Below are 57,671 nucleotides of genomic sequence, written 5' to 3' on the forward strand. Positions count from 1 at the left end.
AACCACAATTCGACCATCAATTCAGGACGATTTGAATCCGGGAAAAATTGCTGCTCAATAAATTTAAAGCCAAATACTCCAAGACCAAACACACCCAGGGTGATCGCTATCGTCAGCTTGCGCCACTCGACACACCAATTCACCAGCGCGCGGAAACGGTTATAAAACGGCGAATCAAACAGCTCATGATGGTGGTTATCATTGACGTTATGCGGCTTTACTTTTAACAGCAGATAACCAAGATAAGGCGTAAACAACACTGCGGCCAGCCACGAAATAATCAGTGCCAGCGCATTCACGGAAAACATCGAAAACGTATATTCGCCCGCTGCCGATTTAGCCAGGCCGATAGGCAAAAAGCCTGCGGCCGTAATCAAAGTTCCGGTCAACATCGGCATCGCCGTTGATGTATAGGCAAAGGTGGCGGCGTCAAAGCGAGAGAAGCCCTCCTCCATTTTACGCACCATCATTTCTACCGCAATAATCGCATCATCGACCAACAGACCGAGCGCAATAATCAAAGCGCCAAGTGAAATTTTATGCAAATCGATGTCAAAGATGCGCATGAATAAGAAGGTAATCGCCAACACCAGAGGAATCGTCAGACCAACAACAAGACCCGGCCAGATGTCGAGACGGAAAGGTTTGGTATGCAAGCCAAGCGACAGAAAACTGACTGCCAGCACAATGACGACCGCTTCGATCAGCGTGTGCAGAAATTCTCCGACCGATTCTTTCACTGCATCAGGCTGATTTGTCACCTGCTCCAGTTGTATGCCCATCGGAAGTTTTGCCTTGATCGTACGGACATCCGCTTGTAAATGCTTGCCCAGCTCAATGATATTGCCGCCTTTTTCCATAGAAATACCAAGGCCGATCACTTCCTTGCCGTTAAAGCGCATTTTGTCTTGCGGTGGATTTTTATACTCACGTTTTACTGTCGCAAAATCTCCAAGGCGGAAAGTGGTGCCGTTTGCCCGCAATTGCAGATTTTCCAGATCCTTCACCTTCATTAAGGCGCCGGAAACCCGGACTTGCAGGTTATCCGTAGATGTTGTCAGTACGCCGGTACTTTCAATCCCATTTTGCGAGCCAATCTGAGAAACAATCGCGTCGAAAGAAATACCCAGTTGGGAAAATTTCTTTTGAGAGAATTCGATATTCAGTTTTTCATCCTGCACGCCGAACAATTCCACCTTCGAAACCGAAGGGATGCGCAAGAACTGCTGACGAACGAAATCAGCATATTCCTTTACTTCTTCATAGGTGAAGCCATCACCCGACAACGCAAAGATAGAGCCGTAAGTATCACCAAATTCATCGTTAAAGAAAGGACCGAGCACACCCGGCGGCAAGGTGCCTTTGATATCACCTATCTTCTTACGCACCTGATACCAGGATTGCGCCGTTTCTTTCGGCGGCGTGGATTCACGCAACTGCAGAATAATCAGTGTTTCGCCTGGCTTGGAATAACTGCGGATGCGATCAATGTACGGCGTCTCTTGCAGCTTTTTTTCCAGTTTGTCGGTCACCTGGTCGGCCATTTGCAAAGCAGTCGCGCCCGGCCACATTGCGCGGACGACCATCGCGCGGAAAGTGAACGGCGGATCTTCATCCTGCCCCAGCTTCCCATAACTGAAAATACCGCCAAGCAGCAATACAACGATCAGGTAGCGGATAAGCGGGATATGCTCCAGCGCCCAACCTGACAAATTAAAACTTCTCGAAGAGTTACTCATTTAGAGGCTCCCACCGCAGAAGCTGACGCTTCCGTCACTGGCGGCTTTGTTGCTGGTGGCTTTATTGCCGGAGACTCAGCTCCCAGTATGCTGACTTTCTGCCCTTGTTTTAACAAATTAACACCAGCAGTCACGACCTGCTGGCCAGAAGAAATTCCACCCGCAATCAACACATCTTCGCCCGATGCGCCAGCCAGTTTCACCGGCACCAGCTTCACCGCACCGCCACTGACGATCCAGACCGCGGTCTGCCCTTTATCCTGAAATAATGCCGTGGTCGGCAGTTTAAATACTGGCGCCGGATTCGGTGCGACGAAGCTGACATTGGCCGTCATACCGAGACGCACATCTTTTGCATCCGCTGGCAAACTGACTTTAGCGAGATAAGTGCGCGTCACCGCATCCGCGACCGGTGATAATTCACGTAACTTACCCGGCAATACCAATGTCGGATCAGCCCATAAGCCGACCCTGATATCACTCATCTGCCGTATGGTATTGATTTTGTTTTCCGGAATACCTACAACTACATCCATCTCACCAGTTTGCGCAACGCGGACAACCGGCGTTCCGGCAGCAACAACCTGCCCGACTTCTGCGTCAATCCCGGTGACAACGCCATCAACGTCAGCAATCAGCGTCGCGTATCCGGCCTGATTGCTCTGATTTTTAAAGCCGGCAACTGCCTGCTCAAAACTGGCTTGCGCTGCTTTATAGGCGACCTCTTTGCTATCGAGGATTGCTGCTGCAACGAAATTCTTTGCGCGTAATTCCTGATAGCGTTTTAAATCGGCCTGAGCCAGATCGCGATTACTTTCTGCCGCTGTCAACGCCGCTTTCGCCTGCATTTGTGCCAGCAGTAAATCCTGAGGATCAAGCTGCATCAGCAATTGCCCACGCTTCACCACCGTTCCCAGCTCAACCTTACGTTGAACAATCTTGCCGCCGACACGAAAGCCCAGACGAGATTCTATTCGTGGGCGCACTTCGCCGGATAATTCAAATGCCACATCAGAAGTGGTATTGGTCGCGGTGACCACACGCACTGGCCGCACGTCCTCGGTTTTCTCAACCGGCTTGGAACAGGCCACCAACAAACTCAACAAGGAAAGCGCAGCAATCGCCCGCGACGAGGACAAACCTGAATGCCGCAGTTTGACGCGATTGACAACGGGGGACGCGTCAGCGAACACGGGAGTTTTTAGTGTTAACACAAAAGTTTTCCTTTACTATGCGGACCGAATGAGGCGGCTGGTAATGAGATGACATATTCATCATTACCGCAACTAATTGCAACTGATCGCACTGATTTTAAATAAATGACTGGCTGGTTATTTATTATAATTAAGGTCAACCTATTTGCCAATGACTTTTCGGTCATTAAGGATTTATACCCACTTATGTCTGTTGAACACTACGAAAATTTTCCTGTCGCATCGATCTTACTTCCGCCGCATTTACGACCGGCAGTCGAAGTCATTTATGCTTTTGCCCGCAGTGCGGACGATATTGCGGACGAGGGAGATGCCACGCCTGAACAGCGTCTGACAGCGCTCAGCGCCTATGAGCAGGAGCTCGACTTCATTGAGCAAAACAGCAACAGTACACAGCCCATGTTCATCGCTCTGGCTGATGTTATCCGACAACACCAACTGCCGCTGCAGGCGTTTCGGGATTTACTTTCGGCATTTAAACAGGACGTGGTCACCACCCGTTATGTTGATTTCGGACAGTTGCAAGATTATTGTCGTCGTTCGGCCAATCCGGTCGGTCGTATCATGCTGCATCTGTATCGCGCGGCGACGCCAGAAAACATCCGAGACTCGGATGCGATTTGCTCGGCACTACAGTTGATTAATTTCTGGCAGGATGTCGCGATTGATTGGAAAAAACAGCGCATTTATCTGCCGCAAAGTGACATGCAAACCTTCGGCGTCAGCGAGCAGGATATCGCAAATCAGAATTTGAACGCCGCCTGGCAAGCACTGATGCAATTCCAAATCGCGCGCGCGCGCCAGATGATGCTCGCAGGTAGCGGGTTGGCGACGCAACTTCCGGGCCGCATCGGCTGGGAGCTGCGCTTAGTTATTCAGGGCGGTCTGCGCATCATAGAGAAAATTGAAGCTGTGAATGGCGATGTGTTTCATCATCGGCCGACACTGAAGGCGCAGGATTGGCTACTGCTGGGCTGGCGCGCACTGCGAATGCCGTCCAGAGACTGATTCAGCATCAATAAATACTCCCCCCAGTATATAAAAGAGCCCAATGAATACGCAGAGGTTAGCGATGTTTTTTAAAAATAGTGGGGGAGTATATAAATTATTGCAAAACTAACATCAAGTTACAAAAAATTTCAACATCCATAAATAAGTGCGTAAAGCGCTGACGTATACTGAAACAAAGCCGCATAATGCGACTGGCAAGACGATCCCAGTCCCCACATCCAGCAACCTTAACAACGTCAGGCTTACTCATGCGAACTTGTATATCGCGAATGTTTTTCCTACTATGCGTTTTCCCACTGAGTGCGTGCACTGTCATTGCCATCGCCGACGTCGCTGTCTCCACGACAGTGAAAGTCGGGGGTGCCGTCGTTGGAACGGCGGTGGATGTGACCGCCGCAGGCGTTAAAGCAGTAACCAAGAGCAACCCTGAAAAATAAACCCAGATTCACTATCACGCCCAGTTGAAACGGAAAGATTATGCCAACCGCGTTCGAGATCGAACAGCACAGACAAGTACAAAGCGCCGCCAAAACTGTATTGCAGCAAATGGCTGGTCTGATTACTGCAGATGACACCGAAAAAAGTATCGCTGAAAAAGCGCACCGGCTACTGCAGGCGCAAGGCTATCCGGATACCTGGTATCACTCTTGTCCGGCACTGGTATTGCTCGGCTCACGCAGTTGCGTCTCCGTCTCCGGGCGCGATTATCAACCCAACGAAGAACGTGTCGGTAACGATAATCTGGTCACGATCGATCTGAGTCCGACGCGGGATCGCTTCTGGGGCGACTGCGCCCGTTCATTTCCGATAGAACACGGCAAAGTCACACCGACACCGCAATTAATCGAATTCAGAAATGGTCTGAATTTCCTGAAACAGATGCATCAGCAAATGCAGGCTCTGGTAAGACCTCAGACCACGTTTGGCCAGTTGTTTGAATGGGCCAATATGCGCATACGTCAGAACGGTTTCGTCAATCTCGATTATCGCAACAACGTCGGCCACAGCATCGCTAACGACAAAGATCAGCGCCAGTATATTGATTCCAGCAATGACATTCCATTGTCGGAAGTTGGTTTTTTCAGCTTTGAACCATTTATCAGGCTCAAGGGAGGAAAATGGGGTTTCAAGCGGGAAGGCATTTTTTATTTCAATGACGCAGGCATGCTGGAAGAACTGTAACCCTGCCATCGCTCGGTGCATCAAACAGTAAAAAAGCCCACCGATGATGGTGGGCTTTTTTATATGAAGCGAATACTGAATAAAAGTACGCTCAGGCGCAATTAACCACGATGTTACTTGCGGCGTCCGGCTTGGTAATATCTGCCACACCGCTTGCATTCTGCACAGTACAGGTCTGTCCGGTCGGTTGCGTTGCCACTGTCACCGCATATGTCATGCCATTGAGCAGACTCCAGCCAAAATTATAAATACCGATCGTGCTGATCGCTAAGGTATCGGTAGTGGATTTTGCTGTCGTCGCATTCGACAGCGTCAATGTATTACCAGCGGTCAGACCATTCACCGTAACCTTGACCGGTACCGCAGGAACGCAGGAAACCGCGACATTGTTGATCGCGTTCGGATATTTATTATCCGCTACGCCGGTACCATTGGCGACCGTACAATACTGTGCGGCTGGTGGCATCGCCACCGTCACATTGTAACGATACCCGCTGACCACATAATTAGTTAACTGGAATGCGCCATTGGCGGACAAGGACATCGTCTTGTCTGTGGCAACACTAGTGGCTGGATTCACCGTATTGTTGTTCAAGGTAATCGCGCCACTATCGGCCATGCCGGACAGGGTTCCGGAAACCGGCACATTCGGCACACAAGTCACCACGATGTTATTCAGTGCCCCCTCGCCCGTCATTTTTCCCGTGCCATTGGCGACTGTGCAATTCACCAGATTTGGCTGGCTAGAGACAATGATAGAGTAATTAGCATTGCTCGCCACATTGAATGAAAAAGGGCCATCTGCAGTCAGTGTCCGGATGAAGTTCTGCTCATTCATCAATTGCACTGAATTTGCCCCTGTTGTTCCCAGACCCGTGACGGTGCCGCCGACGGACGTGTAAACGAAGCCACCGCATCCAGCCAGGATAATTCCCAGGCCACCCAAAATTGCCACAAGTTTCGATTTATTCAAGATGTTTGTCCAAATTTAAAGTTTCGAGTCAAAAGCCAGGCTCTTTTGTGCAGAGCGATAATATAATGCGCCCACTATTATACGAGCTGTCGCGTTTTGAGTTAAGAATTCTACAATCTGATTACATTACGATACTTCCGTTCTACATGCAGCATCGCAATCTGAACAGGTTGAGGCATGTTGAAGTTTGTTAGCATAGCAACTCTTGTCAACTTTGATCAGCCCAGCGTCAACAACTTTTTTATATTCCAGCATGTCACCAGACGAATATTGCCAACAAAAAGCTGCAGAAAGCGGCTCCAGTTTTTACTACAGCTTCCTGTTCCTGCCAGCAGAAAGACGCCGCGCCATCACTGCGCTCTATGCTTTTTGCCGCGAAGTGGATGATGTCGTCGATGAAAGTACTGACGATATGGTTGCCCGCAGCAGACTGACTTGGTGGCGCAAAGAAATTCAGGCAATGCTGGCGAATACGCCGACACATCCTGTCACCAGAGCCTTGCTGCCACACCTGACGACTTACCAGCTTGAAGGTGCGCATCTGATGGCGGTCATCGATGGCATGGAAATGGACTTGAATCAGACCCGTTACCTGGACTTTCCTGCGCTGCAAAAATACTGCTGGCATGTCGCTGGTGTCGTCGGGATTTTATCGGCCAGCATCTTTGGCATTAGCAATCCGCAAACCAAAGTATTCGCCGAGAAACTCGGCCTTGCGTTTCAAATGACGAATATCATCCGAGATGTCGGTGAAGATGCGCGCAAGGGCAGAATTTATCTTCCAGTCAATGAACTGCAACAGTTTAAGGTGACGGCAGCCGACATACTGAATGCCAGACATAGCCCTGAATTTGAAGCGCTGATGCAGTTCCAGTACGAACGGGCTCAGAAACTCTATGATGAGGCACTGGCAATACTGCCACCAGAAGACCGCCGCGCGCAGCGTACCGGCTTGATTATGGCGGTCATCTACAGAACGCTGCTATCGGAAATTCAGCGCGATGGCTTTCATGTGCTGAGCCAGCGCATCTCGCTGACACCGATACGTAAACTCTGGCTCGCCTGGAAAACCTATATCCGTGGCTGAAATGGCGAAGGTCTCAAAAAAAATTGCTGTGATCGGTGGTGGCTGGGCGGGCTGTGCGGCAGCTGTCACATTGACGCAAAACGAACATCAGGTCAGCCTGTTTGAGTCGGCCAAAACACTCGGTGGCCGCGCGCGCGGCGTCGGGATTAATGGACTCACAGTTGATAATGGTCAGCATATTCTGCTGGGCGCATATCAGCAGAGTCTGAAATTAATGAAAACCGTCGGTGTTGACCTGAACGCTGCGTTTTTGCGGCTGCCGCTACAAATGATCTACCCAGAGCACGAAGATGGCATGCACTTCATTGCGCCACGACTGCCTGCGCCACTGCATATGCTCGTGGCTCTCTGGAGGGCGAAAGGTCTGCGCCGCGAAGACAAGCTGGCACTCGCCAGATTTTCCTCTGCAGCGCGCTGGATGGGCTGGACGCTCAATACCGATTGCACCGTCGCAGAATTGCTGCAACGCTTTGATCAGACAAGCAGACTGTGCCGCCTGATGTGGAATCCACTTTGCATCGCTGCATTAAACACACCTGCTGAACAGGCTTCGGCGCAGGTGTTTCTGAATGTTCTGCGGGACAGCCTTGGCGCCAGTCGTGCCGCATCCGACATGTTGCTGCCGAGACTGAATCTGTCTGCACTGTTCCCGCAAAAAGCGGCGGAATTCTTACAGCTTCACGGCGCTGATGTGGCATGTTCAAGCGCAATCAAAGCAATCAAAAAAGACGGCGCATCTCAATGGATCATACAGTCCGCGCAGCAAAATGAGCAGACATTTGACGGCATCGTTATTGCCACTGATGCCAGTAATGCGCAGCGACTGCTGAGTGATGCGGACACTGGCATTACATTGCCACCACTGACATACAAAGCCATCACGAGCTGCTATTTGCAGTATGCGCCAGGAACAAGCCTGCCGCGCCCCATGTATGCTTTATTGGACGATCCCTCGCAACAGCAATGGGGACAATATGTATTTGACCGCGGCCAGTTGCATGACGATCAGAGCGGCTTGTTGGCAGTGGTGATCAGCGCACCCGAAGAGCACCAGCAAGATCACCAGTCACTCGCAGGCGCGATTGCCCGGCAATTGACTGATAGCTTCCAGCGCCCCGAACTGGCAAGCCCGCTCTGGCACCAGATCATTACCGAAAAAAGAGCAACCTTCAGCTGCACTCCGGCGCTACAACGCCCGCCAAACAGCACAGGCATAGCCGGGCTGACATTGGCCGGAGACTATACGCAGGGCGATTATCCGGCGACACTCGAAGGCGCGGTCAGCAGCGGCATCCACGCAGCAACTGAGGTCATCAACAGCCTGCGCCAATAAACACAACTGCTGCGCGAGGCCAGATCTCAGTTAGCATCATCAATATCGCGGATACGGCTCATTGCCTCATCAATACGATCGACTGCAATGATGGTAAGCCCCTCGATTTTTTGCTTGGGCGCATTCGCTTTCGGGATCATGGCTATCGTAAAACCGAGCTTGGCTGCTTCTTTCAAGCGTTCTTGCCCTCGCGGCGCTGGCCGTATCTCGCCGGCCAGACCGACCTCGCCAAACACAACCAGGCTGCGCGGCAAGGGCTTATTTCGCATCGACGAATTAATCGCCAGCAAAACAGCAAGGTCGGCTGCAGGCTCTGCAATTTTGACGCCTCCTACCGCATTAATAAAAACATCCTGATCAAACGCAGCAACACCTGCATGCCGGTGCAACACCGCCAGCAGCATCGCCAGACGATTTTGCTCCAGACCGACAGATAAACGCTTCGCATTCGGTGCGAAGGAGCTGTCAACCAGCGCCTGTATCTCGACCAACAAGGGTCTGGTTCCCTCTTGCGTCACCATGACACAAGAGCCAGCGACCTGAGACTCATGCTGAGAAAGAAACAATGCCGACGGATTGGATACGCCTTTCAAGCCGCGCTCGGTCATGGCGAACACACCCAGTTCATTCACCGCGCCAAAGCGGTTTTTAATCGCCCTGACCAGACGAAAACTCGAATGTGTATCACCTTCAAAGTACAGCACAGTATCCACAATGTGTTCCAACACGCGGGGTCCCGCCAGGGCACCCTCTTTCGTCACATGACCGACCAGAATCATGGTGATATTCATGGTTTTTGCGACGCGTGTCAGCTGCGCAGCGCACTCACGCACCTGCGCTACCGAGCCCGGCGCCGAACTCAACGCATCTGAGTAGATCGTCTGAATCGAATCAATCACTACTACTTCCGGCTTATGATCCGCCAGCGTGTTCAGAATTTTTTCGAGCTGAATCTCCGCCTGCAAAGCCAGCCCATGCGTATCAAGCGCCAGCCGGTTCGCCCGCAAAGCTATCTGCGCGCCCGACTCCTCACCGCTGACATACAGCACTTTCTTTATCTTGGTCAAATTCGACAAGGCTTGCAGCAACAGTGTGGACTTTCCTATCCCAGGATCACCTCCGATCAGAACGACGCCACCCGGCACTAAGCCGCCACCCAGGACACGATCAAACTCCTCGATACCCGTACCAAAACGTGGCACATCTGACGCTTCGATATCTGACAGATTCAACACTGGTGCGGTTTGCGCGAGACTTTGGTGTTTCCCCGAAAAACGATTGCCGGCCGCCTCCATGATCGTTTCGACCAAGGTATTCCATTGTCCACACGAAGGGCACTGTCCGGCCCATTTATTGACGATGCCGCCGCACTCCGTGCAGGTGTAATTAGTTTTTGCCTTAGCCATAACTTTTCAAAGAAAACGTAATAAACACTGATATTTTACCCAGTAATTTCTGATATACATGCTCTAATTCAGCGATCAGGCGAGATTTTCATGGTATAAAGCTGACCGATAACACTTTGTAACAGGCAAACGACAAGCATGAGACGTGGTTTCTATACAATTATGGCGGCACAGTTTTTTTCTTCGCTGGCCGACAATGCGCTACTGATTGCCTCCATGGCGTTACTGGTATCAATGCAATCGCCAAGTTGGATGCCGCCTTTACTGAAATTTTTCTTCGCTGTCTCTTACGTGTTGCTGGCCGCCTTTGTCGGCGCCTTTGCTGATGCACTCCCCAAAGGCAAGGTCATGTTCATTACGAATATGATTAAAGTCCTTGGTTGCGCTTTAATGTTTTTTCATGTGCATCCCTTGATTGCCTATGCTCTCGTCGGATTTGGTGCTGCAGCGTATTCGCCGGCAAAATATGGCATTCTGACGGAATTGCTCCCCCCTGAAAAACTGGTCGCTGCAAATGGCTGGATCGAAGGCTTAACAGTGACCTCCATCATTCTCGGCACCGTACTTGGTGGTGCGCTGGTCACCCCTCATATCTCGGCGACCTTGCTGAATTTTGATTTCCCGGTCGTTGATTTTCCAATTAATACGCCGACCGAGGCAGCACTCTGCGTCATTACCTTCTTTTATGGGCTTGCCGCTCTATTTAATTTGCGCATCCCCGACACAGGTGCCCGTTACGCCCATCAAAAGCCTCATCCAGTGCAATTAGTGTGTGACTTTTCTCATTGCTTTGTCACACTATGGAAAGACAAATTGGGGCAGATTTCACTGGCTGTCACTACGCTGTTCTGGGGCGCCGGGGCAACACTGCAGTTTATCGTTTTAAAATGGGCAGAAGAATCTTTACAAATGCCGCTGAATAAAGCAGCGGTATTACAAGGTGTTGTCGCTATCGGCATTGCCATCGGAGCAGTTGCTGCCGCTAAATTTGTCCCACTCAAAAAATCACTGGCAGTCATGCCCATGGGCATCGCAATGGGACTAGTCGTCACCACCATGATCTTCGTACACAGCGTCTGGCTCGCCTATCCTTTACTTGTTCTGGTTGGTGCACTGGCAGGCTTCTTTGTCGTACCGATGAATGCACTCTTACAGCACCGCGGCCACGTGCTGATGAGTGCTGGACATTCAGTTGCGGTACAGAATTTCAATGAGAACTTATCAGTACTGATCATGTTGGGCTTGTATGCACTGATGATCTATTTAGACCTGAACATTCAGGCGGTGATTGTGATATTCGGCTTATTCGTGGCGAGTACAATGTTCATCGTGATGAGAAAGCACAGTGCAAACCAGCGCCAGTTTGATTCACTGGCACTGATAGGGGAGCATAAACACTAGGGATGCAATGTTGCCGCAGAAGCCCGATCCCACCAGTCTTCCGGGATCAGCATACCGCGGCAAACTTCCCGGGCAATACCGTTCTGGGTGACGGTGATCGCTAGCAACACTGGCGCAGTCGATATCGAAAAATGTGATTTGATCTGTGTCAGTAATTCTTGCTTTCCGAATACAGCGTCACTACCCAGTTGTACCGGTGCCAGCCAGGCAAGACGCTGCAAAATGACACCTTCGCACTCAGGCATTTCCTGCAAATCACGCAAAGTCCAGATGTAACCACGACAATGCTGCTCCGATACTCCATCAACCGCAGAGCCTGCTCGACCGATATCCATATCGCGATAAAACAACCAGCCTTTGACAAGTGCTTGAGAACGCAGCAAAGGAAAAGGCAACAATTTCTTTGCGGCCGGATGCAAACCCAGACGCAATTGCTGCTGCACTATTTTCTTCATCTTGGCACCCAGCGTATCCGCGAGATTCGGGCCGAGATAATTAAACAAATCAGGTGCTCCGCTTTGTTCAGATGCCGCGTCAGAAAAAAACAAATAAAACTTTGTCGCCAACTCCCAATGCACAAGCCCCGCGCCTTCTTTTACCAGAAAATCAAACTCGCCAATGGTACGTGCCTGCTCGTCATTCACTTGCAGACCATGCGCAAACAGCTCACCTGAATCAGCAAGATAAAAAGCAAGCAACACCTCCGCATACAAACCCAGTCGTTTTGTCGGCGCATCACGCAAGGCCTGATGCAAAGGCTCTGGAAATACATCAAGCTTGGTTAACCACCGTTCCAGCTGACTCTGAGACGGCAGCTCCGGTGCGACGATCGCACCTTGCCACACGGAGGACTGCTGATCGAGCAAATCGGGAGAACTTAACAACCATGCGAGTGAGCGGACATGCACATCGTTCAGATGTCCCCACTGCTGATGAAACTGTGCCTGATAGTCTGGATAGACTCGCATCAGGCATTTGTTGGTAAAGCGTTTTGAGCGAGACACAAATCGCGCCACGCCTTACTTTTTTCTACAGGTTTACGCAATAAATACGCAGGGTGGTAGGTCACAATCATAGGCACACCGTTGACATGATGTTCTTTTCCACGCAATTGCGAAACCGGCGTATCAGGATCGGCCCCCAATAAGGCAACTGCTGCCGTCTTACCCAGGGCAACAATCACTTTCGGCTGAATTAAGGCAATCTGGCGCTGCAAATACGGCAGACAAGCCTGTATTTCATCGGCCGTTGGCGGCCTGTCTTTACCGCTGCTATCCGTCGGTCGACATTTGACAACATTCGCAATATACGCACGTTCACCGCGCTGCACACCGAGTGCCCGCAGCATATTATCAAGCAACTGTCCGGCTGCGCCGACAAACGGCTCACCCTGTAAGTTTTCGTTATAGCCAGGCCCCTCACCGACAAACAACCATGTCGCTGCGGTATCTCCAGTGCCAAAAACTGTTTTTGTCCTACCTTTACACAAGCCACAAGCCACACAAGATGCGACTTCGGCTTGCAATGCATCCAAGGACATCACAGATACGCGATCCACGGGATCAGACGCCACTGGCGCTGAAGACGGGGGTAGGTCCGCCACGGTTACAACATCGGTGACGCCACCGTCAGGCAAAACAGCCGCAGGAGGAACATCCGCCAACGCCAACGTCGCAACTACTGGAGTTGCCTCCTCAGACGCATAGCGGGAGAGCCACAACGGGCCCAAACCCATTGCATTCAGAATTTTGATACGAGCCGTTTGTTCGGCAGCATTCATCAGCACATTCTCCGCATCACGATTGCATCTTCACGGGTATTTACATCGACGGGATAGTAGGCTTTTCTTCTGCCGATTTCCTCAAAGCCATCGGCAAGGTACACCTCAATTGCCCGATAATTACTACGCCGGACTTCCAACAAAACTGACGTCATGTCCTGTTCTTTTGCATAAAGATGCAGGTATCTCAACATGGCGCTCGCATATCCCTGTCCCTGATTTTCTTTACGGACGGCGAAATTCAGCAGATGCAATTCGTCAACAACAGGCATTACAAAAAAATAAGCGGCAATTTCTCCGGAATGATCGCGAATACCAAATGCCTGATAGCCACTTAAAAACGAATCGGTAAAATTTCCTCTGGACCAGGGATGAGAGTATACCGCCTCTTCAATCGTCAGTATCTGATCAATGTCCGCAAAACCCAATTTCACAAAGTTATGCATGTTTTCTTATACTCAGTACGAAAAGCCGCATATTACTTCTGCCCCTGTACCAAAGCTCGTTCGGCAGTAGTTAATGCAATCTTATTTCTCAGGTACAGCGGCTGCGCCAGCTCTGGTGAGACATCCTGACCGCTTGCCAGCCCAAGCTTCCCCAACTCCGCAACCTGTTTTGCATGCGGCATCATCGGAATCGATGGAAACTGACTATATTGAGAAGGCAAAACAACGCCATTCCCAAGGACAAAATACGGTGAATCAAGATCAGCACTCGGCGTAATATCTTCTATCTTCGCCAACACTGGAGCGCTAACTTCTACGCAGACTCCGCCTACAAAACGGTACTGAGCCCAGTACACCTCGTTCATACGCGCATCCAGAACGCAAATAAAATTATCTGCCTTTACCTCCGCGAATGCTGCCAACGCCATCGCTTGCAGACTAATCACTGGCACAACGTTTAATTCTGCGCCATAGGCAAGTCCCTGAACAATGCCGCAAGCTGTGCGTATTCCTGTAAATGCACCGGGGCCGCATCCGTAAGCCAAAACATCACAGTCAGACAGTGCGATGCTGGCCTCCGACAGCAATGACTGCAACGCAGGCAAAATTCCTTGTGAATGGGTCTGCACACCGGATAACTCGCGCACATAAATCTGATCATCGACAAGCAAAGCTGCTGATGCCAGTTCGGTCGATGTTTCTATTGCTAAAATCGTTGTCATAGACGTATTTTACCGTGTTCACTTCAGTGCAAGGCTGGATTTCTATTGAGATTGAATCGGTTAGAATTACAACATGAACGCACATATTCACACTAATGATCTGAAACAGTTGAAAAATCAACTGAACACCAAACACTGGCTGGTCGCCTGCCTTTGCGCTGCATGGTGCGACACCTGTAATATTTATCGCACAGCATTTGAAGAACTGGCTGTCCGCCATCCGGAAAAGTGCTTTGCCTGGGTCGACATAGAAGACCATGCCCATCTGGTCGAAGATATAGAAATTGAAAATTTCCCTACCATCCTGATTCAATATGACGATGACGTGGCATTTCTTGGAACTATGCTGCCTGACGCATCGCAACTCCACCGGCTCATTACGTCCATCGAAGAAAGCGTACGATCCAACCCGATCAAGCGCAGCTCCCTCAATCAGGAGGCACCGGAAAACTGGAGTCTGCGCCGGTTAATACTCGCGGACTAGTCAATCACTAAGCCAATTCGGTGTTCATGTCAGCGTGAGCACATTCTTCAACTTGAACATCTCAGAATAGAAAAAAGGGACTAGATTTGCATCTAGTCCCTTGAATCTGGTGCGGCTGGCAGGAATCGAACCCACGACCCCTTGGTTCGTAGCCAAGTACTCTATCCAGCTGAGCTACAGCCGCGAAGAAGAAAATTATAGCACAAGTAAACCCAACATTTAAAGCCCCTCTGCTCAACTTTTGTGACGCGAGATAAATAAGTATTAAGGCAAGCAAAAAAAATGCAGCGAACCGGGGAAGAAAATGAACAAGAAAAAAAGAAGCGCAGAATAGAAAAAAGGGACTAGATTTACATCTAGTCCCTTGAATCTGGTGCGGCTGGCAGGAATCGAACCCACGACCCCTTGGTTCGTAGCCAAGTACTCTATCCAGCTGAGCTACAGCCGCGAAAAACAAAATTATAGCATAGGACTTTTGATTTTATAAGCCCTCCCGCCATTATTTCAAATTTCAACCTGAGCGCCGACTTCAATCACACGATTGCTTGGGATGTGATAGTAGTCCGCTGCATCACGTGCATTGCGAGACATGGCAACAAAAATGCCCTCGCGCCATCTTGCCATACCACCGCCCGGCGTAGAGATAATCGTCTGCCTGGAAATAAAGTAAGAAGTTTCCATAGGCTCAAAAATCAGACCACTCGATGCACACAAAGCAAGCGCAGCTGGAATATCCGGCTCATTTTTAAATCCGTAAAACAGATCGATCTGATAACACGAATTACCAAGATCGGAAATCTTAATACGTTCAGAAAATGGTACCCATGGAATTTCCCTGTTATGCAGCGTCAGAAAAACCACCCGTTCATGCAATATTTTATTGTGCGATAAATTATGCAAGAGCGCGTGCGGTACACCGTCTGCCTCACCTCGCAAGAATACGGCGGTGCCGTAAACCCGGGTTGGGGCAGACACAAACAGGGACGCAAGGAAATCCTCCAGCGGAATTGCATGTTTTTTCAGATTTTCAAATACCAGCTCGCGTCCACGTTTCCACGTCAGCATCAAGGTGAAAATAATCAATCCCAGCACAATCGGGAAGTAACCGCCATGGAAGAATTTCAATGCATTAGCAGAAAACAGAGAAACGTCGATGGCTAAAAAGAAAAATGTCGCAGCGACACACAACAGAAGATTGTATTTCCAGCCAAACCGGATAACAAAAAACGTCAGCAATGACGTCACCAGCATCGTACCGGTATTTGCGATACCGTAAGCCGATGCAAGATTCGTCGATGAACCAAAGCCAATCACCGCGCCAACAACTACAAACAATTGCATCCAGTTCGCCACAGGAATATAAATCTGGCCAATTTCTTTAGCTGACGTATGCACAATCTTCATACGCGGCAAAAAACCGAGTGAAATAGCTTGTTTGGTCATCGAGAACGTCCCAGATATCGTCGACTGAGATGCAATCACCGCAGCAACCGTCGATAAGATAACCAGAGGATAAATACTCCACGCACCCAACTGATAATAAAAAGGATTAGTCACTGCTGCCGGATTAAACATCAGCAGCGCACCTTGCCCAAGGTAATTCAGTGCCAGCGCGGGAAACACAATAAAAAACCAGGCAGCACGAATCGGTTTAGCGCCAAAATGCCCCATATCCGCATACAAAGCTTCGGAACCGGTAAACGCCAGCACGACAGCACCGAGCGCAAAAAATGCCCCCCAGTGATGGTCGATCACAAAATTCACTGCGTATAAGGGATTGAAAGCGGCCAGGATTCCCGGGACACGGATGATGTTATACAGGCCCATCAAGGCCAGAACTGAAAACCACAACAACATCACCGGGCCGAACATCTTCCCGATGCCTGCAGTGCCTTTACGTTGAACCGCATACAAACAGATCAGAACAATCAGCGTAATAGGAACAACGACTGGTTTAAAACTGGGTGTGGCAACTTCAATACCTTCCATTGCAGACAACACCGACATCGCTGGTGTGATCACGCCGTCACCGTAAAACAGCGAAGCGCCAAACAAACCAAGCACAGTCAAGGGAAAGTAGAGTTTAGAATTTTTACTAACCGATTCGAGGGACAGCGCCGTCAGCGCCATAATTCCGCCCTCTCCGCGGTTATCCGCGCGCAGCACAAGCGTCACGTACTTGAGGGAAACAATGATAATCAATCCCCATAAAATCATAGAGACGATGCCAAAGATATTGGCCTGCGTGAGCTGCAACCCGTGAGCTGGCGCAAACACTTCCTTCATCGTATAGAGAGGACTGGTTCCGATATCGCCATAAACAATGCCGACTGCCGCTAACGTCAATCCTGCCAGACTGCTTTTCGTTTGATGATTATCCAATTGCGTACCTTGTAATTATTGGTGCGTTGCACAATAGGGCATTCCAGAGGCAAACTCAATAGTCCAAAACAAAAAAAGAACATATTAAGTTAATACGCAACAGTTAGCACATAAATAGTAACCTCACCGGGCAGGAACTGGTACGACATGTGTTGTCTCGCTCAGACGGAAAGAGAATAAATTTACCTTTTACCAAAAAACTCAATTGCAAATCAAACATCACACTAACTATGCCCATGAATATCACTGCAATCGATCGCGCAATATGATTTCAAGTACGTCCAAACATCAACGCTGATCAATATAAATAGAGAATTCGATGCGCTTCCCTGGATTTTTTCCGGGAAATAAAAAACCGCAAGAGTTAATCCAACGCAACCTGCTCGACCGCGTCGGTTTTTACCTCATTAAACCGTTCAAGAGCAGCAATCAGTTCATCGATCGCTTCACTTCCGAATGCCTGCTCAACATATTGATATTGCGTGTCAATCAGTGGGGCAATTTTCAGCATCAGCGCATCCCCCTGCTCTGACAACGCAATTAAGACACGACGCTGATCCCCCTTCACATCGCAACGACGTATCAGATCAAGCTCTTCCATGCGCTTGAGTACCCCTGCCATGCTAGGGCTGGATATCTGACATAAATCACACAATTCTCGTGGTTCGAGTTGGCCGTGTTCATCAAGCACACGAAAAATTCGCCACTGCTGATCCGTTAAGCCAAACCGACTCAATATCGGACGGAAGTGACTCATCAGATTCGCGCGAGCCTTCAAAAACAGTTGCGGCAGATTTCGGTAGGCAATCCTGTGATTCATATTGACTCCATTCAGATTAATTATTTTCAATAATTCAAAGCCATTGTACAGATTGACTTACTAATATATTAGTGTTTTAATTCACTAATATATTAGTATTCTGACGGGTTATCGGTGAAACATTTTAAAAATTGGGAAAAAGCATGATAGTCAGGGATCGCCCGTCTGGCTTTCGCTTGTTTCTCATGTTGCGTGGCTCTGTCTTGCCAAGAATATTGCCGGCCCTGACAATTAATATTCTGATTGCTACATTGGTCACCATTTCGCATGGTGATTTATTTGAACTCAAAATTACACTGACGACCATTCCGTTTACCCTGATCGGCTTGCCTATCTCCATTTTTCTCGGATTCCGGAATAACACTGCGTATGACCGCTTTTGGGAAGCGCGCAAACTCTGGGGCGAACTACTGATCAGGAGCCGCAACCTGTCACGCCAATGTCAAAGCCTGATTACCTACCCGATCACAGCAGTGGCATCCAATGGGCTGACAGATATCAGGGTACGCATGATTTACCGGGCAATCGCCTTTTCCTACGCACTTAAAAATCTGCTGCGCGATTTGCCGGGTGAGGATATGCCGCAATGGCTGACTCAGGAAGAGGTCACGCTGATTCAATCATCCAAAAACAAACCCGATTTTTTAATTAATCGTATGGCGCTGGATCTGCAGCAAAGTATGAATGAAAAGCGCATCAATCCCTGTCTCGCGGCCAATATTGACACAACCTTATCAGCCATCACAGCCGCCGCTGCCGCGTGCGAGCGTATAAAAAATACGCCCATTCCTTTTTCTTACACATTGCTGCTGCACCGGACTGCCTATATCTACTGTTTTCTGCTGCCTTTCGGACTGGTAGATTCCATCGGCTTTATGACGCCATTTGTGGTGGCAATTGTTGCCTATACCTTCTTCGGCTTGGATGCACTTGGCGATGAAATCGAAGAGCCCTTTGGTCTTGACGCGAATGATTTGCCATTAGATGCAATCTGTCGTGCCATCGAAATTGATTTACTCGAAGCAATACAACATGCCCCGCTCCCCGCCCCAATGCTACCGGTGGGTTACCGGCTGACTTAGGCCACAAAAGAAGTACGGATTTCAGAAACACCGGCAACAACAACCTGGTCGCAGAATCAGGAAATCAGAACATAAAGTAATTCTCCCATCTACTTTCAGAGACAAAGGAATATAAAAATGCACGAAGCTCAACAACAACGGATACGTCTTCCAGAATTAAGAAATCGCGTCACGACTGCCGAACAGGCAGCATCGTGGATAGAAGACGGAATGACGGTAGGCATGAGCGGTTTTACGCGAGCTGGTGACGCGAAAGTTGTTCCTCTCGCGATTGCGGAACGGGCAAAATCTGAACAACTGAAAATCACCCTGATGACTGGCGCATCACTGGGTAGCGATGTCGACAAAACACTGACCGAAGCCGGCGCTATGACACGCCGCATGCCATTTCAGGCAGACCCGACCTTGCGCGCGGCAATCAATCGCGGCGAGATCATGTATGTCGATCAGCACTTATCCGAAACAGTTGAGCAATTGCGCACGCGCCAGATCAATGCGATTGACGTTGCCATCATTGAAGCCATTGCGATCACAGAAACCGGCGCCATCATCCCGACCACCTCCGTCGGTAACAGCGCCAGCTTTGCTATACTGGCGGATCAGGTGATCGTCGAAATCAATCTGACACAGTCATTGGAACTGGAAGGTCTGCACGACATTTTCATTCCTAAGCACAGACCGCAACGGGAACCAATTCCTATCATGTCGGCAAGCGACCGCGTTGGAACAACGGCAATCATGATCCCGCCAGAAAAAATTGTTGCGATCGTCATTACCGAAAAAGCCGACAGCGCTTCGACCATTTTGCCACCAGATGAAGAAACAGCGCAGATCGCCGCCCACCTTGTTGAATTTTTCAAACAAGAAGTCAAAGATGGCCGACTGACTAATAGCCTGATGCCCATGCAGGCCGGCATAGGCACGATAGCGAATGCGGTGATGACGGGCTTCATTGACAGCCCTTTTGAACATTTGCAAATGTATTCAGAGGTCTTGCAAGATTCCACTTTCGATCTTTTTGATGCCGGAAAACTGGACTTTGCTTCCGGCTCATCGATCACACTGTCGGCGCAAAAAAGTCAGGAAGTATTTGCCAATATCGGCAAATACAAAGATCGCCTGGTGCTCCGTCCGCAAGAGGTCAGCAATCATCCCGAGGTCATTCGTCGTCTCGGCATCATCGCCATCAACACCGCGCTTGAAGCCGACATTTATGGCAATGTGAACTCCACACATGTACTCGGCACACACATGATGAACGGTATTGGCGGCTCGGGCGATTTTGCCCGTAACGCCTACCTGTCGGTATTTGCGACCAAGGCGATTGCCAAGAATGGAAAGATATCGAGTATCGTTCCTATGGTCACGCACGTTGACCACAATGAACATGACGTTGACATTATCGTGACCGATGTCGGCCTAGCAGATCTGCGCGGATTAGCGCCGCGTGAACGCGCACAGAAAATCATTCAGAACTGTGTGGCAGAGCCTTACAAACAAATGTTACTTGATTATCTGGCGGAGGCAGAATTACGTGGCGGACAGACTCCACACGTCTTGGAGAAGGCGTTTTCCTGGCATGTCCGTTATCGTGAGACTGGCACTATGCTGGAACAAGCTGTCGCATTGAAAGCTGTTGCCTGATCTGCTTCCAAGAGCAGATACAACAAAACGCCAACTGAATTTTTTCAGTTGGCGTTTTTTTCATCATATCTTGACGCAACAATGAGAATGCATAGGCTAGATAATAAGAAAACTCGCCAATATCCCCCTTGCGTTCGGACTAAAATCAGGAATTACTCACTGACCTCGACTAAACGTCCATTCAATGGCTGCACTGGGCGGGCATTCATTTTATAAAGCTTTTTAAACGCCGCAATCTGACTCGCAGACAACTCAACCGGCTGCTTCAGCACTTGCCAGCGCACCCCATCACTGCATGGAGGCGTTGTCAATGAACCGGTGAATTTGTAGTAAGTGCGCGTCGCTGGTAAAACACTGGCTGGATCGAAGTTAGTTAACGGAGTTGATTTCCCTTCGGCAGGCAAGGCTGAAAAGACCGGTGCCAATGCAGCATTTTCCTTCCCTTTTTTAAACAGGACAGCAACAACAGATAATTTACCGTCGTTCAATTTGTGCACAAAATGCGCAACCATAGGATAGCTGACTCCATTTATTTTTTCTTCACTAGGCGTATGAAAGTGGAATTGCAACAGGCTACCTTCATCGTCGCCAGTTTTCAGACTATTACCAGCAGGTACATTGACCTGCACCGTATGACCGTTATTGATCAGCTCAGCACTGTTGCTGACATACTTAAAATCCAACGGCAGCAAGGCGGCTTTTTTTGCATTGCGCTCAACGATGTTAATTGGTGACTGCTCTTTACTCATTTTACAAGCAGTATTGGCAGCATCCAGCTCAGACCAATGCGCGGGCGCAGTTTTTCCTTCATAGCCCCAGTGAGGAGCATGAGCCTTATCATCTGCCAGAGCCAGGCCAGATGATACAGATAACAAACCCAAGACAGCCATACAAACTGTTTTATTCATTTCATCATCTCCTTCAATTTTTAAAAAAAATCCTACCCGAGCAAAAGTCAAAAAATAACTTCAAGACTCAGACCACTTCAACAGTGCAAAACAGTAACAACGACAACAACAGCAATCCCAGAAGCGACACACAATATAATTAAATTAAAATTCATCCCACTCTTCGCCACCGGCTGCCTTGACTGATTTCCCGCCATCCGCAACCTTGACACTACCGGCAAGACGTTTTACCTGACCGCGTTGAGTCTGATTGCTTCGTACAGAAGCAGGCGCAACACGGCCATTGGTTTTCGGCGTGGGTGCAAATCCACCATGCGCCCCGGGAATTTTAAAGACACTCACAATTTGCTTCAGGACTTGTGCTTGCTCTTCCAGCGATGCGGCTGCAGCTGCGGCCTCTTCAACTAACGCCGCATTTTGCTGAGTGACTTCGTCCATTTGCGTCACCGCGTGATTAATTTGCTCGATACCGGAGGTCTGCTCCTGACTTGCCAGACTCATTTCCCCCATGATATCAGTAACATTTTTGATACTGGATACGACAGAATCCATGGTCGAGCCAGCCTGATCCACCAAGCGCGAACCAATTTCCACCTGCTCTACCGAGTCTCCTATCAGGGTTTTAATTTCTTTGGCAGCACCAGCCGATCTCTGCGCAAGATTGCGCACTTCACTGGCCACGACTGCGAAACCACGTCCCTGCTCGCCTGCACGCGCCGCTTCCACCGCCGCATTCAACGCGAGAATATTGGTTTGAAAAGCGATACCATCAATGACCCCGATAATATCCACGATTTTTTTCGATGATGCATTAATTGCCCCCATCGTATGAACCACTTCATTGACCACGGCACCGCCTTTGGCAGCGACTTCTGACGCAGAAATAGCCAATTGATTCGCTTGCCGCGCGTTATCCGTATTGTGCTTGACGGTCGATGTCAACTCTTCCATTGAAGAAGCGGTTTCTTCCAGTGCACCTGCTTGTTCTTCGGTGCGAGACGACAAATCCAGATTTCCTGAAGCGATTTCAGTGGCAGCAGTATGAATAGTTTCAGTGCCAACCCTCACCTTACTCACAATATCGATCAGATTCCCGTTCATGTCTTTCAGCGCCTGCATCAACTGCCCCGTTTCGTCAGTTGAATTTACCTGAATTTCTGAAGTTAAATCGCCTTGCGCCACCGTTTTTGCCAGATCAACAGCGACACTGATCGGAGCAACGATAGATCTTGAAGTAAACCAGGCAACCAGACCACCGCAGATAACAGCAAGTGCGGTAATGGAAATCATCAAAAATAATGCTGATTGATATGCGTGTGCGGCGGCCTCTTCATCACTCGCATTTTTTTCTTCCTGAAGATTTGTAAAATCCCGAATGGCATCCTGCCATTTTGCAGTAGCTGGATTGGTTTCCTTCAAAAGAAATTGCACAGCTTCTTCTTTATTCGTATGAACCATTTCCTCAAATTTGTTAACCAGTGCTCTCGCTGCAATCTGATCCTCTTTAATGCTGGCAACAAATTTCTTTCCATGGTCATCAAGGGGCATTTTTTCCAATCGGGAAAAAGCCTCATCGTAATGAGCCCGCGCTTCGTCAATTTTTTTATGTTCCAGCTTGGCCTGCGCTTCATCTGACAGCAAAGCGATTGAACGCACTACCCTCGAAACGACATGGATGGATCTGGACATATCTTCCAAGGCATCCATTTTTTTAATATTCACAGTCACCACATGATGCAAGGATTGGTTGGATTGCTGCATACCATGAATGCCAAGGTAAGCCACACCAATCAGCATCAGCAGCACAAGAGCAAAGCCTGCACCTAGTCTTGTACCAATTGGCAGATTCGACAATTTCATCAATGTCTCCGTTTACTTGTTGAAAATAAAATGACTTCTTACTGACAGATTTATCAGTAATTTTGAGTAGCAATGCTCTTAAAATTCTTTGTCAAAATTAATCAGGCTCAGGTATCCGGAAAAATGAAAAAAATACAAACAGACGCTGACAAGACAACTCAGGCGCAGGATAGCCCGCTTGAAATAAATTACTATTTCCAATTGTCAACTATGAGAAAAAACTCATAAAAATCAACAATCTTTATCACTTTTACGTATGAATTTACACTGAAAGCAAAGCAGATACGTAGTCCAGTGTCGTGATGAAACAACATCATTCCTATCAATGCGCTATCTCTCCCGCGAGCGTGATAAACGCTTTCAGGTAATCGATTTCTGTATCCGCTTCCCGCACGCCCAGAAAAATCTGTTTCGCGATTCCCTGCTTACCTAAACGGACTTGTGCGATCTGCATTTTGCTGGCGTACTCCGCCACCAGCCAGCCCGGTAATGCAGCCACACCCCGGCCACTGGCAACCATCTGCAACATGATGTCGGTTGTTTCTATGGTTTTATGTTTTTTTGGCGAGCAATTTGCCGGCAATAAAAACTCCTTGTAAATATCAAGGCGTTCAATTGCAACCGGATAGGTAATCAGCGTCTCTTCCAGTAACGCGTCGGGGGAAACATATTTTTTCCCTGCCAGTCTGTGCTCTGCCCCCACCACCAGCACTTGCTCATAATCAAAGACCGGGGTGAACAATAAGCCGGTTTTATACAAGGGATCAGGCGTCACTAGCAGATCGATTTCATCATTCAGCAAAGCGCCAATGCCGCCGAATTGAAATTTCTGTTTCACATCGACATCGACATCCTGCCAGCGACTCAGATACGGCGCCACCACCTTCAACAGCCATTGATAACAAGGGTGACATTCCATGCCAATCCGCAAGGTGCCACGACCACCTTCTGCATATTGCTGCATGACTTCTTCGGCATACTCAAACTGCGGCAACAAGCGGTTTGCCAGACCGAGTAAATACTGGCCTGCCTGCGTCAGGCGTAACTGCCGCCCCTCACGCGCCCAGACTGGCGTCCCCAAAAACATTTCCATTTTCTTGACTGTGTGGCTCAGCGCCGATTGCGTCAGACACAGTACATCCGCTGCTGCGGTCAATGAGCCCTGGCGATCAACCTCGCGTATCAGTGTCAGATGAAGACGTTCCAGCATATTTAATCCATGAATATTAATAATTAATTCATTAAATAATACCATTATTATTCATGAATTAACTTATCTATCATGCACTCCTACACATGAGGAGTTATATGGTTACGACACACAATCTCGGCTTTCCACGCATAGGCGCAAAACGTGAACTGAAGTTCGCTTTAGAAGACTATTGGAAAGGAAACTTATCTCAGAGCCAGCTCGAAGACACTGGCGCATTGTTACGACAACGCCATTGGCAACATCAGTCACAATTAGATTTTGTTCCGGTCGGCGACTTTTCGTTTTACGATCAGGTGCTCGATATGAGTTTCCTGCTGGGGAATATTCCAGCGCGCGTGCGGCAGCATGAAGGCAATACGCTGGACAACTATTTCCGTGTTGCCCGTGGACGCTCAGCGCAGGATACTGCGTGCCATTGCGTGCACGCAGGTGAAATGACGAAATGGTTTGATACCAATTATCACTACATCGTCCCGGAATTTGATGCGACCACAGCTTTTTCCCTCGATGTCTCGCGCCTGCTGAACCAGATCAGACAAGCGGCTACGCTTGGCGTGACAGCGAAACCCGTCATCATCGGGCCTGTCAGTTATCTGTGGCTGGGAAAAACAAAAGACGCATCAGATAAACTGGCCTTGCTGCCCAAGCTCTTGCCTGTCTATGCACAACTGCTGGATACGCTGGCAGCCGAAGGCGTGGAGTGGGTGCAGATCGATGAGCCAATTTTAGTAACAGAGCTTGATCCGGCATGGCAACAGGCATTCACCACAGCGTATCAGGCGCTGGCTCCGCGCAAACTGAAACTGTTACTGACGACTTACTTTGGCGATCTGCAAGAGAACCTCAGCCTCGCATGTGCATTACCTGTCGATGGCATTCATATTGACGCGATCAATGCGCGGCATGAGCTGGAACGGCTGCAAACCTTGTTACCGGATAGCATGGTGTTATCGCTGGGCGTCATCAATGGTCGCAACATCTGGAAAACCGATTTACATGCAACCCTGGAATGGCTGGAACCGATACACCGCGTATTGCAGTCACGCTTATGGATCGCGCCCTCGTGCTCGCTGCTTCATGTGCCGGTTGATTTGCGCAGTGAAAACAAACTGGCCAGTCATATTCAATACTGGCTGGCATTCGCCCAACAAAAACTCGATGAATTGCATATCCTCGCACAGGCACTGAACAAAGGCCGTGTGTCAGTACAAGATGCACTGGTCGCCAACAGCGCCGCCATCAACAGCCGTAAAACATCGCCCCTCGTGCACAACCCTGCCGTCAAAGCCGCCGTTGCCAACATCAACGCCAGCCTGGGGCAACGACTAAGCACTTACGAACAGCGGGCTAAAAAACAATCTGCCTGCTTACAACTACCCGCTTTTCCAACGACCACCATAGGCTCATTTCCGCAGACGCCAGAGATTCGTCAGGCACGCAGTCGTTACCGTCTGGGGCAACTCGATGAAACCAGCTACAAAACATTCATGCAAAACGAAATTGCCCGCTGCGTGCAAGAACAGGAAGCACTGGATCTGGATGTATTTGTGCATGGTGAAGCCGAACGTAACGACATGGTCGAATACTTTGGCGAGCAACTGGATGGCTATGCTTTCAGTGAATTCGGCTGGGTGCAATCGTATGGCTCGCGCTGCGTCAAACCACCGATTTTATTTGGCGACATCCAACGCCCGAAACCAATGACAGTGGACTGGATTAAGTTTGCACAGTCACTGACTGATAAACCGATGAAAGGAATGCTGACCGGCCCCGTCACTATCCTCAACTGGTCTTTCGTGCGCGATGATCAACCGCGCTCGGTATCCTGCTACCAGCTCGCACTGGCGATACGACAGGAAGTACTGGATCTGGAAAAAAGCGGCGTACGCATTATTCAGATTGACGAAGCGGCGCTGCGCGAAGGCTTGCCATTGCGACGCACTGAATGGGACAGCTATTTGCGCTGGGCAGTCGAATCGTTCCGCATCGCCGCCAATGGCGTCAGTGACGAAACACAGATCCACACGCACATGTGCTATTCCGAATTCAACGACATCATTGCCTCTATCGCAGCGATGGATGCCGATGTCATCACCATAGAAACATCGCGTTCGGATATGGAATTACTCGACGCATTTGACCACTTCAGTTACCCGAATGAAATCGGCCCCGGCGTCTATGACATTCACTCGCCAAATATTCCGGCGCAGGAACACATCGTCCAACTGATGCGCAAAGCGGCAGAACGCATTCCCACAGAACGCTTATGGGTGAACCCGGATTGCGGCTTAAAAACCCGTAGTTGGGAAGAAGTGATCCCCGCCCTCAGAAACATGGTGACAGCGGCAAAACAATTACGCCAGGCAGCGTAATTTTCACCATCGCCAGGCTCAACGAGCCTGGCGCATGACTGGTGTGTGACTGGAGCAGCAGAAGCTCACCCATCGTCATTTCTCCACAACGACAACCGTTGAACGACATCCCTTAATAAATACGTGCCTCACGGAACAAAAAGCCTCCACGAGGCTTATTTTTATTAGGGTATCCAATCTGGATTTTACTGGTCTGCAAAGTCACATCAGAAAGACGCAATCTGCTTGCACCCGCAATACATACGGCCTTGCGGCGCATGCGAATGACGCCGCAGGGCGAGTTATTCCCCTGCATACGGTCAATCATGGCAAAATCTGGCTATGAAGCAATCTTATTACCCTCCATGTTAAGCTCAAAAATACTACTGATAGACGATCACAGTTTGTTTCGCACCGGGCTGAGAGCCTTGATTTGCAACGGTTTACAAGACGTCAGTGTACTGGAAGCGGCATCGCTGGAAGAAACCATGCGGGTTGATCTGACAGATATTCACTTGATTTTGCTCGACATCAAATTACAAGGACTCAACGGACTCGAAGGCATTGCCTTACTGAAGAGAAAATGGCCGGAGACACCAGTGCTTGTTCTGTCTGCAGACGATGCGCCCGAAACCGCACAGCTGGCGCGTGAACGTGGCGCACGCAGTTTTATTTCGAAAGGCGACACTGCTGACAATATTCTCGCGGCGATCCTCAGCGTCCTGCGCGGTGAAGCAGACGATGCGGAAATGTCAGCGCAACAGATGCAGGAAAAAACCAGAGCAAACGCTGCAAAGCCTTTGCTGACCCCGCGTCAATACGAGGTTCTGGATCTGGTCTGTCAGGGTTTATCAAACAAGCTGATTGCGCGTCGTCTGGATCTGTCGGAAAACACAGTGCGCTGTCATGTGCAGGTGGTGCTGACGACATTGCAGGTATCGAATCGCTCTGAAGCTGCATTCGCCGCACGCCGCAAAGGTCTGGTGAACTAATTGGTCAAAATGATCAGCGTCGTCGAAAACAATATACAGCGAGAGCTGCAGCTGTTGCTGATGAAGAATCTCGGCAGCTCGACCTTGCCTGGCATACTGGTTGCGCTGATTCTGTATCTGACGTTAAAAAACCATACCAATGAGCTTGGTCTGGCGCTATGGCTGATCGCAGTCAGTGCGTCGAAACTGTTTGATGTGTATGACGCAAAGCGCATCATCCGCCGTGGAATTCACCTCGATCAGACGGCTGCACTGAAAATACGGCTGATGCTGCTGCACGCAATGGATGGCGCGATATGGGGTTCATTAGCCTGGCTGAGCCTGTCTACTTCCACCAATGCCGGAAGCGTGCTGATATTAGCGGTGCTGGCAGGCATTGCTGCCAATTCGATGTCGATCTTGTCACCGGTATTACCGGTGTTTGTTGTATTCGTTGTGTGTGAACTTGGCTCTATCGTTTATGCGGTCATCTCACTCAACGATCCTGCCTATTGGGCTATCGGCATTGCCGTCGCACTGTATGTCGTGACGCTGATGGGTCAGGCATATAATTCTTCGCGTACGGTGCGCAACTCCATACAATTGCGTTTCGACAATCTGGATCTGATTCAACAACTGAGTGCTGCATCAGAAAAAGCAGCGAAGGCGCTCGCCGCAGCTGAGCGGACGAATGCAGAAAAATCGCAGTTTCTGGCAGCAACGAGTCATGATCTGAGGCAGCCCATCCATGCGCAGGGTTTATTTCTGGAAGTATTGCAGACGACAAATTTATCGCAACATCAACGTGAGCTGGTCAACAGCATCAGCTCAGCAACCAACGCTACTACCGAGATGCTGCACACCTTGCTCGACTACTCACGCATTGAGGCTGGTGTGGTTGAGCCGCAAGCGCGAGCATTCCGTTTGCAAACATTGCTCAGCAAAATAGAGAATGAACTGGCTCCGCAGGCAAACACCAAAGGGCTGCTCTACCGCAGTCCGGAAACTCATGCTGTTGTTCATTCCGATCCTGCATTAATTGAGTTAATTCTCAGAAACCTTGTCTCAAATGCGATCCGTTACACACATCACGGCGGTGTGCTGATCCTGTGCAGAAAACATCAATCGCGCCTGAGTCTGGAAGTGTGGGACAGCGGCATCGGCATAGCCTCCTCGCAATTTGAGAATATTTTCAGTGAATTTCAGCAACTGGGAAATAGCGAACGCGACCGGCAGAAAGGCCTGGGGCTGGGACTCGCAATCGTCAGAAAAATGGTGGATTTGCTTGGACTTGAATTGCAACTGGCATCTCGCCCGGGACGCGGCAGCGTATTCAAATTAAGTCTGCCGCTGACACAGCTTGCCGTACTGGACGATGACATCAATCCGGCGCCGCTAAGGGCACCGCAATTGCACGCGCGGGTGTTAGTCGTCGATGATGATGCGATCGTGCGTCAGGCAATGGCACAGTTATTGGAAGAATGGGGATGTCACTGCGATCTCGCTGAATCACAAGAAGAGAGTCTCGTACTCGCCCGCCATCACCCGCCAGACCTGATTATCAGCGATTACCGCCTGCGCGATCACTGTAAAGGAACCGATGTAATTCAGGCGATACGCAGTGTTTGCAAAACAGAGATACCAGCGATTCTGGTGACCGGAGATACTGCGCCGATACGCTTACGCGAAGCTGCCGCGACCGGCCTGCCATTAATGCACAAGCCGGTATCGCCATTACTGCTGTATAAAGAACTGTCATTACTCCTGCCAACGAGTCAGGAGTAATAACTTTAATTCGCCTAGATATATCTTCAAAATGAGCTATCGGCACAGCCATGCTCAGGCGAACGGACCATCACGAGCGGGCGCAAGCCACAAAGAGGTGATTCGCTGCTGGCTGGTAGGCTGCCACTCCATAAGTAAACGCGACGACACCATAAGAGTTCGCGTAGCTGGGATCGATGTCTGACGTCCATATATTGCCCGCAGTTGCAGGCCAGCCATGTGTACCCTTCACGCCAAAGTTATCAAGCGAGACCAGTTCAGCGGACGTTGGCAAACGCCAGCCGCCTAAACCACCAAATGTCGTATTCGTGCAATAGGTCGTGCCATCCGCCCAGGTATAGGCACCATTAATATTAAACGTCGGCGGCGTCCAGATCACGCCATTGCGAACAAAGATATCACTGCTGATCGAATTAATATGCCCTACAAAGGCAGTCACCATAAACGTATTGTTACCGACGTATTGCAGCAATACAGAGTCGCCTAAAGCACCGGACAAGCCTCCGCCCGTCACCGCACCTGTACCTGCCATATTCTGAATAATGGTCTGATTGAAATTGGGGATCAGCGTCCAGGCGGCTAAACCTATCACCTGCACCTGATCACCGATGGCAGGAGCCGTTGGCAGCATAACGGCGACGCCGGTACTGCCGTTATTGGTGATATATCCACTATTGGTCGCGGCCTGCACACTCGCATCCGTTGTAGTCACCCAATTGAGGCGGCCTGAAGGACCAGCAGGCCCTGTCGGGCCGGTTGGGCCGGTTGGGCCCGTAGATCCGGTAGCACCTGTCGCACCGTTGCAGATGTAAGTGGTTGATGTTACCTCGCCCGCAGCAAGATTGCCGTCACGATTAACATCCGGACCGGAAGTTATTTTGCTGCCGCCGTTGGTACAATTGGCTCCGGCAGGCTCAGTAACCGTCGTCACCAATGTCGTTAAACCATCGCTACCGGTTGCGCCAGTCGCCCCCGTGGCACCTGTTGCCCCCGTTGCTCCGTTACATACATAAGCCGTCGTGGTGACTTCCGATAACTGCAATATACCGTCGTTATTCAGATCGAGGCCAGACTGTATCTGATTACCGTTAGCGGGACAGATGTTGGCGGCAACACCGGCAACGATTTTGACTAATGTAGTTGATCCATTTGTGCCATTAGTGCCGTTAGTACCATTGGTGCCATTCTTACCGTTAGTACCATCGCTGCCAGAGAGACCGTTGCAGATATAAGAAACCGAAGTCACTTCTGTGCTGTCGAGAAGGCCATTGCCATTGGTATCCGCTCCGGAACTGATTTTGGAACCGCCGCTGGGGCAATTATTTCCGACTGGCTCGACCGTAGTGGCGACCAGGGCATTAACACCGTTCAGGCCATTTTTACCATTCGTACCGTTGGTGCCGTTCGTGCCGTTGGTACCGTTTGTTCCATTAACGCCGTTGCAAACAAATTGCGTATTACTGACTTCGCTCTGATCCAAAACACCGTTTCCGTTGATATCGACCCCGGATTGAACAGTGACGCCACCGCTGGCGCAGGCGGTTACCGGGGCAGAATTTACAGTGGCGAATGCGACAGCATTTTTTACGATCACCTGTGGGGGTGCTGGCGTCACCGACGTAGCATCGGTAGCGACACCATTGCTGCCACCGCCGCCGCAAGCAGTCAGGAACATTGCGGCGAATACGGTTACGAGTAGCTTTTTATCGATATGAATATGAGACCGGATGATCAACTGCATTCTCCCTGTATGTGTCTAGCCCGCCAATGAGGCAATTGCAACCGCTGAGAGAATTTTTTGATCCAGATAGAAATCAAGTACTTCGCAACTCACCAACATGACGAACTGTAAATAGTAAGATGATAAGGCTCGAAGCAAGCGAATCCTATAGTCTGATTGGACTAAGCATCTGCACACTATCTGGGATTAAGCAATGATATCTGCTGCTGGAAGGCCGCGCCCTGTCTGCCATTACAACTCTCACGATATAAGAAATCAGATATGCGTGTGTGCAAAGAAAATACCCGCCGATAAACAAGGCGTGAATTCACCCCTGCAAGACTGGAAGATTAAGAGAAGTAAAGGTAAATTAAGGCTTGGCCTTTAACTGTACGGGAACCGTCACACGCACCAAAATAATGCAGCTCCTGTACACTTCCATCTTTATCGTCAAGTGATGCCTGGTATGCGTAGAAAATGGTCTTTATCGAAAATGAGTCTCGTCTGGCTCAGGACTTTTTTACCTGCCGGTATGAATATAAGCCACATCGAACGTCTGCGCGCCTGTGGTGGAATGTTAGCAGGCTTGCTACTGACAGGGCTGGCGACACAGTTAATGCTGGGTTCCGTTTTCCGTGTTCCCATGTTACTCGCCCCCATCGGTGCTTCCGCTGTTTTACTGTTTGGGGTGCCTTCCAGTCCGCTGGCGCAACCGTGGTCCATCGTCGGCGGCAACATGATCTCTGCGCTGGTGGGCGTCACCTGCACTCATTTTCTGGGCGCCTCCATGATGACGGCAGCGATTGCCACCAGCCTTGCAGTCGGAGCGATGTTTTTCTCCCGCTGTCTGCACCCTCCTGGTGGCGCAGTTGCGCTGACAGCCGTATTAGGCGGCCCGGTTATTATTGGACTGGGATATCAGTTCGTCGTCTTCCCCGTCTTACTCAATTCCTTGCTGCTGATGCTGTTTGCACTGGCATATAACAATGCAACGGGCCGGCGTTATCCGCATGCCTCACAGCCCGATCACAGTGGTACACACGGCACTGCGGACGCGCGTCCGATTGACCGCCTGGGATTTACTTCGCACGATCTGGATGAAGTGCTGCAACAATATAACCAGGTATTGGATGTCAGCCGCGATGATCTCGAATCCCTGTTCCTGCAAACCGAGATGCATGCTTATCGCCGTCGCTTCGGCGAAATTATGTGCAGTGATGTCATGTCCAGAGATGTGATTACGGCAGAGTTCGGCACCACACTGGAAGAGGCCTGGACATTATTGCGCCAGCACAGAATCAAGGCTTTACCGGTCACCGACCGCGCCCGCCGTGTGATCGGCATTGTGACGCTGGTGGATTTTATGAAAAATGCTAATCTGGATGTCTATGAAACATTCGAAGAAAAATTGCGCCAGCTGATACGCCGCACCCGCGACCTGCATTCCAGCAAGCCCGAAGTGGTGGGACAAATCATGACGCAGCCAGTCAAAACCGCCCGTCATGATATGCATATCGTGGAACTAGTCCCTTTGTTGTCCGACAAGGGCTTACATCATATTCCCATCGTGGATGATGAGCGACGTCTGATCGGCATGTTGACGCAATCAGATCTGATTGCCGCACTGTATCGCGGCAAACTGGCAGATACGGAAATAAAAACCGCGAGCTAAGCACCTGCATTCAATGGCGCAGTAAATTCAGGTACAGGAAGGAAATGGCATGCACTAGCAATGCTGAGCAAACCAGAAAAAGAAAAAGCCCTTGAAACTCAAGGGCTTTTTCAGTGTTGCTGGCGGAGACGGTGAGATTCGAACTCACGACCCAGGTTACCCCAGATGCTTCCTTAGCAGGGAAGTGCCTTCGGCCACTCGGCCACGTCTCCACACTTTCACAACCAAGTCTTACAACTTGGCTGCAATCGAGACCAAGATCATAGCTGCTGAACTGCTTTTGGTCAACTACTCAGAGAAACAAAAACAGCTTTTTTGCAAACTTAATAATCCAGGACTGACGCAAAATTGTCCCGGCAAGGCATGACAACGAAGACAGTACGAATAGTACGGGAGCCATAACGCCGCCGGGGCGGTTTTACACAAGTCCTATCAAGCGCTTTCCAGACCAAAAGCTTTGTGCAGCGAGCGCACTGCCAGCTCCATATATTTCTCGTCAATCAGCACTGAAATTTTGATTTCAGATGTCGAGATCATCAGGATATTGATACCCTCTTCAGACAAGGTACGGAACATTTGCGACGCGATCCCAACGTGGCTGCGCATGCCGACACCGACCACGGACACTTTAGACACTTTCGTATCGCCAACGATGCTTGCCGCACCGATATGCGCCTTCACGCTACCTTCGAGAACCGCCATCGCTTTGGCATATTCACCGCGTGGCACGGTAAAAGTGAAATCAGTTTTACCTTCAACGGACTGATTCTGGATAATCATATCCACTTCGATATTCGCATCAGCGACCGGCCCCAGAATCTGATAAGCAATTCCTGGTTTATCAGGCACGCCTAACACGGTAATTTTTGCTTCATCACGACTGAACGCGATGCCAGTGATGGTGGCTTGTTCCATATTTGTATCTTCCTCAAACGAAATCAGAGTGCCGGAATTCGCTTCTTCTTCCAGCGGCATTAACGGGTCAGTCAGCGACGATAAAACGCGGGTAGGCATGCGGTAGTTACCGGCAAATTCGACCGAGCGGATTTGCAGTACTTTGGAACCCAGCGATGCCATTTCCAGCATTTCTTCAAATGTCACGGTGTTCAGGCGGCGCGCGTCGGAAACCACACGTGGATCAGTCGTATAAACGCCATCAACGTCGGTATAAATCAGACATTCCTGCGCCTTCAATGCAGCGGCAATCGCTACGGCTGACGTATCAGAACCACCACGTCCCAGCGTCGTGATATTGCCCTTCTCATCCACACCCTGAAAACCGGTGATGACGACAATTTTTCCAGCATCCAGATCGGCTTTGACTTTGGCATCATCAATCGATTCGATACGCGCTTTGGTGTATGCGGAATCGGTTTTGATCGGGACTTGCCAGCCAGCGTAAGACACGGCTTGTTTGCCGATAGCCTGCAGCGCCATGGAAAGCAAACCGACTGACACTTGTTCGCCGGTCGACGCAATCATGTCGAGTTCACGTGGATCAGGTTGCGCCATAATTTCTTTAGCGAGACCGATGATGCGATTGGTTTCGCCGGACATTGCTGATGGCACCACGACTATCTGGTGACCGGCATCATGCCATTTGGCGACGCGCTTGGCGACGTTCTTGATGCGTTCAGTTGAACCCATCGAAGTCCCGCCGTATTTGTGGACGATTAAAGCCATAGATATATAAGACTGAAGGAGTAAAAAATGAGGTAAATCAACCCCTTACTGTACATGCTGCTCTGCAAAATAACAAGGAGCGATGCGGCATGAATGCTGAAGAATACGTGGCAATCACGATATTTCCGACAAATTTTCTCTTGTTCGAAGAAAAAATTTCACCAGAAAACCGAATAATGACTATGTGTCTGCGTTTTACAGGCAATTCGGAAAACCTTCATCGAAATATCCCGAAATTGGCATTTTCAGGGGAGTATGCGTCAATTTTGTCCTAACCTCAGCATGAAATATGGGTGTTTAAATATACTCCCCGGAGTATATACAGGTAAAAAAATCACCTTTAACAGCACTGTGACACTGATCAGACGAAAAGGAAGCAATATTACTTTTTCGCATATCAATATAAGCAATCGATAGTAGAAAAAAGTGATCTCACCGCGCCATCTGCGGCAGCGCGGCAGAAACATCGGTGCCCCGCTGCCCTCGCCTGCTTCACGTATTATTTTTTGTTCCCTGAAAACAGCTGATGCCAGCCTTCTATGCCCAGTTTTTGCATGGTTTCGATGTTTTTTTCATAGATCGTTTCCGCTTCTGGGAAAGACTCGACTGCGCGGTCTATGCTTTCTTCGCGCAATAAATGCAAAGTCTGGAATGGTGCTCGGTTCGTGTAATTCTCGATGTCATCAATACTGGTGTCGGCAAACTGGTAATCCGGATGGAAATTTGCAATTTGCAGGATACCGTCTAGCTCCAGCTCTTCCAGCAAGCCATCGGCCACATCGAGAAAATCATTAAAATCGAGAAAGTCCTTCAGCACGTACGGATGGATTAACAAAATGGTGTCGATTTTCTCCGGATTCGCTTCTGCCAGTACTTCCAGCTCACGTCGTAAATCTTCGAGCAAGGCTTCCGGCGTCGTGACGTCGCTGACGACATAACGAATTTGCTTTTTGACGTGCACAGCTTTTGCAAACGGACATAAATTCAGACCAATCACTGCCTTTTCCAACCATTCGGTGGTTTGCGCGATGATGTCATCGTGTGAAAGAGAGTTTGCTTGTGACATAGGAAATTGGGTTCGTCTAAAAGAGCGCAAGGATAGCATGCGGCCAAAGACCAACTTCTGAGCACCGACAAAAACTGGCGTAAAAAAAAGGCCCGGAAAGATTCCGGGCCACTTACTCGATTCGCGACTAGGCGCTGCCGTCAGGCAAGGATTCGTCGCATTATCTGTCACATATTCAGCTGAATATTAAGGTTCATATTCAACCGAATATCGACAATGACAAGCAGATTAAATTTCTTCGTACAAAGGCAGTGTCAGGAATTCTGCAAAATCTTCAGAAGTCGACATTTCTTCAAAAATCTGCGCTGCACGGTCGTAAGTTGCGCCGTTGCCAGCCACTTCTTTCACCTTCGCCAATTCTTCAGGAATCATCGCGCGGACCATATCTGCAGTCACTTTGCGACCATCTTCCAGATTGCCCTTGGCTGAGCGTATCCATTGCCAGACCTGGGAACGGCTGATCTCTGCCGTTGCCGCATCTTCCATCAGATTGTGAATCGGTACGCAACCATTGCCTGCCAGCCATGCACCGAGGTAATGAATACCGACGTTGATGTTGTAACGCAGACCGGCTTCCGTAATTGGCGTTTCAGGTTGGAAGTTCAGCAAATCTTTTGCCGTCACTTCGATATCCGGACGCTGCTTGGAAATCTGATTTGGTGCATCACCCAATACTTTTTTGAACTCGGCCATCGCCAGATCAACCAGACCAGGATGAGCAACCCAGCCGCCATCGTAGCCGTCAGTCGCATCGCGTGCTTTATCGTTGCGAACACCGCCCATCGCGATCTCATTTTTTTCCGGATCATTTTTGATCGGGATCAGCGCAGCCATACCGCCAATCGCCGGTGCATTACGCTTGTGACAGGTTTTCAGCAGCAACAACGCGTAAGAACGCATAAATGGTGCGGTCATCGTGACTTTCGCGCGGTCTGCGAGACAGAAATCTTTGTCGTTCTTGAATTTTTTGATGCAAGAGAAAATGTAATCCCAGCGGCCGGCATTCAGACCGGAGCTGTGTTCACGCAATTCGTACAGGATTTCATCCATCTCAAATGCAGCGACGATGGTTTCGATCAGAACTGTCGCTTTGATCGTGCCTTGTGGGATGCCGATTTCATTTTGTGCCATGACAAAAATATCGTTCCACAGGCGCGCTTCCAGATGCGATTCCATTTTCGGCAAGTAGAAATAAGGACCAGCGCCGCGTGCCAATTGTTCTTTGGCGTTATGGAACAGGAACAGGGCAAAATCAAAGATGCCGCCAGAGATACGTTTGCCATCGACCAGCACATGTTTTTCATCCAGATGCCAGCCACGTGGACGGACAACCAGTGTCGCAATCTTGTCGTTCAGTTTGTAAGACTTACCATTTTGTTCCAGGCTGATAGTACGGCGAACAGCGTCACGCATATTGATCTGGCCAGTGATCTGGTTATCCCAGTTTGGTGTATTGGAATCTTCAAAGTCAGTCATGTAACTGTCTGCGCCAGAGTTAAACGCATTGATGACCATCTTACGTTCAACTGGACCAGTAATTTCTACCCGGCGGCATTCCAATGCTTTAGGAATAGGGGCGATCTTCCAGTCGCCTTCGCGGATATGCTTGGTTTCTGGCAAAAAGTCCGGCGTCTCGCCAGCATCCAGGCGCTTTGCGCGCTCTACGCGTGCGGCGAGTAATTCCTGACGGCGTGGCTCAAACGCACGGCTCAGTTTGGCAACCAGTGCCAGCGCTTCTGGCGTCAGAATCTGTTCAAAACCTGGTTTGATTTCACCGGTAATCTGCATACCTGCAGGTAAGTTCAGTTGTGTCATGCTGCTCTCCTAGAAAATAAAACAAAAAATTATTACTGCATTTGTTCAATAAAACCGGCTACATCCCTGAGTGAACGCCCTGTTCCATGTGGCGTCACGCCTAACTCTTCAAGGGGTGCATCATGGCGATTCACCCAGAATGTTGTATAACCAAACCACGTCGCACAGCACACATCCCAGGCATTCCCCGAAACAAATAAAATATTCTTTGCAGGCAATCCGAATACGTCCGGCCCGAGCTGATATGCCTCCGGCGCTGTCTTGTACTTCCTCACTGAATCAACAGACAATAAGTGGCTGAAAATACCTTGCATACCAGCAGCATCAACTGCGGCCTGCAGCATGTGTGTGGTTCCGTTCGACAAAATCGACAACTTCATTCCGCTGGCACGCAACTGCTGTAATACCTCAAGATTTTCGGGAAACGCATCAAGCCGCGCATACTGCCCCATCAGCGCGTTTTGCGCGTCCAGCGTCAAATCTAACTGTAATTTCTTGCATGTGAAAATCAAGGCATCCTGAGTCACTTCCCAGAACGGCTTATACATGCTGCACATCGTGCGTAATTGCGTGTATTCGATCTGTTTGCTGCGCCACAATTGCGCCAAAGCCTCACCCTTACCGGGAAACAGCTTGTCACCTGACTGACTGATGGAGTACACATCAAACAAGGTACCGTAAGCATCAAAGGCGATCGCACTGATAGACATGTCACTCCTCAAACAGGCAATAAATGCACCATGCATTTCTGATGAGTACAGTATATTCAATAAAAACCAACATAAATATACAGTTTTATCACTTTATCTTTTACTTTAAGTTAAAAATAGATGCACAATAATTCTTGTATGCTGACCACCTCCCAATCTTCACCCGGCGAGCAACTATGGATCAATTCAAACAAATTTCAACTTTTGCAGAAGTTGCCAGCCGTGGCAGCCTTTCTGCCGCTGCGCGTGCCGAAGGTGTTGCACCGGCCATGATCAGCAGAAGACTGGATGCGCTAGAAGAACGCCTGGGCGTAAAGTTACTACAACGCACAACCAGAAAGATCGCCTTAACCAATGAGGGTGCATCGTTTCTGGAAGATTGCCAACGCATACTCACCGACCTCGAAGCAGCGGAATCATCGGTATCGGAACGCAATGCGCACGCCAGCGGGCTGCTGACCGTATCGGCACCGGCAGGTTTTGGCCGCCAGCATGTAGCACCGCTGATTCCCTCTTTTCTGAGTGAGCATCAGGATTTAAAACTGACGCTGAGCCTGAATGATCGCGTGGTCGATCTGATTGGTGAAGGCGTTGATGTTGCGATCCGCATTGCGTCACTCACCGACTCGAATCTGATCGGCGTTAAACTCGCCGACAACAAGCGTGTCGTCGTCGCATCGCCGGATTACCTTAAACGTCATGGTGCGCCGCGTAGCATTGATGAATTAAGCAGTCACAACTGCCTCGCATTCAGCGCCGATGGCAGCCAGCGCGGCTGGACCTTCAGGCAGAATGGTAAAAACATGACGGTGAAAGTTGAAGGCAACATGGTCTGCAATGATGGTGAAGTCTTGCATGACTGGGCCGTTTCCGGCAAAGGACTTGCGTGGCGATCCATGTGGGAGGTCGGCGCAGAGATTGAATCAGGCCAGTTGATCACAGTACTCGATGAGTACACAGCGCCGGGAAATGATATTTATGCGATATTTGCGCAACGGCGCCACTTGCCCTTACGGATCAGAGCATTCGTCGATTTTTTAAGACAGGCATACAACAAGCCCGATTACTGGAAGAAATTCTGAGTAAAAAATGAGTAAAAAAACGGGCGCTTCAAGCGCCCGTTTTTTTCATCGTTCAATGCAGATCAAAACTCTTCCCAATCATCTTCTTTCGCTTGCTTACTGACTTTTTGCGAATTAGAAGCTGCCGGAATTGCAGCGACTTTGGTAACTTTTGCGACTGGAGCAGATGCCGGTGCAGGCTTCACAACTGGACGGGATGCGACCGGAGCCGCAGACCTGTGCGGCGTACCTGCCGTATTTTCCTGCAGTTTAAAAATACCAACGGCCTGATTCAGATTATTTGCCTGATCACGCATACTGCCTGCAGCGGCAGCGGCCTCTTCAACCAGCGCCGCATTTTGCTGAGTCGCCTCGTCCATTTTTGTAATTGCCTGATTTACCTGTTGAATACCATCGCGTTGCTCTGCGCTGGCCGCAGTAATTTCAGCCATAATATCGGCAACACTTTGAATAGAGGATACGATTTCATCCATCGTCTTACCGGCATCATCCACCAGGCGTGTGCCTGCTTCAACCTTATCAACCGAATCTGCAATCAGTGTTTTAATTTCTTTCGCAGCGCCAGCGGAACGTTGTGCCAGATTACGCACCTCGGTTGCCACCACCGCGAAACCTCGCCCCTGTTCACCGGCACGAGCCGCTTCCACCGCAGCATTCAGCGCCAGAATATTGGTCTGGAAGGCAATACCATCAATAACACCAATAATATCGACAATTTTTTTCGAGCTATCTTTGATCGATGACATCGTATGAACAACGTCACCCACAACTTGTCCACCACGGGTCGCCACCTGCGAGGCAGCGACTGCCAGAGTGTTCGCCTGACGCGCATTGTCAGCATTCTGCTGCACCGTGGATGTCAGCTCTTCCATGGACGATGCTGTTTCCTCCAGGCTCGCGGCCTGTTGCTCGGTGCGGGAAGATAAATCCATATTGCCAGTAGCGATTTCATCCGCAGACAAGGCAATCGAGCTACTACCCTGACGCACTACAGTCACCGTCTGAATCAGGCTTTGACGCATATTTTCTAGGCCAGCTAACAACTGCCCCATTTCATCTTTCGAATCAGGCTTAATCTGATGCGACAAATCACCATTACCAATAGCATCAAACTGCTTGAGCGTAAAACGTAAAGGATGAGAAATTGCACGCAGCAACAGATACGCCGAAATAAATACACCAACCAGACCAGCCATTACGCCAAGTACGTCAACCCAAACAAATATCGTGAACTCTTTTTCACTCTGCGCCAGCAGTGACGAGGACGAATTGAACTGATACACAGCCAGCTTGCCAACATCATCCGAATACGCTGTAAACAATTTTGGTACGTTTGCGACGTTCAGCTTATCAGCCTCTTCTGTGTTACCTGCTTTCAATGCCGCCAGCAAAGGCAGATAAGCATTTTTGAGAAACTGCTCGCGTGTCGAAGCTGCCGTATCGGCAATTTTTTTCTCTTCGGCGTCTTGCGGCAAACTCTGATATTTGTTCCACGCTTCATCAGATTTCTTTAAGAACTCTTCGGCACGCGCTACTGTGGCGGCGAGCGTAGCACTATCAGGATGAGCAATCGCCCGATCCACGACAACCCGCGATCTTAACAAATGGTCTCTTGCCTCACTCAATGCCTGAACCGAAGGGAGCTGATTCGTAAATAACTCCTTGATTACGGTATTACTATTATGCACACCATAGATACCCATCAATCCACCTATGGTCAGCATAATTGCCATCACTCCCATAGTACCAATGAGCCGCAATCGAATCGTTAAATTGAACATTATTTAATTTCCTTTTTTATGCCCGAATAGGTTCAAAGAAGAATACAAAAATTGAGAGGAAATGTGTTGATTGAAGACAACATTTTCTTTTGTCGGTAATCGAAGTATAAAGTCCTTATCGCAGTTTAGCGACTGACTTTTTTTAAAAAAGACAAAAAAAATCCCCGACGAATCGGGGACTTTTACAACAAGGCTTATAAAGCCATTTAACGTCTGAATTACAGAGGTTGAATGTTAGAAGCTTGTTTGCCTTTAGGGCCTGTCGTTACTTCGAAAGAAACGCGTTGGTTTTCTTTCAAAGATTTGAAGCCGGAGGATACGATTGCAGAGAAGTGAGCAAACAAATCTTCACCACCTTCGTCTGGAGTAATGAAACCAAAACCTTTAGAATCATTGAACCATTTAACAATACCTGTTGCCATTACTATTTCCTATTTCAGTTAATGTGGGCATGTGCCCGGTAAATCGTTTCAACCAAGTAAGAAATGACAGACTGATACTGCACTACCACTTTGAATCTCAACGACTATCTGATTATACGCACAATTTTTGAGAGAAAGTAAAATAAAAATGTGATTAACGAGAATTATCCTCATTTTTGGTCTTTTTTCGCCACTGTGAGGCATACGCCACAGCCTTTTCGTACACAGCAACGGCAAAAAACTAAAACATCAGCACGGCGCAGAAAAATAATGGGCGAGTCCGGAAAGAGTCAACGATCAAAATGGCCGCAACATCCGTTTATTCCACTTCAAAATCTGAAGCGCATGCACTCAGTCTTCCCGAACATGGCAGCGAAAAACGGAAACGACTGACCTCTTTGCAATCTTACCAATCGCTGCAATAATGCTTTTCCATTTTTTTAATCAAAAGTGCCGTCAACATGAGACAAAAGAAGCCTATAACAATCCAAAGCAACGGCCATTATCAATATTATCAACGCTTGTTTTCAGCATCGTTTTTTTTAATTTGCTTATGCACAGCGTCCGTCAATGCCCATGCGACGCCGTGGTTACGTTGCGTGGTGGGCTACGCAGGTAGCACACAACTCATCGAAACAGGTGTAACCAACGATCCCTACTCCGTTGAGTCGGTCGATATCAACGGACGTTTTAAATTTAAAGCAGTGATGAACGGTAGCGCCAGCGCCATCAATTACATCAAGCTATATGCGTTTTTCCAAACAAGGTCTGCCGACGTTCCGATTCATCAGGCAACTTACTACCCGCCATTTCAGTTAAGTAAGCAAGAAACGCCATTCACGCCGAAGAATTCTATTTATGCAGGTGATGTCGAACGCGAATTGCAATATCAATGCACGCTGGAAGATAAACAACCATGATATTCCACCTCTCAACTGTAAAAAAAATCCTCGCGGCATCCCTTACACTGACCGTCCTGCTGCAAAAAGCGCATGCGAACGAGAAAAATAATAGTGTCAGTATTCTTTTTGCGGGCGATATCGTTCTTGATGGCATACCGGGAAAAATGATCGCCGAGGGGAAGGATCCGCTGGCACCATTTTCCGACATATTCAAAACAACGAACATCAGGGTTGCCAACCTTGAGTGTGTCGTTGCTACATCTGGTCGGGCGGCAGATAAGAATTTCACCTTCCGTGCAGCACCAAAAACACTCGCTACCTTGCGCCGGCATTTTGATGCGGTCTCGATTGCCAATAATCATTCCGGCGATTTTGGCCGCGAAGCGTTCGCCGAGATGCTCAACCATCTGAATCAATATCAAGTGAAATACTTCGGTGGCGGACGTCACCTGCACGAAGCACACACACCTTTACTGATAGAAAAAAATGGCCTGAAAATTGCACTTCTGGGATACAACGAATTCATGCCGCGCAGCTTTGAAGCGACTGCCAGCGAAGCCGGTGTTGCCTGGAGCGAAGATGAACAGGTGGTTGCAGACATCCGGAAAGCGCGCACCGAATCCGGCGCCGATCTGGTTATCCCATTTATGCACTGGGGCTGGGAAAATGACAAGCATTCGACTGCGCGTCAACAGCAACTGGCCCATCTGATGATCGATGCAGGCGCTGACGCTGTTATCGGCGGACATCCACACGTTATTCAGGAAACCGAACAATACAAAGGCAAACCAATTATTTACAGCCTTGGCAATTTCGTCATCGATGAATTAGACAATGAGCCACAGACTCGCGGCTGGATAACCAGGCTGGAGCTCAACAAATCCGGTGTCAAGGCCTGGGATACGCGGCTGGCAAAAATCAATCCGGACGGCGTCCCCATTCCGGCACCAGAAGCTACAACACCTTGCTGGCAGCAGGGAGATGCGGGCATCAAACTTTGCAGCAATGCCAAAACCGATTTCATCTCCACTACAAAACCTTAACGGCACCAGGAGCATCAAGAGTGACATCACTTTCGGCGAGGGCAACGCATGGAAGTATCCATCCTTCTGATTTTTCGTCTGCGCTCAAACCCGGCCACTCTATCCGATAAGAAACGGAACCTTGCAGCAGCTTACACATACAGGTCCGACAGGTTCCGTTTCGACATGAATTAGGCAAACGCACCCCGGACAACAAGGCAGCCTCCAGCAAGCTGTCGCCAGGTCCGGCAGCACATTGCCAGCCTGATGGTTGCACGTAGATTTGCCTGCTTTTGACTTCATCCATATTCACCTCGCTCGCCACAACATAAAAAAAAGCCGCAGCATCAATAACGATCTGCGGCTCTGTCTGGCAAAACGAACTTGCCCGCTGGGTCTTAGACGACAGTTTGCAAACGCATAGCCACACCCATATCGCCCGCCACTTTCAGCTTACCCATCATAAAGCCATTCATAGGATTTAACTGTCCGGTCAGCAATGCGGCTAAATCAGCCAATGCGATCGTGATCGTGCAGGAGGCTTCTTTGTTTTCATTGGAGACAGTGTTTGGGGATGCGACTGCATCAACGAAAACGACGCCATCGGCACCGCAGTCGAATTTCAAAGTAGCGTTCAGCCCACTGTTATCACCAACTTTAGAACGTATCGTTTCTGTGCAAGCTTGCAAATCCATGTCTGCTCCTTTTATTGAAATGACCCGCAATGTAGCATAGGAAAGAATCGGGAAACAATGGAGGATCAATACTAGAATAGCGGCCTGTCACTTAAGGATGCAACTGAGCAACCAGTAGTGTTCATTTCTGTAAATACGAATATCCCGAACAGCAGGTGCAAATTTTTTCCGCAACGCACTGTCAGTCGGAAAGTTTTTTACTATCTCAACCCGGCTACCGTCTTCCTGCGTGCGGAGTTGGTAGGTATTTCCCTCAGCATCAGTACGCGCAATCGGAGTACTACTTCCCTCTACGTAAATATTGTCTATCAATACCAGCAAACTACCCTTACCTGCCCCCCGACTCAACTTTGCCAGTAAATCAGTCTGCTGTTCGCGCTTGATGTGCGACCATAAAAAACCGGCAAAACAGGCGGTGTATTCACCCGCTTTTGCTTCTGGCAAATCGAACACATCCGCAATACCGAAATGAACTTTATCGGAAGGGTAACTCTTAGTCTGCGCAATATCCAGCATCACCTGATTCACGTCGGTCGCATATACAGACTCAGCAGATGGGGCATATTTTTCTGTCCAGTAACCGGTACCGCAAGCCGCTTCGATTACTTTATGGTTTTTCAATAGGTCAGCAATGCGTTGCTGCATATCCAGTAAATCCTGCTGACGTTCAGGATGCTGGTAAATCTGCTCAAGAGTGTTGGCGCGCTGAGCATAATAATCACGCATGGTGTTTTCAATCATACTTATTTCTAATCTAGTCAAATTTTTTAACAACTCATCCCGCTTCATGGACTTCACTTCAGACCATCCGGGAACCGAAAGTCTCGGTGCGAGAATCACAAATCGTAATTATCTTTATTGCCTTGCAAAACGCTATCGACCATCTTGCGTGTCAGAGTCGGATTCAGCAATTCAATAAAGGTGTAAATATAGCTGCGCAAATAAGCGCCCTGCTTGATCGCGACGCGGGACACATTCATACCAAACAAATGGCCAACCGGGATTGCCCGCAGATGCTTATCGCGCTCCGCATCAAAAGCCATACCGGCAATGATACCTATGCCCATGCCTAATTCGACGTAGGTCTTAATCACATCGGCATCAATCGCTTCCAATAACACATCGGGTTTTAAATCCCGCAACTGAAATGCATGATCAATTTTGCTGCGTCCTGCGAAAGCAGAGTCGTAAGTAACCAGAGGATAATGCGCAATTTCTTCCAGCGTCACATTCTTCAGCTTTAACAAAGGATGCTCGGGCGGCACGATCACCACGTGCTCCCACTGATAGCAAGGCAAAGAGATTAAGCCATCAAAACCAGAGATAGACTCTGTCGCGATGACGAGATCGGCCTGATCGCGCATGACCATCTCAGCAATTTGCTTGGGATTCCCCTGCAACAAAGACAAACGCACCTTTGGATACTTTTGCATAAACGCCTGCACCACCTTGGGTAAGGCATAACGTGCCTGAGTATGCGTTGTGGCGATGGTAAAGCTGCCGCTGTCCTGCGCTGCGTATTCCTTGCCTATGCGCTTGAGACCATCGATCTCTTGCATGATCAGTTCTACCGATTTCAACACCGCCCGACCGGGCTCAGTCAAACCACGTATCCGCTTGCCATGGCGGGTAAATATATCAACCCCCAACTCTTCTTCCAACTCGATAATTGCCTTTGAAACACCTGGTTGCGAAGTAAATAAAGCTTTCGCCGCCTCAGTCAGATTAAAATTCTGCCTGACGGCTTCTCGTACAAAACGTAATTGATGTAAGTTCATGGGGAGCGCTAAATAGTTGGCTTATGCTTTTAAATTTAAAAAAGCTAAGTTGATATACTTCCAGCAGTATATAGAGACCAAGACAAGAATTCCATGCTCAATCGACTTTCATTTTGTTGGAAACTGCTTTTTATCAGTTTACTTTCGTGGGCAAACCTCATTTTAAGTATGCATGATGCACGCGCAGAAAGCACTACCGTGCAGCATCTGCAAACCAAAGCACCTAAAATATGCCTGGTATTATCCGGTGGCGGTGCCCGTGGTTTTGCGCATATCGGCGTGTTAAAACAACTGGAAGCAATGCATATTCCCATAGACTGCATTGCAGGAACCAGCATGGGTGCGGTTGTCGGTGGTCTGTATGCGGCAGGCCTGCCTGCCACAGAAATAGAAAAAAGACTGGCAAGCCTGAAACTCAATGATATCGCGCTCGACCGGGTTGATCGCCGCCTTCTGCCACAGTCCGTCCGAGAAGAAGACGAGCAATATCCACTGGGCGCCACCCTGGGGCTGAGTGCGAATGGTGTCAAGTTGCCTGCAGGTGTTGTGCAAGCCAGTCAGTTTCAGGAGCTGTTGCAAAACTGGACCGCCCACCTGCCACCCGATATCAACTTTGATAACCTGCCGATTCCATTCAGAGCGGTTGCAACCGATCTCGAAACCGGAAAAATGATCGTCTTCAACAAAGGCTCATTGCACAAAGCGGTGCGCGCCAGCATGGCTGCGCCTGGCGTCTTTGCACCGATAGAAATAGACGGAAAATTATTATCCGACGGCGGTCTGGTGCGCAATCTGCCAGTCGATATTGCACGCGACATGGGTGCAGATATCATCATCGCAGTGAATATCGGCACACCATTAATGCCAAGAGATCAGCTACAAACTTTGTTCAATGTCAGCCAGCAGATGGTGAATATCCTGACCGAACAAAATGTCAACGTACAAAAAGGCCTGCTCCGCCCGGAAGACGTTCTGATTGAACCTCAGTTGGGTAATATCGGCTTCATGGATTTTGACCGTTCAAAAGAAGCCACGGCCATCGGAGAGAAAGCAACACAGAATATCGCCGCCAAACTTGTCGCATTACAGTTGCCAGATCATCTGCATACAGCTACCCAGCAACTGCGTTTGAACCCACAACTCCCCCCGCTACGTATAGGCTTTGTTGACATTGAAACCAACGGTGCGATCCCTGAGAGCGACATCCGGCGTCAGTTATCGATTAAAGTCGGCACAATGTACGACGCTGAAGAAATCAATCGCAAGCTCGCCATTCTGAACAATGCGCGTGAATTTGACAGTATCAACCACGAACTCGTTCAGCGTGGTGACGAATATGGCATACGCATCAACGCAACGGGACGAAACTGGGGGCCACACTTCCTGCGTTTCGGCCTGAGCCTCTCCAGCGGCTTTGAAGGTGCTGGCGGATACAGACTGCAAGTAGGCCATCGCCGCCCTTGGCTGACCGCAGGTGGTCTTGAATGGCGAAACGATATCGAATTCGGCAACATGATCAACTTGCGCACAGAATTGCGTCAGCCTCTTTTTGAACGTGAGGGCATGTATATATCCCCCTATCTTGCCTACAACGAAAATACGCTGAACTACTATAAAGACAATGTCAGACTCGCAGAATACACTTTGCGATCGGAAAAGGCTGGCGTTGATCTCGCCTTCCGTATCGGCGAACAAAGCGTTCTGGGCGAAGCCCGGGTCGGCGTGAATTTTAATAGTTACAGCGTTCGTCCTAAGCTCGGCGGCTTACTTATCAATAATCTGGATGGTAGTCAGTCAAATGGCAGCCTGCCCAGCGCCGACTTGCAGCAGGTAGGCATCAAAACCAACGTCATCATCGATCAGCTCAGCGACCCCAGTTTTCCACGTGAAGGCTACAAATTCGACAGTAGCCTGTTTGTTGGTTTAAACAGTCCTAAGAAAACTTACCAGGAACTGAACCTGAATGCGATATGGGCCAAGAGCGTCAACAACCATAGCGTCAATCTGAAGCTCAGCGCAGCAGGTTTATTTCAGAACGATGCGCAAATCCGGGGAATAGGTTCTATGCTCGGCGGATTTCAAAAGCTTTCCGCATATCAGCCGGATCAGTTCAGCGGCAACTACATGTTGTATGGCAGCGCCACTTATTTATTACGTGCTGTGAATTTTGAAATGGCGGGACAAAGCCTGTTCCTCGGCACATCATTAGAAGCTGGCAATACCTGGAACACCAGCAAAGAAATAACGGCCGCATCTTTACGTAAAAGCATGAGTCTGTTTGCCGGATTTAACAGCTTTATCGGCCCTATCTACCTCGGTTTTGCTTTCGGGCAGAATGGCGCAAGAAATATTTTCTTTCAGTTGGGCAGGCAATAATGAAAAACAGCGATGCTAGACGGCATCGCTGTTTTTTTAGTCGAGAAAGTGTATTAAAACAGATGGCGCAAGTTTACTGTCCACGCAGCTCTTACTCAATAAACACGCGGCATATCAGACTCCGTCCGCCTCAACAACACTTTGCTCAATCGCACCAAAAATTGATTTTCCATTCTTATCCAGCATTTCGATTTTAATGCTGTCGCCATATTGCATGAACGGCGTCAGGGGCTCACCGGTTGCGATCATCTCCAGTGCACGTTTTTCAGCGATACAGCTATATCCCTTTGCAGCATCCTTATTCGATACGGTTCCCGAACCAACGATGGAACCGGCTCGCACATTCCGTGTTTTACACAAATGGGTAATCAATTGCGGGAAAGAAAACACCATATCCACGCCTGCATTAGGCTGCCCGACAAGATTACCGTTCCAGCTGGATCTCAGCGGCAGATGAACTTTCCCATCCTTCCACGCGTCACCCAATTCATCAGGCGTTACTGCTACCGGAGAAAAACTGGTCGCGGGCTTAGACTGCAAAAAACCGAATCCTTTTGCCAGTTCAGCCGAAATCAGATTCCGCAGCGAGACGTCGTTCACCAGCATCAGTAAGCGTATCGCTTCACCTGCATGCTGCACTTTCACGCCCATTGGTACGTCGCCAGTGATGACCGCGATTTCACTTTCAAAATCAATTCCCCATTCCGCCGAGCGCGTAACGATGTCGTCGCAAGGCCCGATAAAATCATCACTGCAGCCCTGATACATCAAAGGATCATGCCAAAAACTATCCGGCATTTCAGCGTTTCGGGCTTTGCGCACCAGCTCAACGTGATTCACATACGATGAACCATCCGCCCATTGAAAAGCGCGCGGCAACGGAGCCATGCAATTCTGCGGCTCAAACTCAAAACTATTCACCGCTCTGCCAGCGTTTAATCTGTCATACAACTCACCGAGTTGGGGAGCAATGAAATTCCAATCGTCCAGCGCACGTTGCAATGTTGGCGCAATACCGTCCGCGATACAGGCCGTTTTTAAATCCCTGGCCACGACCACTAATTGCCCGTCACGCGATCCATCTTTAAGAGTAGCAAGCTTCATCAACATTCCTGAGGTAATTCGGTTAAGCCTGATTTTACCTGAAGAAGTTTCAGAGAAATAAGTCAGCACGGTGATGACAATAAATTACTCGGAACAAAGTCAAGTGCTGACATAAAATAGCGGGCAGACTCGCCAGTTGAAACACCACTTACTCCTTACTGAAAGCGCTGGCATATACTATTTTTCAGGACATCATCACATGTTACGTCGTTCAATCTCTTTATCTGTGCTTGCCCTCAGCATCTGCTGGCTGGGTACGGGCATGCCGATGGCGCATGCAGAAAGTCAGCCATCTTCAGTCGCTGATCAACCTCATCAGGCGCATCCAGTCACCGCAGCAAAAAAACTGGCGGCACTGGCAGAGCGTTATTACGAAATCCAGGCTAAATTTGAACCGATAGCCGCGACCTATAACGGCGACAGCCGCTACGACGACAAATTGCCGCAGACATTAAATCCGGCAATCAAGGCAAAACAAATAGCCCAGTTAAGCCAGATATCAAAAGCACTGTCGGCTATCCGGCGCAATGCACTGAGCACACCAGACCAGGTCACTTATGATTGCCTGCAATTTGAAATCGCAGCCGCAATTCGCATGTCGAAATTTGACGACAGGCTCATGCCAGTAAATCAAATGGACAACGTGCCGCTGACGCTGGCACATTTCGCCAGTGGACAAAGTGCGCAATTATTGAAGACCGTTCCCCAATACGACAATTATCTGAAGCGGATCCGGCAGTTACCAGAATGGTTGCAACAGGCGAGCACCAATATGCGCGAAGGAATGCGTCGTAAGATCGTGCTGCCAAAAGCACTGGTGATTTCAATGTTGCCTCAGTTCTCGCAACTGGTAACGGATCAGGCAACCGAACATCCATACTATCTTCCGGTTAAAAATTTTCCGGCTGAATTCACCGAGGCAGACAAACTGCGTTTGAGCAAAGACTATCAATCCGCGATACAAGAACAAGTACTACCAGCACTACGCCGCTTTAATCAATTCCTGAAAGACGAGTATCTACCTGCAAGCCGCGACAGCACAGGATGGAGTGCATTGCCGGGTGGCGCACAGTGGTATCAGGCATGGGTTGAGGATCAGACGACAACGCACCTGACACCAGAACAAATTCATGCGACCGGCCTTAAAGAAGTCGCCCGCATCCAGCGTGAATACGCAATACTTGGGCCAAAACTCGGTTATCAGGGCTCACCTGAATCCCTGCCTGAATGGATGGAAGCGCAAACAAGCTACCGCCCATTCAAAACCGAAAAAGAAGTGCTCGACGCTTATATTGCGATTGATGGCATTGTCAGACAAAAGCTGCCGGAATTCTTTGAGAAAACGCCAAAAGCAGCATTGGAAATTCGCCCTGAACCAGAAATCAGCCGCGCAACAGCATCCGATCACTACACAGCGCCGGCCATTGATGGCTCTCGCCCCGGCGTATTCTGGGCGGTCATAAATAAGCCGGAGGATTACGCCACCACAGGAATGAAAACCTTATTCCTGCACGAAGGACAACCGGGTCATCATTTTCATCTCGCGACCTTACAGGAGTTGGATGTACCGAAATTCCGCAAGGTCGGTGGTAATAATGCCTACACAGAAGGCTGGGCGCTTTATGCAGAGACCCTGGGGCGTGAAATGGGTTTGTTTGAAAATGACCCCGCGGCCTATTACGGTCATCTGAGTGATGAAATGCTGCGCGCGACCAGACTGGTTGTCGATACCGGCATGCACGCCAAAGGCTGGACCCGCGAACAGGGAATCCAATATCTGCAACAGACACTGGGATACAGTGAGGCCGTTTCACGCCAATGTATAGAACGCTATATGGCGTGGCCAGGTCAGGCATTAGGATATAAGATAGGTTCACTCAAAATCATGGAGTTACGCCAGAAAGCTCAGGCAGCACTGGGCGATCGTTTTGATTTGCGACGTTTCCACAATGTCGTATTGAGCGACGGCACGCTGCCACTATCCTTGCTTGAAACAAAGGTATTGAAGTGGATCAATGATCAGAAGCAAATGAAATAAACGAAGAAACATTTACGTATTTTTACAGAAGCTTGATTGACCTTCAGTGTCAAGTCGAGCAGAATGAGGCAATGATATTCATTGCCTCATAACTTCATTGTTAAAATTAACACTTACAATGTAATGAATGGTATTTGGGGCTGAGCCACAGCAACGGTGACAGAAGCAGTAAATCGAGTTTTAAATCGAGTTTTCTTTCTCCGGTGGTGTAGCAGGCAAACGCAAACCGGAAACATCAGCGACGTTTAACCAACATGACCTCTGCGATGAACAGATCCACAGCGCTTAAATACATTGTTGAACAAGCCAACAACGGCGACCTGGTATTCCCTACGAATATCGCGGCATCCGTAAAAATTCAACAAGCGATCAAAGACCCCGAATGTTCAGCAGATCTTGCTGCCAGGCTGGTACTGAATGAACCGCTGCTGGCGGCACGCGTGGTGGCAACGGCAAACTCTGCAGCGTATAGCAGGGGCAATGTCGTCAACAACGTGAAAGCAGCGATCAACCGTGTTGGGTTTGCCACCCTGAACGCAATAGTGGCGTCGATTGTGGTCCGGCAGTTAGCCGGAAGCAGCAAAGACAGACGTATTCAGGGCATGGTCAGCACGCTGTGGGAACACTCGGCGCAAGTTGCCGCCCTGTCGCGGGTCATTGCACGCAAAATCACGAAAGTTGATCCAGAGACAGCGATGTTCGCTGGTATCGTGCATGAAGTCGGTAATTTCTATCTGTTATCACGTGCCGAAGAATTCCCATCTTTACTCGAAATCGAATATCCCATCATAGAAACAAGCGAAAAATCGGTGTCTGAAGATCCGCTGGATGAGGACGAAGGTGATTCAAGCGAAGCGATTATTGGCCGTGCTGTCATCCAGACTCTGCAACTACCGCCAACCGTAGTCGAAGCGCTGGAGGCGCTATGGTTTGGCTTGCGCGCGATGCCGCCAGAAACGCTGGGCGATACCATCTTACTGGCGAATGAGCTGGCCAGAACAAAATCCCCTTTTGACTACAATTCTTATGCGGAAGCAGAACAATTCGCATCTGAAATCGATTTTGTTGTCGGCGACGGCACGCTCAACAGCATACTGGAAGAGTCTGACGAAGAAGTCAGCAGCCTGACATCGGCCTTGCTGGTGTAAAACAACAACAGTAAAAAAAGAGGTGGATATGCGGTCTATGCATATCCACCTCTTTTTATGCTGAGAACATCTGACTACACCTTCTGACCAACCACATCCTTTATTTGCGCTAATGAATGAGGATCTTCAATCGTTGTCAGGTCACCCGCATCCCTGCCCTCGCAAATCGCCTGTATTGAGCGACGCAGTAATTTACCCGAACGGGTTTTAGGCAACATCCCGACAAAATACACACGGGATGGTCTGGCAACCGCACCAAGTTGCTTATCTACAACAGCCATTACTTCCGCTTCCAATGCATGCTTTTGCTCTGGCGTCGTCGCGGCATCAGGATGCTTCAGTGTCGCGAAGGCGACAGCAACCTGCCCTTTGAGTTTATCTTCGATGCCGACCACAGCAACTTCAGAAATCTGCGGATGACTGGAAATACTCTCTTCGATTTCTCGCGTACCAAGACGATGACCAGCGACATTAATCACATCATCAGTACGTCCGAGAATGAAGTAATAACCATCTTCGTCTTTAATACCCCAGTCAAAAGTTGAATACAACTGATCATGCGCAAAATTTGCCCAATAGGTACTGACGAAACGCTGATCATCGCCATACACCGTTTGCATACAACCCGGCGGCAAAGGGCCGCGAATCGCAACGACGCCTTTTTCATTCGGGCCGCATTCGGCACCAGTCATTTCATTAATGATCTGAACGTTGTAACCATACATCGCGACACCGGGGCTACCCAACCGTGTCGGCGTATTTTCAATGGCGCGGGCAACCGACAAAATCGGCCAGCCGGTTTCTGTCTGCCAGTAATTGTCGATAATCGGCACGCCTAGCTCGGTCGCAATCCAGCTTGAAGTTGTTTCATCCAGCGGCTCACCCGCCAGATACAAAGCCTTCAATGAAGATAAATCATATTTCTTCATCAGTTCAGGCGGATGTTTTTTCAGCACACGAATTGCCGTCGGTGCAGAAAACATGCGCGTGACTTTGTATTTTTCAACGATGCTCCACCAGATACCCGCATCAGGACGAATCGGTGTGCCCTCGTACATAATCGTCGCCATGCCTGCGATAAGCGGGCCATAGACGATGTAAGAATGTCCGACTACCCAGCCGATATCGGATGTCGCAAAGTAGGTTTCACCGGCATTGCCGCAATAGATATGCTTCATCGATGCAGCCAACGCCACCGCATAACCACCGACATCGCGCTGCACGCCTTTCGGTTTGCCAGTCGTTCCCGATGTATACAGCACATACGACATCTCATTTGATTCCAGCCAAGTTACCGGTACCGGTGTCTGCATATGTTGTGCACGCAGTGCAGCGTAGTCGACGTCGCGTCCCGCAACCAGCGTCATTGCATCAAGACCACGATTCACAATCAACACATGTGCCGGCTTATGTTCAGCTAACTCAATCGCATCATTCAACAATGGCTTATATGGAACAGCCTTACCACCACGCATACCTGCGTCCGCTGAAACAACCAGTACCGGCTTGGCATCGTCAATACGGGTTGCCAGACTTTTTGAAGCAAAGCCACCGAACACTACTGAATGCACGGCACCGATACGGGCACAGGCCAGCATCGCAAACGCGGCCTCTGCAATCATAGGCATATAAATCAGAACACGGTCACCGCGCTGCACGCCCAGCGACAACATAATCGCCGCCATACGTTGCACTTCCTGATGCAACTCAGCAAAGCTATACACTTTCTCCGTATTGGTTTCGGTAGAAATCGCAATCAGTGCCGCTTTATCCGGCTGCGTTGCAACCCAGCGATCAACCGCGTTATAGCAAAGATTCGTTTCACCGCCGACAAACCATTTGGCAAATGGCGGCTGGCTGTGATCAAGCACCTGCTGGTAAGGTTTGTGCCAGTCGATCAATTTGGCCTGATCATCCCAGAATGATTCTGGATTTTGTATCGATTGCTGATAAAACGCTGCGTAAGACATACTCTCTCCTGTTTTTTATTGTGCTGCATTCCGGGTCAGCGAAATGCGAATGAACCTGTAAGTTTTATGTAAGCGACCAAGAAAAAACGCGACCGTTTAACGGGTCGCGTCTGATTGTTCTGCGTTGTTTCTGTGCTTGACGAGCGATGCGAATGTGAGCATTTGCATGATCTTTCCAGAGTTCCTGCCAGCCATGGTTGATAAGACCGCAGGTAGGAAAAAACCAACCGCAACACCGCACGACGACACTCTTTCAACAAGAGAGTCGTCGTCATGACGAAGCGGATTGTGCGGTCAGTTGACATATGATGATGTGTAAAATCAGAACGTATCGCCGGGAATACGAACCCAGCCTTCCATCAGCACGCGTGCACTACGGCTCATGATGGCTTTTTTGACTGTCCATTCACCATTCACCTGCGTTGCTTCCGCACCGACCCGCAAGGTGCCGGATGGATGTCCGAAGCGCACCGCAGTGCGCTCACCACCACCGGCAGCCAAATTCACCAGAGTGCCGGGAATCGCTGCCGCAGTACCGATCGCAACCGCTGCTGTCCCCATCATCGCGTGGTGTAGTTTGCCCATCGACAAAGCGCGCACTAACAAATCGATTTCCGTTGCATTGACTTGCTTGCCACTGGAAGAAACATACGATTGCGGTTTTGCAACAAACGCCACCTTCGGCGTATGCTGGCGTTGAGCCGCTTCATCAATATGCTTGATCAAGCCCATGCGTACCGCTCCGTAAGCGCGGATAGTCTCGAACTTAGCGAGTGCCGCAGGGTCACTGTTAATTGCATCCTGCAATTCGGTACCGGTATAACCTATCGCTTCGGCGTTCACAAATATCGTCGGAATACCGGCATTGATCATCGTCGCTTTCAACGTACCGATACCGGGCACGTCCAGATCATCGACCAGATTCCCAGTCGGGAACATGGAACCGCCAGCGCCTTCTTCATCTGCAGCCGGATCCATGAATTCGAGCTGCACTTCAGCGGCAGGAAAAGTTACGCCGTCGAGTTCAAAATCACCGGTTTCCTGCACTTCGCCATTCGTGATTGGCACATGAGCGATGATAGTTTTACTGATATTCGCTTGCCAGATGCGTACTACGGCAACGCCGTTTTGCGGAACACGACTCGCATCCACCAGACCGGCGCTGATCGCGAAGGAACCGACCGCTGCCGACAGATTGCCGCAATTGCCGCTCCAGTCAACAAAAGCCTTATCTATCGACACCTGACCGAACAGGTAATCGACATCGTGATCAGCTCTCGTGCTTTTCGACAGAATCACGGTCTTGCTGGTGCTGGATGTCGCACCGCCCATGCCGTCGATTTGTTTGCCGTAAGGATCGGGGCTGCCTATCACGCGCAACAGAATCGCGTCACGCGCAGCACCGGGCACTTGCGCCGCCTGCGGCAAATCCTGCAAACGGAAAAACACGCCTTTGCTGGTACCGCCACGGATATACGTCGCGGGGATTTTAATTTGGGCTGGATGATTCATCATTTCCTTCTGTACTTGGTTTTAGGCTCCCTCTCCCGCGAGCGGGAGAGGGTAGGGTGAGGGTCGTTGAGTTTGAAAATTAGCTCTGGAGTAAATCCACAGTAAACTCAAAATAAAGTACTTATTTAAATTTGCAATTGATCAATCGCCCTCATCCCAACCCTTCTCCCGCTTGCGGGAGAAGGGCTTATTTCATCAATTACACTTTCTTCGTCGATTCCAAAAAGTCTTGTGCAAAGCGCTGTAACACGCCACCGGCCTCATAAATCGAGACTTCTTCTGCTGTATCCAGGCGGCAGGTGACTGGCACTTCGACGCGTTCACCGTTTTTACGATGAATGATCAGCGTCAGCATGGCGCGTGGTGTGCGTTCGCCAACGACATCAAACGTTTCGCTACCATCGATATTCAGCGTCAGGCGGTTCACGCCTGGTTTGAATTCGAGAGGCAATACGCCCATACCGACCAGATTCGTACGATGGATACGTTCGAAACCTTCAGCCACAATCGCTTCCACACCCGCCAGACGCACACCTTTAGCGGCCCAGTCACGTGATGAACCCTGACCATAATCCGCGCCAGCAATAATGATCAACGGCTGCTTACGCTCCATATAGGTTTCAATCGCTTCCCACATGCGGGTCACTTTGCCTTCCGGCTCCACACGCGCCAGCGAACCGGCTTTGACTTTGCCATCGACCTGCACCATTTCATTCTTCAATGTCGGATTCGCAAAGGTCGCGCGCTGCGCTGTCAGATGATCGCCGCGATGGGTTGCGTAGGAATTGAAGTCTTCTTCCGGCAAACCCATTTTGGCGAGGTAAGCACCCGCCGCACTGTCGAGCATGATCGCATTCGATGGTGATAAATGATCTGTCGTGATATTGTCGCCCAATACCGCCAAAGGACGCATACCCGTCATCGTGCGTGGCGCAGCGAGCGCGCCTTCCCAGTACGGTGGGCGACGGATATACGTCGTTTGTGGACGCCAGTCGTACAGCGGGCTGACTTTCTCACCGTTGTCGGCCTGAATCGCAAACATAGGCTCGTACACCTGACGGAACATTTCAGGCTTGACGCTGGATTTCACAATCGCATCAATTTCTTCATCGGTAGGCCAGATATCTTTCAGACGGATTTCTTTGCCATCAACGACAGTCAAAACATCCTTCTCGATATCAAAGCGTATCGTGCCGGCAATCGCATACGCAACGACCAACGGTGGCGAAGCGAGGAATGCTTGCTTTGCATACGGATGGATACGTCCATCGAAATTACGGTTACCGGATAACACGGCAGTCGCGTATAAATCGCGATCTATAATTTCTTGCTGGATCACAGGATCAAGCGCGCCGGACATGCCGTTGCAAGACGTGCAGGC

The 57,671-nt window shown here is 49.4% G+C and carries 48 protein-coding genes and 3 tRNA genes (2 of these 51 cut by a window edge); 19 read left to right on the top strand and 32 right to left on the bottom strand.

Going from position 1 to position 57,671, the window contains the following annotated elements; all coding sequences use genetic code 11:
- Positions 1-1,739: the 5' portion of an efflux RND transporter permease subunit gene (locus H8K26_RS08115; protein ID WP_190478645.1), read on the bottom strand. It extends 1,357 nt beyond the left edge of the window; only the first 1,739 of its 3,096 coding nucleotides appear in the window; it begins with the start codon at positions 1,737-1,739; its stop codon lies off the left edge, out of view.
- Entirely contained in the window at positions 1,736-2,953 is a 1,218-nt protein-coding gene (locus H8K26_RS08120) for an efflux RND transporter periplasmic adaptor subunit (protein ID WP_317889260.1), read from the bottom strand. Before H8K26_RS08120 ends, H8K26_RS08115 begins: the two co-directional genes overlap by 4 nt.
- Positions 2,954-3,139: 186 nt before the next feature.
- Between H8K26_RS08120 and hpnC the strand changes: the two genes are divergently transcribed.
- The 3 genes from hpnC to H8K26_RS08135 all read left to right on the top strand — a co-directional run bounded on the left by hpnC (position 3,140) and on the right by H8K26_RS08135 (position 5,146).
- On the top strand, positions 3,140-3,961 hold the full coding sequence (hpnC, locus tag H8K26_RS08125) for a squalene synthase HpnC (RefSeq protein WP_190478647.1): 822 nt from the start codon (positions 3,140-3,142) through the stop codon (positions 3,959-3,961).
- A 272-nt stretch (positions 3,962-4,233) separates the two neighbouring features.
- Entirely contained in the window at positions 4,234-4,401 is a 168-nt protein-coding gene (locus tag H8K26_RS08130; RefSeq protein ID WP_190478872.1) for a hypothetical protein, read from the top strand.
- A 40-nt stretch (positions 4,402-4,441) separates the two neighbouring features.
- A complete protein-coding gene (locus H8K26_RS08135) occupies positions 4,442-5,146 on the top strand; it encodes a M24 family metallopeptidase (RefSeq protein ID WP_200181394.1) in 705 nt (234 codons plus the stop codon).
- 91 nt (positions 5,147-5,237) lie between these two features.
- Here the strand turns inward: H8K26_RS08135 and H8K26_RS08140 are convergent, their stop codons facing one another.
- Positions 5,238-6,119 carry a hypothetical protein gene (locus tag H8K26_RS08140; protein WP_190478650.1) on the bottom strand — a complete coding sequence of 294 codons (882 nt, stop codon included), beginning with the start codon at positions 6,117-6,119 and terminating at the stop codon, positions 5,238-5,240.
- A gap of 253 nt (positions 6,120-6,372) precedes the next feature.
- On the opposite strand from H8K26_RS08140, the gene hpnD reads away from it, so the two are divergent.
- Both hpnD and hpnE read left to right on the top strand, forming a co-directional pair.
- Positions 6,373-7,206 (top strand): presqualene diphosphate synthase HpnD, encoded by an 834-nt coding sequence (gene hpnD, locus H8K26_RS08145; RefSeq protein ID WP_190478652.1) that lies wholly within the window; start codon positions 6,373-6,375, stop codon positions 7,204-7,206.
- Between the two features lies 1 nt (position 7,207).
- Positions 7,208-8,539 (top strand): hydroxysqualene dehydroxylase HpnE, encoded by a 1,332-nt coding sequence (hpnE, locus tag H8K26_RS08150; RefSeq protein WP_190478655.1) that lies wholly within the window; start codon positions 7,208-7,210, stop codon positions 8,537-8,539.
- 26 nt (positions 8,540-8,565) lie between these two features.
- On the opposite strand, the gene radA is transcribed toward hpnE, so the two are convergent.
- Positions 8,566-9,945: a DNA repair protein RadA gene (gene radA, locus H8K26_RS08155; protein WP_190478657.1), complete on the bottom strand. Its 1,380-nt coding sequence runs from the start codon at positions 9,943-9,945 to the stop codon at positions 8,566-8,568.
- 138 nt (positions 9,946-10,083) lie between these two features.
- On the opposite strand from radA, the gene lplT reads away from it, so the two are divergent.
- The gene (lplT, locus tag H8K26_RS08160; protein ID WP_186883690.1) at positions 10,084-11,346 is read left to right on the top strand and encodes a lysophospholipid transporter LplT; all 1,263 of its coding nucleotides are present in this window, start codon (positions 10,084-10,086) and stop codon (positions 11,344-11,346) included.
- Here lplT and H8K26_RS08165 read toward each other — a convergent pair.
- From H8K26_RS08165 to tsaB, 4 genes are read right to left on the bottom strand one after another with little or no spacing between them, the layout of a single operon-like run.
- Positions 11,343-12,314, bottom strand: a complete 972-nt coding sequence (locus H8K26_RS08165; RefSeq protein ID WP_190478659.1) for a DUF1853 family protein — start codon at positions 12,312-12,314, stop codon at positions 11,343-11,345. The genes lplT and H8K26_RS08165 overlap by 4 nt on opposite strands.
- Positions 12,314-13,126 carry a uracil-DNA glycosylase gene (locus H8K26_RS08170; RefSeq protein ID WP_190478661.1) on the bottom strand — a complete coding sequence of 271 codons (813 nt, stop codon included), beginning with the start codon at positions 13,124-13,126 and terminating at the stop codon, positions 12,314-12,316. Before H8K26_RS08170 ends, H8K26_RS08165 begins: the two co-directional genes overlap by 1 nt.
- The gene (gene rimI, locus H8K26_RS08175; protein ID WP_186883693.1) at positions 13,126-13,572 is read right to left on the bottom strand and encodes a ribosomal protein S18-alanine N-acetyltransferase; all 447 of its coding nucleotides are present in this window, start codon (positions 13,570-13,572) and stop codon (positions 13,126-13,128) included. Before rimI ends, H8K26_RS08170 begins: the two co-directional genes overlap by 1 nt.
- Before the next feature lie 32 nt (positions 13,573-13,604).
- Complete coding sequence (tsaB, locus tag H8K26_RS08180; RefSeq protein WP_190478663.1) at positions 13,605-14,294, bottom strand: tRNA (adenosine(37)-N6)-threonylcarbamoyltransferase complex dimerization subunit type 1 TsaB; 690 nt, start codon at positions 14,292-14,294, stop codon at positions 13,605-13,607.
- A gap of 73 nt (positions 14,295-14,367) precedes the next feature.
- Between tsaB and H8K26_RS08185 the strand changes: the two genes are divergently transcribed.
- Positions 14,368-14,778 (top strand): thioredoxin family protein, encoded by a 411-nt coding sequence (locus tag H8K26_RS08185; RefSeq protein WP_190478665.1) that lies wholly within the window; start codon positions 14,368-14,370, stop codon positions 14,776-14,778.
- 107 nt (positions 14,779-14,885) lie between these two features.
- On the opposite strand, the gene H8K26_RS08190 is transcribed toward H8K26_RS08185, so the two are convergent.
- The 4 genes from H8K26_RS08190 to hpaR all read right to left on the bottom strand — a co-directional run bounded on the left by H8K26_RS08190 (position 14,886) and on the right by hpaR (position 17,980).
- Positions 14,886-14,962, bottom strand: a tRNA-Arg gene (locus H8K26_RS08190).
- A 187-nt stretch (positions 14,963-15,149) separates the two neighbouring features.
- Positions 15,150-15,226 (bottom strand) — tRNA-Arg (locus tag H8K26_RS08195).
- 56 nt (positions 15,227-15,282) lie between these two features.
- A complete protein-coding gene (locus tag H8K26_RS08200; protein ID WP_223826891.1) occupies positions 15,283-17,160 on the bottom strand; it encodes a potassium transporter Kup in 1,878 nt (625 codons plus the stop codon).
- Between the two features lie 364 nt (positions 17,161-17,524).
- Complete coding sequence (gene hpaR, locus H8K26_RS08205) at positions 17,525-17,980, bottom strand: homoprotocatechuate degradation operon regulator HpaR (RefSeq protein WP_186883696.1); 456 nt, start codon at positions 17,978-17,980, stop codon at positions 17,525-17,527.
- Positions 17,981-18,123: 143 nt separating this feature from the next.
- On the opposite strand from hpaR, the gene H8K26_RS08210 reads away from it, so the two are divergent.
- Together H8K26_RS08210 and H8K26_RS08215 are read left to right on the top strand one after the other, a co-directional pair.
- Positions 18,124-19,062, top strand: a complete 939-nt coding sequence (locus tag H8K26_RS08210; RefSeq protein WP_190478667.1) for a bestrophin family protein — start codon at positions 18,124-18,126, stop codon at positions 19,060-19,062.
- A gap of 117 nt (positions 19,063-19,179) precedes the next feature.
- The gene (locus H8K26_RS08215; protein WP_190478669.1) at positions 19,180-20,706 is read left to right on the top strand and encodes an acetyl-CoA hydrolase/transferase family protein; all 1,527 of its coding nucleotides are present in this window, start codon (positions 19,180-19,182) and stop codon (positions 20,704-20,706) included.
- A gap of 152 nt (positions 20,707-20,858) precedes the next feature.
- Here H8K26_RS08215 and H8K26_RS08220 read toward each other — a convergent pair whose 3' ends face one another.
- From H8K26_RS08220 to H8K26_RS08230, 3 genes are all read right to left on the bottom strand, one after another.
- Positions 20,859-21,614 (bottom strand): carbonic anhydrase, encoded by a 756-nt coding sequence (locus H8K26_RS08220; RefSeq protein ID WP_190478671.1) that lies wholly within the window; start codon positions 21,612-21,614, stop codon positions 20,859-20,861.
- 144 nt (positions 21,615-21,758) lie between these two features.
- Positions 21,759-23,474 carry a methyl-accepting chemotaxis protein gene (locus H8K26_RS08225; protein WP_190478673.1) on the bottom strand — a complete coding sequence of 572 codons (1,716 nt, stop codon included), beginning with the start codon at positions 23,472-23,474 and terminating at the stop codon, positions 21,759-21,761.
- Between the two features lie 322 nt (positions 23,475-23,796).
- Entirely contained in the window at positions 23,797-24,729 is a 933-nt protein-coding gene (locus H8K26_RS08230; RefSeq protein ID WP_223826892.1) for a LysR family transcriptional regulator, read from the bottom strand.
- 53 nt (positions 24,730-24,782) lie between these two features.
- On the opposite strand from H8K26_RS08230, the gene metE reads away from it, so the two are divergent.
- Positions 24,783-27,059: a 5-methyltetrahydropteroyltriglutamate--homocysteine S-methyltransferase gene (metE, locus tag H8K26_RS08235; RefSeq protein ID WP_190478675.1), complete on the top strand. Its 2,277-nt coding sequence runs from the start codon at positions 24,783-24,785 to the stop codon at positions 27,057-27,059.
- Positions 27,060-27,171: 112 nt separating this feature from the next.
- Here the strand turns inward: metE and H8K26_RS08240 are convergent, their stop codons facing one another.
- Positions 27,172-27,366 carry a hypothetical protein gene (locus H8K26_RS08240; protein ID WP_190478676.1) on the bottom strand — a complete coding sequence of 65 codons (195 nt, stop codon included), beginning with the start codon at positions 27,364-27,366 and terminating at the stop codon, positions 27,172-27,174.
- On the opposite strand from H8K26_RS08240, the gene H8K26_RS08245 reads away from it, so the two are divergent.
- Both H8K26_RS08245 and H8K26_RS08250 read left to right on the top strand, forming a co-directional pair.
- Complete coding sequence (locus tag H8K26_RS08245; RefSeq protein ID WP_223826893.1) at positions 27,365-28,030, top strand: response regulator; 666 nt, start codon at positions 27,365-27,367, stop codon at positions 28,028-28,030. The genes H8K26_RS08240 and H8K26_RS08245 overlap by 2 nt on opposite strands.
- A gap of 60 nt (positions 28,031-28,090) precedes the next feature.
- Positions 28,091-29,794: an ATP-binding response regulator gene (locus H8K26_RS08250; protein WP_223826894.1), complete on the top strand. Its 1,704-nt coding sequence runs from the start codon at positions 28,091-28,093 to the stop codon at positions 29,792-29,794.
- A gap of 70 nt (positions 29,795-29,864) precedes the next feature.
- Here H8K26_RS08250 and H8K26_RS08255 read toward each other — a convergent pair whose 3' ends face one another.
- Positions 29,865-31,529, bottom strand: a complete 1,665-nt coding sequence (locus tag H8K26_RS08255; protein ID WP_190478678.1) for an Lcl C-terminal domain-containing protein — start codon at positions 31,527-31,529, stop codon at positions 29,865-29,867.
- 451 nt (positions 31,530-31,980) lie between these two features.
- Here H8K26_RS08255 and H8K26_RS08260 point away from each other — a divergent pair, with 451 nt between their 5' ends.
- A complete protein-coding gene (locus tag H8K26_RS08260) occupies positions 31,981-33,186 on the top strand; it encodes an HPP family protein (RefSeq protein ID WP_190478680.1) in 1,206 nt (401 codons plus the stop codon).
- Positions 33,187-33,306: 120 nt separating this feature from the next.
- On the opposite strand, the gene H8K26_RS08265 is transcribed toward H8K26_RS08260, so the two are convergent.
- The 5 genes from H8K26_RS08265 to H8K26_RS08285 form a co-directional block, all read right to left on the bottom strand.
- Positions 33,307-33,398: transfer RNA gene (locus H8K26_RS08265), tRNA-Ser, on the bottom strand.
- Between the two features lie 220 nt (positions 33,399-33,618).
- The gene (locus H8K26_RS08270) at positions 33,619-34,869 is read right to left on the bottom strand and encodes an aspartate kinase (RefSeq protein ID WP_190478682.1); all 1,251 of its coding nucleotides are present in this window, start codon (positions 34,867-34,869) and stop codon (positions 33,619-33,621) included.
- 499 nt (positions 34,870-35,368) lie between these two features.
- The gene (locus H8K26_RS08275; protein ID WP_190478683.1) at positions 35,369-35,935 is read right to left on the bottom strand and encodes a DUF1415 domain-containing protein; all 567 of its coding nucleotides are present in this window, start codon (positions 35,933-35,935) and stop codon (positions 35,369-35,371) included.
- A gap of 228 nt (positions 35,936-36,163) precedes the next feature.
- Positions 36,164-37,750, bottom strand: coding sequence for a malate synthase A (gene aceB, locus H8K26_RS08280; RefSeq protein WP_190478685.1), 1,587 nt, complete (start codon positions 37,748-37,750; stop codon positions 36,164-36,166).
- Positions 37,751-37,782: 32 nt separating this feature from the next.
- The gene (locus tag H8K26_RS08285) at positions 37,783-38,460 is read right to left on the bottom strand and encodes a haloacid dehalogenase type II (RefSeq protein ID WP_190478687.1); all 678 of its coding nucleotides are present in this window, start codon (positions 38,458-38,460) and stop codon (positions 37,783-37,785) included.
- A 176-nt stretch (positions 38,461-38,636) separates the two neighbouring features.
- Between H8K26_RS08285 and H8K26_RS08290 the strand changes: the two genes are divergently transcribed.
- Positions 38,637-39,542, top strand: a complete 906-nt coding sequence (locus tag H8K26_RS08290) for a LysR family transcriptional regulator (protein ID WP_190478689.1) — start codon at positions 38,637-38,639, stop codon at positions 39,540-39,542.
- A 62-nt stretch (positions 39,543-39,604) separates the two neighbouring features.
- Here H8K26_RS08290 and H8K26_RS17885 read toward each other — a convergent pair whose 3' ends face one another.
- Complete coding sequence (locus H8K26_RS17885; RefSeq protein WP_190478691.1) at positions 39,605-41,323, bottom strand: methyl-accepting chemotaxis protein; 1,719 nt, start codon at positions 41,321-41,323, stop codon at positions 39,605-39,607.
- A gap of 218 nt (positions 41,324-41,541) precedes the next feature.
- Complete coding sequence (locus tag H8K26_RS08300; RefSeq protein ID WP_162021796.1) at positions 41,542-41,745, bottom strand: cold-shock protein; 204 nt, start codon at positions 41,743-41,745, stop codon at positions 41,542-41,544.
- A gap of 461 nt (positions 41,746-42,206) precedes the next feature.
- Between H8K26_RS08300 and H8K26_RS08305 the strand changes: the two genes are divergently transcribed.
- Complete coding sequence (locus tag H8K26_RS08305; RefSeq protein WP_223826895.1) at positions 42,207-42,665, top strand: hypothetical protein; 459 nt, start codon at positions 42,207-42,209, stop codon at positions 42,663-42,665.
- The gene (locus tag H8K26_RS08310; RefSeq protein WP_190478692.1) at positions 42,662-43,690 is read left to right on the top strand and encodes a CapA family protein; all 1,029 of its coding nucleotides are present in this window, start codon (positions 42,662-42,664) and stop codon (positions 43,688-43,690) included. Before H8K26_RS08305 ends, H8K26_RS08310 begins: the two co-directional genes overlap by 4 nt.
- On the opposite strand, the gene H8K26_RS08315 is transcribed toward H8K26_RS08310, so the two are convergent.
- From H8K26_RS08315 to H8K26_RS08330, 4 genes are all read right to left on the bottom strand, one after another.
- Complete coding sequence (locus H8K26_RS08315; protein ID WP_190478694.1) at positions 43,677-43,976, bottom strand: 2Fe-2S iron-sulfur cluster-binding protein; 300 nt, start codon at positions 43,974-43,976, stop codon at positions 43,677-43,679. The genes H8K26_RS08310 and H8K26_RS08315 overlap by 14 nt on opposite strands.
- A gap of 91 nt (positions 43,977-44,067) precedes the next feature.
- Positions 44,068-44,364, bottom strand: a complete 297-nt coding sequence (locus tag H8K26_RS08320; protein WP_186883713.1) for an SCP2 sterol-binding domain-containing protein — start codon at positions 44,362-44,364, stop codon at positions 44,068-44,070.
- 87 nt (positions 44,365-44,451) lie between these two features.
- Complete coding sequence (locus H8K26_RS08325) at positions 44,452-45,105, bottom strand: class I SAM-dependent methyltransferase (protein WP_190478696.1); 654 nt, start codon at positions 45,103-45,105, stop codon at positions 44,452-44,454.
- 95 nt (positions 45,106-45,200) lie between these two features.
- Positions 45,201-46,142 carry a CysB family HTH-type transcriptional regulator gene (locus H8K26_RS08330; RefSeq protein ID WP_186883715.1) on the bottom strand — a complete coding sequence of 314 codons (942 nt, stop codon included), beginning with the start codon at positions 46,140-46,142 and terminating at the stop codon, positions 45,201-45,203.
- A gap of 168 nt (positions 46,143-46,310) precedes the next feature.
- On the opposite strand from H8K26_RS08330, the gene H8K26_RS08335 reads away from it, so the two are divergent.
- Positions 46,311-48,518 carry a patatin-like phospholipase family protein gene (locus tag H8K26_RS08335; protein ID WP_190478698.1) on the top strand — a complete coding sequence of 736 codons (2,208 nt, stop codon included), beginning with the start codon at positions 46,311-46,313 and terminating at the stop codon, positions 48,516-48,518.
- Between the two features lie 114 nt (positions 48,519-48,632).
- On the opposite strand, the gene H8K26_RS08340 is transcribed toward H8K26_RS08335, so the two are convergent.
- Positions 48,633-49,622, bottom strand: a complete 990-nt coding sequence (locus tag H8K26_RS08340) for a fumarylacetoacetate hydrolase family protein (RefSeq protein WP_190478700.1) — start codon at positions 49,620-49,622, stop codon at positions 48,633-48,635.
- A 199-nt stretch (positions 49,623-49,821) separates the two neighbouring features.
- Here H8K26_RS08340 and H8K26_RS08345 point away from each other — a divergent pair, with 199 nt between their 5' ends.
- The gene (locus H8K26_RS08345) at positions 49,822-51,660 is read left to right on the top strand and encodes a DUF885 domain-containing protein (protein WP_190478703.1); all 1,839 of its coding nucleotides are present in this window, start codon (positions 49,822-49,824) and stop codon (positions 51,658-51,660) included.
- A 266-nt stretch (positions 51,661-51,926) separates the two neighbouring features.
- Positions 51,927-52,808, top strand: coding sequence for an HDOD domain-containing protein (locus H8K26_RS08350; RefSeq protein WP_186883719.1), 882 nt, complete (start codon positions 51,927-51,929; stop codon positions 52,806-52,808).
- Positions 52,809-52,882: 74 nt separating this feature from the next.
- Here the strand turns inward: H8K26_RS08350 and H8K26_RS08355 are convergent, their stop codons facing one another.
- The 3 genes from H8K26_RS08355 to acnD form a co-directional block, all read right to left on the bottom strand.
- A complete protein-coding gene (locus H8K26_RS08355; protein ID WP_190478705.1) occupies positions 52,883-54,778 on the bottom strand; it encodes a propionate--CoA ligase in 1,896 nt (631 codons plus the stop codon).
- Positions 54,779-55,099: 321 nt separating this feature from the next.
- Positions 55,100-56,290, bottom strand: a complete 1,191-nt coding sequence (gene prpF / locus H8K26_RS08360) for a 2-methylaconitate cis-trans isomerase PrpF (RefSeq protein WP_190478860.1) — start codon at positions 56,288-56,290, stop codon at positions 55,100-55,102.
- A 199-nt stretch (positions 56,291-56,489) separates the two neighbouring features.
- Positions 56,490-57,671: the 3' end of a Fe/S-dependent 2-methylisocitrate dehydratase AcnD gene (gene acnD, locus H8K26_RS08365; RefSeq protein ID WP_190478706.1), read on the bottom strand. 1,410 nt of this gene lie beyond the right edge of the window; the window shows 1,182 of its 2,592 coding nt (coding positions 1,411-2,592); the start codon falls outside the window, past its right edge; the stop codon is at positions 56,490-56,492.

The sequence above is a fragment of the Cognatundibacterium aquatile genome (genome assembly GCF_014699135.1).
GTDB classification, from domain to species: Bacteria; Pseudomonadota; Gammaproteobacteria; order Burkholderiales; family Burkholderiaceae_D; genus Undibacterium; species Undibacterium aquatile.

Bases quoted from the DNA above. Each gene is read 5' to 3' on its own strand.
- hpnC (WP_190478647.1), top strand. From the start codon at position 3,140: ATGTCTGTTGAACACTACGAAAATTTTCCTGTCGCATCGATCTTACTT.
- H8K26_RS08130 (WP_190478872.1), top strand. From the start codon at position 4,234: ATGTTTTTCCTACTATGCGTTTTCCCACTGAGTGCGTGCACTGTCATT.
- H8K26_RS08135 (WP_200181394.1), top strand. From the start codon at position 4,442: ATGCCAACCGCGTTCGAGATCGAACAGCACAGACAAGTACAAAGCGCC.
- hpnD (WP_190478652.1), top strand. From the start codon at position 6,373: ATGTCACCAGACGAATATTGCCAACAAAAAGCTGCAGAAAGCGGCTCC.
- hpnE (WP_190478655.1), top strand. From the start codon at position 7,208: ATGGCGAAGGTCTCAAAAAAAATTGCTGTGATCGGTGGTGGCTGGGCG.
- radA (WP_190478657.1), bottom strand. From the start codon at position 9,945: ATGGCTAAGGCAAAAACTAATTACACCTGCACGGAGTGCGGCGGCATC.
- lplT (WP_186883690.1), top strand. From the start codon at position 10,084: ATGAGACGTGGTTTCTATACAATTATGGCGGCACAGTTTTTTTCTTCG.
- H8K26_RS08165 (WP_190478659.1), bottom strand. From the start codon at position 12,314: ATGCGAGTCTATCCAGACTATCAGGCACAGTTTCATCAGCAGTGGGGA.
- H8K26_RS08170 (WP_190478661.1), bottom strand. From the start codon at position 13,126: ATGAATGCTGCCGAACAAACGGCTCGTATCAAAATTCTGAATGCAATG.
- rimI (WP_186883693.1), bottom strand. From the start codon at position 13,572: ATGCATAACTTTGTGAAATTGGGTTTTGCGGACATTGATCAGATACTG.
- tsaB (WP_190478663.1), bottom strand. From the start codon at position 14,294: ATGACAACGATTTTAGCAATAGAAACATCGACCGAACTGGCATCAGCA.
- H8K26_RS08185 (WP_190478665.1), top strand. From the start codon at position 14,368: ATGAACGCACATATTCACACTAATGATCTGAAACAGTTGAAAAATCAA.
- hpaR (WP_186883696.1), bottom strand. From the start codon at position 17,980: ATGAATCACAGGATTGCCTACCGAAATCTGCCGCAACTGTTTTTGAAG.
- H8K26_RS08210 (WP_190478667.1), top strand. From the start codon at position 18,124: ATGATAGTCAGGGATCGCCCGTCTGGCTTTCGCTTGTTTCTCATGTTG.
- H8K26_RS08215 (WP_190478669.1), top strand. From the start codon at position 19,180: ATGCACGAAGCTCAACAACAACGGATACGTCTTCCAGAATTAAGAAAT.
- H8K26_RS08220 (WP_190478671.1), bottom strand. From the start codon at position 21,614: ATGAATAAAACAGTTTGTATGGCTGTCTTGGGTTTGTTATCTGTATCA.
- H8K26_RS08225 (WP_190478673.1), bottom strand. From the start codon at position 23,474: ATGAAATTGTCGAATCTGCCAATTGGTACAAGACTAGGTGCAGGCTTT.
- H8K26_RS08230 (WP_223826892.1), bottom strand. From the start codon at position 24,729: ATGGTATTATTTAATGAATTAATTATTAATATTCATGGATTAAATATG.
- metE (WP_190478675.1), top strand. From the start codon at position 24,783: ATGGTTACGACACACAATCTCGGCTTTCCACGCATAGGCGCAAAACGT.
- H8K26_RS08245 (WP_223826893.1), top strand. From the start codon at position 27,365: ATGGCAAAATCTGGCTATGAAGCAATCTTATTACCCTCCATGTTAAGC.
- H8K26_RS08240 (WP_190478676.1), bottom strand. From the start codon at position 27,366: ATGATTGACCGTATGCAGGGGAATAACTCGCCCTGCGGCGTCATTCGC.
- H8K26_RS08250 (WP_223826894.1), top strand. From the start codon at position 28,091: ATGAAGAATCTCGGCAGCTCGACCTTGCCTGGCATACTGGTTGCGCTG.
- H8K26_RS08260 (WP_190478680.1), top strand. From the start codon at position 31,981: ATGCGTAGAAAATGGTCTTTATCGAAAATGAGTCTCGTCTGGCTCAGG.
- H8K26_RS08270 (WP_190478682.1), bottom strand. From the start codon at position 34,869: ATGGCTTTAATCGTCCACAAATACGGCGGGACTTCGATGGGTTCAACT.
- H8K26_RS08275 (WP_190478683.1), bottom strand. From the start codon at position 35,935: ATGTCACAAGCAAACTCTCTTTCACACGATGACATCATCGCGCAAACC.
- aceB (WP_190478685.1), bottom strand. From the start codon at position 37,750: ATGACACAACTGAACTTACCTGCAGGTATGCAGATTACCGGTGAAATC.
- H8K26_RS08285 (WP_190478687.1), bottom strand. From the start codon at position 38,460: ATGTCTATCAGTGCGATCGCCTTTGATGCTTACGGTACCTTGTTTGAT.
- H8K26_RS08290 (WP_190478689.1), top strand. From the start codon at position 38,637: ATGGATCAATTCAAACAAATTTCAACTTTTGCAGAAGTTGCCAGCCGT.
- H8K26_RS17885 (WP_190478691.1), bottom strand. From the start codon at position 41,323: ATGTTCAATTTAACGATTCGATTGCGGCTCATTGGTACTATGGGAGTG.
- H8K26_RS08300 (WP_162021796.1), bottom strand. From the start codon at position 41,745: ATGGCAACAGGTATTGTTAAATGGTTCAATGATTCTAAAGGTTTTGGT.
- H8K26_RS08305 (WP_223826895.1), top strand. From the start codon at position 42,207: ATGAGACAAAAGAAGCCTATAACAATCCAAAGCAACGGCCATTATCAA.
- H8K26_RS08310 (WP_190478692.1), top strand. From the start codon at position 42,662: ATGATATTCCACCTCTCAACTGTAAAAAAAATCCTCGCGGCATCCCTT.
- H8K26_RS08315 (WP_190478694.1), bottom strand. From the start codon at position 43,976: ATGGATGAAGTCAAAAGCAGGCAAATCTACGTGCAACCATCAGGCTGG.
- H8K26_RS08320 (WP_186883713.1), bottom strand. From the start codon at position 44,364: ATGGATTTGCAAGCTTGCACAGAAACGATACGTTCTAAAGTTGGTGAT.
- H8K26_RS08325 (WP_190478696.1), bottom strand. From the start codon at position 45,105: ATGATTGAAAACACCATGCGTGATTATTATGCTCAGCGCGCCAACACT.
- H8K26_RS08330 (WP_186883715.1), bottom strand. From the start codon at position 46,142: ATGAACTTACATCAATTACGTTTTGTACGAGAAGCCGTCAGGCAGAAT.
- H8K26_RS08335 (WP_190478698.1), top strand. From the start codon at position 46,311: ATGCATGATGCACGCGCAGAAAGCACTACCGTGCAGCATCTGCAAACC.
- H8K26_RS08340 (WP_190478700.1), bottom strand. From the start codon at position 49,622: ATGAAGCTTGCTACTCTTAAAGATGGATCGCGTGACGGGCAATTAGTG.
- H8K26_RS08345 (WP_190478703.1), top strand. From the start codon at position 49,822: ATGTTACGTCGTTCAATCTCTTTATCTGTGCTTGCCCTCAGCATCTGC.
- H8K26_RS08350 (WP_186883719.1), top strand. From the start codon at position 51,927: ATGAACAGATCCACAGCGCTTAAATACATTGTTGAACAAGCCAACAAC.
- H8K26_RS08355 (WP_190478705.1), bottom strand. From the start codon at position 54,778: ATGTCTTACGCAGCGTTTTATCAGCAATCGATACAAAATCCAGAATCA.
- prpF (WP_190478860.1), bottom strand. From the start codon at position 56,290: ATGAATCATCCAGCCCAAATTAAAATCCCCGCGACGTATATCCGTGGC.